This is a genomic window from Pseudonocardia sp. DSM 110487, assembly GCF_019468565.1.
In the GTDB taxonomy this organism is placed as follows: domain Bacteria; phylum Actinomycetota; class Actinomycetes; order Mycobacteriales; family Pseudonocardiaceae; genus Pseudonocardia.
The window spans coordinates 49,267-106,581 of sequence record NZ_CP080522.1 but is presented as its reverse complement, the minus strand read 5'-3'; the positions used below and the strand labels follow the sequence as shown (position 1 = coordinate 106,581).

General features: G+C 70.3%; 55 protein-coding genes (2 of these 55 cut by a window edge). 22 read left to right on the top strand and 33 right to left on the bottom strand.

The features are described from left to right. Positions 1-3,462 carry the 3' portion of a serine protease gene (locus K1T35_RS48060; RefSeq protein WP_304940868.1) on the top strand. It extends 384 nt beyond the left edge of the window, so the window shows 3,462 of its 3,846 coding nt (coding positions 385-3,846); the start codon falls outside the window, past its left edge; the stop codon is at positions 3,460-3,462. A gap of 119 nt (positions 3,463-3,581) precedes the next feature. Here K1T35_RS48060 and K1T35_RS48055 read toward each other — a convergent pair whose 3' ends face one another. The 4 genes from K1T35_RS48055 to K1T35_RS48040 form a co-directional block, all read right to left on the bottom strand. Beyond that, positions 3,582-4,067 (bottom strand): SsgA family sporulation/cell division regulator, encoded by a 486-nt coding sequence (locus K1T35_RS48055; protein WP_370645555.1) that lies wholly within the window; start codon positions 4,065-4,067, stop codon positions 3,582-3,584. Further along, entirely contained in the window at positions 4,064-4,450 is a 387-nt protein-coding gene (locus K1T35_RS48050) for a hypothetical protein (protein WP_220263471.1), read from the bottom strand. The genes K1T35_RS48055 and K1T35_RS48050 overlap by 4 nt, the downstream gene beginning before the upstream one ends. A 361-nt stretch (positions 4,451-4,811) precedes the next feature. Further along, the gene (locus K1T35_RS48045) at positions 4,812-5,093 is read right to left on the bottom strand and encodes a hypothetical protein (protein ID WP_220263470.1); all 282 of its coding nucleotides are present in this window, start codon (positions 5,091-5,093) and stop codon (positions 4,812-4,814) included. Next, a complete protein-coding gene (locus K1T35_RS48040; RefSeq protein ID WP_255622850.1) occupies positions 5,093-5,506 on the bottom strand; it encodes an RRQRL motif-containing zinc-binding protein in 414 nt (137 codons plus the stop codon). Before K1T35_RS48040 ends, K1T35_RS48045 begins: the two co-directional genes overlap by 1 nt. Positions 5,507-5,941: 435 nt before the next feature. Here K1T35_RS48040 and K1T35_RS48035 point away from each other — a divergent pair, with 435 nt between their 5' ends. The 3 genes from K1T35_RS48035 to K1T35_RS48025 all read left to right on the top strand — a co-directional run bounded on the left by K1T35_RS48035 (position 5,942) and on the right by K1T35_RS48025 (position 6,979). Beyond that, positions 5,942-6,256: a hypothetical protein gene (locus tag K1T35_RS48035; protein ID WP_220263469.1), complete on the top strand. Its 315-nt coding sequence runs from the start codon at positions 5,942-5,944 to the stop codon at positions 6,254-6,256. Then, positions 6,253-6,429, top strand: a complete 177-nt coding sequence (locus K1T35_RS48030; protein ID WP_220263468.1) for a hypothetical protein — start codon at positions 6,253-6,255, stop codon at positions 6,427-6,429. Before K1T35_RS48035 ends, K1T35_RS48030 begins: the two co-directional genes overlap by 4 nt. 205 nt (positions 6,430-6,634) lie before the next feature. Continuing rightward, complete coding sequence (locus K1T35_RS48025; RefSeq protein ID WP_220263467.1) at positions 6,635-6,979, top strand: hypothetical protein; 345 nt, start codon at positions 6,635-6,637, stop codon at positions 6,977-6,979. Between the two features lie 69 nt (positions 6,980-7,048). On the opposite strand, the gene K1T35_RS48020 is transcribed toward K1T35_RS48025, so the two are convergent. The 18 genes from K1T35_RS48020 to K1T35_RS47935 all read right to left on the bottom strand — a co-directional run bounded on the left by K1T35_RS48020 (position 7,049) and on the right by K1T35_RS47935 (position 24,825). Next, positions 7,049-7,849, bottom strand: a complete 801-nt coding sequence (locus K1T35_RS48020; protein WP_220263466.1) for an SAM-dependent methyltransferase — start codon at positions 7,847-7,849, stop codon at positions 7,049-7,051. A 101-nt stretch (positions 7,850-7,950) separates the two neighbouring features. Continuing rightward, the gene (locus K1T35_RS48015) at positions 7,951-8,139 is read right to left on the bottom strand and encodes a hypothetical protein (protein ID WP_220263465.1); all 189 of its coding nucleotides are present in this window, start codon (positions 8,137-8,139) and stop codon (positions 7,951-7,953) included. Positions 8,140-8,606: 467 nt separating this feature from the next. Next, entirely contained in the window at positions 8,607-8,984 is a 378-nt protein-coding gene (locus K1T35_RS48010; RefSeq protein ID WP_220263464.1) for a GntR family transcriptional regulator, read from the bottom strand. A gap of 284 nt (positions 8,985-9,268) precedes the next feature. Then, positions 9,269-10,234 carry a DNA cytosine methyltransferase gene (locus K1T35_RS48005; protein ID WP_255622849.1) on the bottom strand — a complete coding sequence of 322 codons (966 nt, stop codon included), beginning with the start codon at positions 10,232-10,234 and terminating at the stop codon, positions 9,269-9,271. Continuing rightward, a complete protein-coding gene (locus tag K1T35_RS48000) occupies positions 10,231-10,482 on the bottom strand; it encodes a hypothetical protein (RefSeq protein WP_220263463.1) in 252 nt (83 codons plus the stop codon). Before K1T35_RS48000 ends, K1T35_RS48005 begins: the two co-directional genes overlap by 4 nt. 163 nt (positions 10,483-10,645) lie before the next feature. Then, the gene (locus tag K1T35_RS47995; protein WP_220263462.1) at positions 10,646-11,383 is read right to left on the bottom strand and encodes a hypothetical protein; all 738 of its coding nucleotides are present in this window, start codon (positions 11,381-11,383) and stop codon (positions 10,646-10,648) included. Positions 11,384-11,594: 211 nt separating this feature from the next. Further along, on the bottom strand, positions 11,595-12,065 hold the full coding sequence (locus K1T35_RS47990) for a hypothetical protein (RefSeq protein WP_220263461.1): 471 nt from the start codon (positions 12,063-12,065) through the stop codon (positions 11,595-11,597). Positions 12,066-12,178: 113 nt separating this feature from the next. Then, a complete protein-coding gene (locus K1T35_RS47985; protein WP_220263460.1) occupies positions 12,179-15,169 on the bottom strand; it encodes a hypothetical protein in 2,991 nt (996 codons plus the stop codon). A gap of 200 nt (positions 15,170-15,369) precedes the next feature. Continuing rightward, positions 15,370-16,599 carry a hypothetical protein gene (locus K1T35_RS47980; protein ID WP_220263459.1) on the bottom strand — a complete coding sequence of 410 codons (1,230 nt, stop codon included), beginning with the start codon at positions 16,597-16,599 and terminating at the stop codon, positions 15,370-15,372. Between the two features lie 826 nt (positions 16,600-17,425). Then, entirely contained in the window at positions 17,426-17,833 is a 408-nt protein-coding gene (locus tag K1T35_RS47975) for a hypothetical protein (protein ID WP_220263458.1), read from the bottom strand. A gap of 377 nt (positions 17,834-18,210) precedes the next feature. Beyond that, positions 18,211-18,543, bottom strand: a complete 333-nt coding sequence (locus K1T35_RS47970) for a hypothetical protein (RefSeq protein ID WP_220263457.1) — start codon at positions 18,541-18,543, stop codon at positions 18,211-18,213. A gap of 44 nt (positions 18,544-18,587) precedes the next feature. Then, the gene (locus K1T35_RS47965) at positions 18,588-19,346 is read right to left on the bottom strand and encodes an HNH endonuclease family protein (RefSeq protein ID WP_220263456.1); all 759 of its coding nucleotides are present in this window, start codon (positions 19,344-19,346) and stop codon (positions 18,588-18,590) included. Then, on the bottom strand, positions 19,340-20,068 hold the full coding sequence (locus K1T35_RS47960; protein WP_220263455.1) for a hypothetical protein: 729 nt from the start codon (positions 20,066-20,068) through the stop codon (positions 19,340-19,342). The genes K1T35_RS47965 and K1T35_RS47960 overlap by 7 nt, the downstream gene beginning before the upstream one ends. 218 nt (positions 20,069-20,286) lie before the next feature. After that, on the bottom strand, positions 20,287-22,284 hold the full coding sequence (locus K1T35_RS47955; protein WP_220263454.1) for a hypothetical protein: 1,998 nt from the start codon (positions 22,282-22,284) through the stop codon (positions 20,287-20,289). Positions 22,285-22,645: 361 nt separating this feature from the next. After that, on the bottom strand, positions 22,646-22,885 hold the full coding sequence (locus K1T35_RS47950; protein ID WP_220263453.1) for a hypothetical protein: 240 nt from the start codon (positions 22,883-22,885) through the stop codon (positions 22,646-22,648). A 140-nt stretch (positions 22,886-23,025) separates the two neighbouring features. Continuing rightward, positions 23,026-23,205, bottom strand: coding sequence for a hypothetical protein (locus K1T35_RS47945; RefSeq protein ID WP_220263452.1), 180 nt, complete (start codon positions 23,203-23,205; stop codon positions 23,026-23,028). Continuing rightward, on the bottom strand, positions 23,198-23,449 hold the full coding sequence (locus K1T35_RS47940; RefSeq protein WP_220263451.1) for a hypothetical protein: 252 nt from the start codon (positions 23,447-23,449) through the stop codon (positions 23,198-23,200). Before K1T35_RS47940 ends, K1T35_RS47945 begins: the two co-directional genes overlap by 8 nt. Next, positions 23,449-24,825, bottom strand: coding sequence for a hypothetical protein (locus K1T35_RS47935; protein WP_220263450.1), 1,377 nt, complete (start codon positions 24,823-24,825; stop codon positions 23,449-23,451). The genes K1T35_RS47940 and K1T35_RS47935 overlap by 1 nt, the downstream gene beginning before the upstream one ends. 167 nt (positions 24,826-24,992) lie before the next feature. On the opposite strand from K1T35_RS47935, the gene K1T35_RS50010 reads away from it, so the two are divergent. The 4 genes from K1T35_RS50010 to K1T35_RS47915 all read left to right on the top strand — a co-directional run bounded on the left by K1T35_RS50010 (position 24,993) and on the right by K1T35_RS47915 (position 27,422). Beyond that, entirely contained in the window at positions 24,993-25,463 is a 471-nt protein-coding gene (locus tag K1T35_RS50010; RefSeq protein WP_370645554.1) for a helix-turn-helix domain-containing protein, read from the top strand. 276 nt (positions 25,464-25,739) lie between these two features. Next, a complete protein-coding gene (locus tag K1T35_RS47925; RefSeq protein ID WP_220263448.1) occupies positions 25,740-25,994 on the top strand; it encodes a hypothetical protein in 255 nt (84 codons plus the stop codon). Positions 25,995-25,997: 3 nt separating this feature from the next. Beyond that, on the top strand, positions 25,998-26,567 hold the full coding sequence (locus K1T35_RS47920; RefSeq protein WP_220263447.1) for a DUF6879 family protein: 570 nt from the start codon (positions 25,998-26,000) through the stop codon (positions 26,565-26,567). A 6-nt stretch (positions 26,568-26,573) separates the two neighbouring features. Next, positions 26,574-27,422: a DUF5753 domain-containing protein gene (locus K1T35_RS47915; protein ID WP_220263446.1), complete on the top strand. Its 849-nt coding sequence runs from the start codon at positions 26,574-26,576 to the stop codon at positions 27,420-27,422. A 32-nt stretch (positions 27,423-27,454) separates the two neighbouring features. Here K1T35_RS47915 and K1T35_RS47910 read toward each other — a convergent pair whose 3' ends face one another. The 6 genes from K1T35_RS47910 to K1T35_RS47885 are packed head-to-tail and all read right to left on the bottom strand — an operon-like array spanning position 27,455 to position 34,878. Beyond that, on the bottom strand, positions 27,455-28,507 hold the full coding sequence (locus K1T35_RS47910; protein WP_220263445.1) for a C40 family peptidase: 1,053 nt from the start codon (positions 28,505-28,507) through the stop codon (positions 27,455-27,457). Between the two features lies 1 nt (position 28,508). Beyond that, on the bottom strand, positions 28,509-29,150 hold the full coding sequence (locus tag K1T35_RS47905; RefSeq protein WP_220263444.1) for a hypothetical protein: 642 nt from the start codon (positions 29,148-29,150) through the stop codon (positions 28,509-28,511). Then, on the bottom strand, positions 29,144-31,492 hold the full coding sequence (locus tag K1T35_RS47900; RefSeq protein WP_220263443.1) for a hypothetical protein: 2,349 nt from the start codon (positions 31,490-31,492) through the stop codon (positions 29,144-29,146). Before K1T35_RS47900 ends, K1T35_RS47905 begins: the two co-directional genes overlap by 7 nt. Further along, positions 31,489-34,224: an ATP-binding protein gene (locus K1T35_RS47895; protein WP_220263442.1), complete on the bottom strand. Its 2,736-nt coding sequence runs from the start codon at positions 34,222-34,224 to the stop codon at positions 31,489-31,491. The genes K1T35_RS47900 and K1T35_RS47895 overlap by 4 nt, the downstream gene beginning before the upstream one ends. Continuing rightward, the gene (locus tag K1T35_RS47890; RefSeq protein ID WP_220263441.1) at positions 34,221-34,604 is read right to left on the bottom strand and encodes a hypothetical protein; all 384 of its coding nucleotides are present in this window, start codon (positions 34,602-34,604) and stop codon (positions 34,221-34,223) included. The genes K1T35_RS47895 and K1T35_RS47890 overlap by 4 nt, the downstream gene beginning before the upstream one ends. 10 nt (positions 34,605-34,614) lie before the next feature. Beyond that, entirely contained in the window at positions 34,615-34,878 is a 264-nt protein-coding gene (locus tag K1T35_RS47885) for a hypothetical protein (RefSeq protein WP_220263440.1), read from the bottom strand. A gap of 352 nt (positions 34,879-35,230) precedes the next feature. Here K1T35_RS47885 and K1T35_RS47880 point away from each other — a divergent pair, with 352 nt between their 5' ends. Beyond that, complete coding sequence (locus tag K1T35_RS47880; protein ID WP_220263439.1) at positions 35,231-35,704, top strand: helix-turn-helix domain-containing protein; 474 nt, start codon at positions 35,231-35,233, stop codon at positions 35,702-35,704. 21 nt (positions 35,705-35,725) lie between these two features. On the opposite strand, the gene K1T35_RS47875 is transcribed toward K1T35_RS47880, so the two are convergent. The 5 genes from K1T35_RS47875 to K1T35_RS47855 all read right to left on the bottom strand — a co-directional run bounded on the left by K1T35_RS47875 (position 35,726) and on the right by K1T35_RS47855 (position 42,683). After that, the gene (locus K1T35_RS47875; RefSeq protein WP_220263438.1) at positions 35,726-36,943 is read right to left on the bottom strand and encodes a DUF6545 domain-containing protein; all 1,218 of its coding nucleotides are present in this window, start codon (positions 36,941-36,943) and stop codon (positions 35,726-35,728) included. A 9-nt stretch (positions 36,944-36,952) separates the two neighbouring features. Next, entirely contained in the window at positions 36,953-37,378 is a 426-nt protein-coding gene (locus K1T35_RS47870) for a hypothetical protein (protein ID WP_220263437.1), read from the bottom strand. A gap of 463 nt (positions 37,379-37,841) precedes the next feature. After that, the gene (locus K1T35_RS47865) at positions 37,842-38,285 is read right to left on the bottom strand and encodes a helix-turn-helix domain-containing protein (protein ID WP_220263436.1); all 444 of its coding nucleotides are present in this window, start codon (positions 38,283-38,285) and stop codon (positions 37,842-37,844) included. Between the two features lie 112 nt (positions 38,286-38,397). Next, the gene (locus tag K1T35_RS47860) at positions 38,398-39,660 is read right to left on the bottom strand and encodes a diguanylate cyclase (protein ID WP_255622856.1); all 1,263 of its coding nucleotides are present in this window, start codon (positions 39,658-39,660) and stop codon (positions 38,398-38,400) included. Between the two features lie 1,109 nt (positions 39,661-40,769). After that, positions 40,770-42,683: a prolyl oligopeptidase family serine peptidase gene (locus tag K1T35_RS47855; RefSeq protein WP_220263434.1), complete on the bottom strand. Its 1,914-nt coding sequence runs from the start codon at positions 42,681-42,683 to the stop codon at positions 40,770-40,772. A 920-nt stretch (positions 42,684-43,603) separates the two neighbouring features. Between K1T35_RS47855 and K1T35_RS47850 the strand changes: the two genes are divergently transcribed. From K1T35_RS47850 to K1T35_RS47790, 13 genes are all read left to right on the top strand, one after another. Next, positions 43,604-44,491, top strand: coding sequence for a hypothetical protein (locus K1T35_RS47850; RefSeq protein ID WP_220263433.1), 888 nt, complete (start codon positions 43,604-43,606; stop codon positions 44,489-44,491). Positions 44,492-44,556: 65 nt separating this feature from the next. Continuing rightward, entirely contained in the window at positions 44,557-45,312 is a 756-nt protein-coding gene (locus K1T35_RS47845) for a hypothetical protein (protein WP_220263432.1), read from the top strand. Between the two features lie 200 nt (positions 45,313-45,512). Further along, the gene (locus K1T35_RS47840) at positions 45,513-46,658 is read left to right on the top strand and encodes a MinD/ParA family protein (RefSeq protein WP_220263431.1); all 1,146 of its coding nucleotides are present in this window, start codon (positions 45,513-45,515) and stop codon (positions 46,656-46,658) included. Positions 46,659-46,777: 119 nt separating this feature from the next. After that, on the top strand, positions 46,778-47,638 hold the full coding sequence (locus K1T35_RS49575; RefSeq protein WP_255622846.1) for a cupredoxin domain-containing protein: 861 nt from the start codon (positions 46,778-46,780) through the stop codon (positions 47,636-47,638). Positions 47,639-47,725: 87 nt separating this feature from the next. After that, a complete protein-coding gene (locus K1T35_RS47830; protein WP_220263430.1) occupies positions 47,726-49,090 on the top strand; it encodes a ferric reductase-like transmembrane domain-containing protein in 1,365 nt (454 codons plus the stop codon). Positions 49,091-49,110: 20 nt separating this feature from the next. After that, positions 49,111-51,405, top strand: a complete 2,295-nt coding sequence (locus K1T35_RS47825) for a DUF1996 domain-containing protein (protein WP_220263429.1) — start codon at positions 49,111-49,113, stop codon at positions 51,403-51,405. Positions 51,406-51,480: 75 nt separating this feature from the next. After that, complete coding sequence (locus K1T35_RS47820) at positions 51,481-52,116, top strand: hypothetical protein (RefSeq protein ID WP_220263428.1); 636 nt, start codon at positions 51,481-51,483, stop codon at positions 52,114-52,116. 316 nt (positions 52,117-52,432) lie between these two features. Continuing rightward, positions 52,433-53,911, top strand: coding sequence for a trypsin-like peptidase domain-containing protein (locus K1T35_RS47815; protein ID WP_220263427.1), 1,479 nt, complete (start codon positions 52,433-52,435; stop codon positions 53,909-53,911). After that, positions 53,908-54,567 (top strand): copper resistance CopC family protein, encoded by a 660-nt coding sequence (locus K1T35_RS47810; RefSeq protein ID WP_220263426.1) that lies wholly within the window; start codon positions 53,908-53,910, stop codon positions 54,565-54,567. Before K1T35_RS47815 ends, K1T35_RS47810 begins: the two co-directional genes overlap by 4 nt. Then, positions 54,564-55,610 (top strand): CopD family protein, encoded by a 1,047-nt coding sequence (locus K1T35_RS47805; protein WP_220263425.1) that lies wholly within the window; start codon positions 54,564-54,566, stop codon positions 55,608-55,610. Before K1T35_RS47810 ends, K1T35_RS47805 begins: the two co-directional genes overlap by 4 nt. Positions 55,611-55,694: 84 nt before the next feature. Then, positions 55,695-55,898: a hypothetical protein gene (locus K1T35_RS47800; RefSeq protein ID WP_220263424.1), complete on the top strand. Its 204-nt coding sequence runs from the start codon at positions 55,695-55,697 to the stop codon at positions 55,896-55,898. Between the two features lie 13 nt (positions 55,899-55,911). Further along, complete coding sequence (locus tag K1T35_RS47795) at positions 55,912-56,856, top strand: hypothetical protein (protein ID WP_220263423.1); 945 nt, start codon at positions 55,912-55,914, stop codon at positions 56,854-56,856. A gap of 100 nt (positions 56,857-56,956) precedes the next feature. Next, positions 56,957-57,315, top strand: the 5' portion of a protein-coding gene (locus tag K1T35_RS47790) for a hypothetical protein (protein ID WP_220263422.1). Its footprint extends 94 nt past the window's final position; only the first 359 of its 453 coding nucleotides appear in the window; the start codon lies at positions 56,957-56,959; its stop codon lies beyond the right edge, outside the window.

Below are 57,315 nucleotides of genomic sequence, written 5' to 3'. Positions count from 1 at the left end.
GCCCTGCGCCCACTGAAACGACGGCGCCCATCACGGCGTCACCGCGTGCTCGACCCCGATGCGACCGTCGACCTGTACTGCGACACAAAGGTTCTGATCCCCGTCCTGCGCCCGGCACGCGAGCGCTGGTTCGAGGTCGCCATCGTCGCGGACGCCTCGCCGACGATGTCGGTGTGGCGGGACACCGTGGCCGCCCTCGCCGACCTGCTGGAGCGGCACGGCGCGTTCCGCGCCGTCACAAGGTGGAGGCTGGCCGAGCGGCCGGACGGAACTGCCGTCGTCCGCAGCCCGTCGGGCGTGGAGCACGAGCCGCGGCAGCTCTCCGACGACGGCGGGCAGCGGCTGGTACTCGTCGTCACTGACGCGGTCGGCGCCCTCTGGCGACGCGATGCCGCGTGGTCGGCGGTGCGTCTGTGGGGGGCGACCTGCCCGGTCGCGCTGGTGCACCTGCTGCCGGACCGGATGTGGGGGCAGACCGCGACGGGAGAGGCCGACATCGCCGTGCGGGCGCACCGCGCCGGCGAACCGAACGCGCGCCTCGATGTGCGCGCGCCGTGGTGGTGGGAGGCCGACGAGCCGCCATGGGGCGCGATCCCGGTCCTCGCGCTGGACGAGGCGTCCATCGCTCCTTGGGCTCGGCTGGTATCGGGCGTCCCAGGCGTGGCGGTCCGCGCGGTGCTCGGGATCGCGGCCGAGGATTTCCTGGACGAGGCCGCACTGCAGATCGCTGAGCCTGAGCTGCTCGGGGACGCTATCCGGTCGAGCGTGTCATCGACGGCGTACCGGCTCGCAGCCCTGCTCTCCGCCGTCGATGTGAGCCTGCCGGTGGCGCGCGTCGTCATGGCGGAGCTGCTGCCCGAAGCCCGCCACGTGCACCTGGCCGAACTGCTGGCCGCAGGCGTACTGCGGGCGACCGGCGACGACGACCAGCGCGGCGACGACGGCCTGGAGTTCGCACCAGGCGTCCGCTCCCAGCTCCAACAGTCGCTGACGACAACCGACGTCCTGCGCGCATGGCGGGCCATCACGCCGATCCTGACAGCGTCCGGCCGCCAGCCACAGTTCTCCCTGCTGCTCACCGAGGGCGCCGAGGCTCTCGGCGGCGAGCCGGACCCCATGGCTCGCATCGCCGCGGACCTCGCGAATCGGCTTGGGCTGATCGGGCTCGTCCCCGGGAGGGAGCCGGCGACGACCGTCATGGCCGGCACGACGCCCGAGGAGTGGTGGGAGAGCCCGCGCACCGACTGGACGCGCGGGGAACCGAGCCGTCTGGTCGACGTCCTCGCGACGGCGTATCCGGGCATCCCCGCGATCCGGCGCCTGAGCGTCTCCGCCGGGATCGCATGGCCAGCACCGCTCACGCCCGGCACCGCCCGCGAGACCTGGGCCCTCGTGCTCGGGCAGGCGGCCGCGGGTGGCCTGGTGTTCGACCTGATCGCGGAGGTGATGCAGGACGCGGCCAGCGAGCCGTTCCGGCCGTTGCTCGAGAGTCTCCTGGGTGACCGGCTGGTCTTTGTCACCGCGCGGCAGACGTTCCGGCACGGTCTGGCGCCGCCGCCGGACGGGCCGGATCCGCTGGTCGAGAGCCTCGTGGAGGTCCCGAACGCACCCGGTGACGAGCCGACGAGCGGGCTCGAGGCGATCACCGCGGTGACCGCGGGGCTCGAGGATCCGCGGGCCATGGAGGTCCCGAACGCACCCGGTGACGAGCCGACGAGCGGGCTCGAGGCGATCACCGCGGTGACCGCGGGGCTCGAGGATCCGCGGGCCATGGTGCAGGCGATCGTTGAGGCGACCCGGCGCACCGCGGTGATCGAGATCAACGGCGTCGCCAAGGGGACCGGGATCCTGGTTGGGCCCGACCTCCTGCTCACCGCCGCGCACGTCATCGACCGGAAGGCGTGGCCGCCGGACCCACGTCCCGAGGTCGTCGCCCGGTTCGACTACGGCCGGCAGACGACGAGCCACGTCCGCGACGTCGTCGGCGGCGAAGCGCACCTCGTTCCCGACCGTCGTGACGATCTGCCCGTGCCCGTCCGCGATCACCTCGCTGGTGGTCGAGCCGAAACGCCCGACCCCCTCGCTCAGCTCGACCATGGAACGGCGCCGGGCAGTGCGGGTGAAGCCGACCATGTCGGTGAAGCCCACGACGAGCGGCCACGCACCCCCGCGGAGAACGGCATACCCGTCCCGGTGATCGACTTCCTCGCGGCGAGCCCGCCCGCCGAAGCCAAGGTCGAGGGTCGCACCGCCGACTGGGAGGCCCCAGCCGACCGGCTCGACTTCGTCCTCCTCCGGCTCGGCTCCGCCGTGCCGCCCGTCGAGGATGCCGACGAGACACAAACGCGCGGGAACTACTGGCTGGACACCACCGAGTACGACTTCACCCGCAGCCCGCTGATGTTCATCGTCCAGCACCCGATCGGCCAATCCCAACGCGTCACGTGGATCCGGTCCGTACCCGAACAGAACGCGGGCCGGACGCGGATCCGGTACGGCGGCAAAACGCTCCCCGGGTCGTCCGGGTCCCCCGTGGTCGACGTCCGCGGCCGGCTGGTCGGCCTTCACCACTACTCCGAGGGCGGGCGCAATCAGGCGGTACCGCTCGCGGCGATCGCCAAGGCCATCGCCGGGCAGGTCACCGTGCCCCCCGTGGCCCCGCCGCCGCTGGACGGCGACCCGTTCCTCGCGAACTCGCTGCGGGGCAAGCCGTTCGTGAACCGCGCCAACCTCCGTGGCCGGTTGCGGGAAATGGTGCACATCGGGCACGGCCGCCGCGTGCTCACCATCACAGGCGACAGCGGCAGCGGTGTGTCGTACTCCTACCAGCTGATCTCACACATCGCCCAATCGCAGCAGCTCCGCGCGGCGGTGCCCGGCGGGCTCGCCGCGCTGCTGGTCAACGTGGCGGACTACCTCGAGTTCGGCGTCGAGGAACGCCGGGAACACATCGCCCGCGACATCCTCGTCGGGCTCGGCCTGCCGTACACGGGCGAGGCACTCTTACAGGTCGCCCGCAGCATCACGAGATTCCGGCAGGCGCTGCGGGCCGGGCTTCGCGATTCCCCGCAGCAGTGGTGGATCTTCGTCGACGGCCTCGACCAGCTCGTCGCGGTCCAGCAGGGCGACCTGGACGAGCTGATCCACGCGCTCGTCCTCATCGCGGAGGACGAGCAGATCCCGCTGCGCGTCGTCCTCGCGGGGCGCGAGGCGGAGCTGTTCGCGGTCGAGCGTTCCCTGTGGGTCCAGCAGGACGTCGCCGTCGGGCTGGGGCGCAGCGAGGTGGAGGCGTGGTTCCGCGACCGCGCCCGCGAGGAGCGGCAGGTCCTCGACGAGCATGCACTCGCCGCCGCGATGACCGAGCTATTCCCCGAGGGCATACCGCCGCCCGAACCCCGCCGGCTCGCCCCCCAGCTGCCGCAACGGCTGCTCGAACTGCTGGAGGCCTCCCGGGAATCGTGATCATGCCCTGTGTGTCTGCAGTTCAGCCAGGAGCCCGCCCCGATCAGCGACGTGACGGCAGCCGCGACCAGCAGCCCCCAGTGATGCCACGACTGATCAGTCCGTGAACGTCGCGCCCATCACGCAACCTCGCGGGTCAGCGCGAGTAGCTCCGCGTCGACGTCGACGCCGTCCCACTCACGGCCGGGCGGCACAGCGGCGTAGACCTCGTCCAGGAACTGGACGAGGTCCTGCCGCTCGACCGAGAAGTGCGCCTGGCCCGACGGTGAGCTCAGATTCACGGTCACGTCGTCCGAGCGCCGCCCGGGCGCAACCCGCACATCACCCGCACCGGACGGCCGCTCCAGCCCATCCAAGAGCAGCTCACGGCCGAACTCCCAGACCACCGGGTCGGGTGTGCCCCTGTCGAACTTGGCGCGCACCACCAGCGGGTCCCGGGAGTCGTAGCTCAGCTCGACCCAAACCGGCACATTCGGGCCGTCCGGCGCCAGCAGCAGAAACTCGGTCCGCTTGAACACCTGGCGCGCCATCAGCGGCCACCCGACTTCTTCGCCATCTCCGCTTCCCTTCTCGATCTCCCGCTGTTCTGGGGGTCTCGTGGTCATCCGTCGCGTGCTTGCCGGTCACGTTGGTCATCCAGTTCGGCCAGTAGCCGCAGGGTCCGCTCCGCCGCCTGGACGGTGTGCCAGGTGAGCGCCGGGTCGGCGTTCACCCACTGGCCGTGGGCGGCGATCCGGTCGGGGTCCGAGTCCCACGCCGCGGCGGCGAGGCGCTTCGCGGCCGCCGTCGTCGCGGCGAACGCCGCCACTCCCCTCGTCTCAGGCGTCCGCCGGCGCGGGCTCAGACACTGGGGCGGAACGGTGTGGGCGGTCTCGGGGTGCAGCGTCAGGATTTGCTGGATGAGCGCCTCGAGGTCCGTCCGGGCGACCACGATCCGGGAGCCGGTAGCGCGTTCCAACGCCAGCCGCAGCCGCAACAGGGCGCTCATGATGTCCACCCGTTCGCGACCGACAGGGTCGCGTGACGGCGCCCCGGCTGATCAAGCGCACACCGGCGCACCAGTACGTGGCCGCTCGGGGTGCCCGCATCGCACACCCCTGCGACGGTCTGCCCGCCAGGCGCGCCCGCTCCCTGGTGTGCGCGGTCGCCCGCGGCTTCGCAACCCTTACCGGCGATCTGCCCGCGGAGAGCCCGCCGCCGCTCTGCGCGATTGGCTCGCCGACGCCGAGCCTCGTCTGCTCGAGCTGCGCGTTCAGCGCGACCGGCATCGGCGCGCTTCGCCCGCAGTTCGAGCTTCAGCTCCGTCTCGGCGCGGCGAGCGGCGACGGCATCGGAGAGCTTCCCCATCCCTACCGCCCCCGCCCGTCACGGCGGTTGATGAGCTGGCCGCAGACCATGACCCCGACGCTGATAGCGAGGACGAGGCCGAGCACGACGACGGCGAAGCTGGATCGGGCGGCGTCGGTGATGAGGACATAGCTCCGGATGCCCTCGCCAGTGAAGATCGCGGGGAGGACCATGGTGGGGACCGCCCAGACGCCGGGCACGGACTGCTGGTAGTGGATCGCCGATTGCGGCGGGGGCGGCAGGGGCTGGGTGGTGGCGGGCGGCTGAAACCTGGTGTAGCGCATCAGGACGCTTCCTCCAGCGGCTCGCACTCCACGCCCTCGCTTGCCGGGAACGCACACTCGACGCACTCGCCGAGCGACCGCGGCACGCAGTAGCCGACGTCGCGCTTACACGTTCGGCACCATCGGCGGGCAGCCATCGCCCGCTCGAGCGCTTCCAGCTGTGCCGGTGACGCCCGGCGTTTCGGCACCAGTTCGCGGCGATCCCACAGATGGGCCCACCGCCGGCCCCGCCGGCACACAACCAGGCCCACCGGCTCTGCCCCGCCTGGCGCCAGATCCAACACCCGCATCTGTCGCCGCGTCACCAGCCCTTTCGGCGCGGACCGCCACGACCAGGCCGGTAGACCGGCGATCAACCGGGCTGTCGGCTGCCACCCCCACCGCTCGGTCATCACGCCGAGTGCCTCGGTCATCGCCCGCCTCCACGGACGGCCCCCGCGATGTCGGGGCATAGTCCAGTGACGGGGTTCGCGCTGCGGTCGGACATGGCGATCGATGCTCCGTTCGGATCAGCGGCAGCGGATCGGGCGGCGACTCGGAGGCCCGGTGCTCCGCTGATGCGTGACTGGGCCGCATGTCGCACCTTCAGGGCTCTCCGCGCGCCCGCGATCAGTCGGCAGCGGGTGCCACCGTTTCGAAGGTTCCTGCCAACAGGATGCCGTAGCGGCGCTATAACGTCAAGACTTTCTAACGCTAAAAGCAGCTGTGGACCTGGGAGGTTGACCGATTGAGCCTGCCCGTTGCTTGGTCCGCGATCGTCTCGGGTGTCGGTCGACGCAGCGCCCGATCCGCCCGATGCTCGTCGCGGGTGCCGGCCGCGCTCCGACGCGGGAGGGTCTGCCCTTGACGTGCGGGAGCCGTCGATCTTCAAGCAGGCCAATCACGATGGCCTGCGGGCGTGGACCCGAGGCACCCAGGCGCTGATCGCGGAGTGGTCGCGGCGCCCAGCCGACGCGACCACGTTCGCCCGAGCGGGGCGCAGGTACGCCCGCGGCCCGGACGCCCCTCGTCCGGCGAGCGGCGATCGAAGCGCGCAGCACGCCCGGCTCGGCAACCGTGATGCGGCACGGGCGGCGTTGCAGGAGGCGTGGCGGGCTCGGGATGTGCCCGAGCGCACCGACGAGGTCGCCGCACTCGGCGGCGTGCTCCCCTTCCCCCAGTGAAGCTCGAGTACTACGCGGGGACCACACTGGCCCTGATCGGCGACCACCCGCGGGCCGAGCGGGCGGCCCTGAAGGCCATCAGCATGTACGAGTCGGGGCCGCGTGAGCAGCGGCCCTACGGCGACGAGGCCTCGCGAGAGTTGGCGTTGCGACGGCACGGCTCGCGGCGGTGACTTCGAAGGTGCTCGCGGCGCGCTCCAGCACATGCTCGCCCTGCCACCGACCATGCGCATTCACCAGATGCGTGACGGCCTGGTCCGCGTACGATCCGCACTCACGCTTGCCTACGGCGCGCACGAACCGCGCGGTCGAGTTGATGCGTGAGATCGATGAGTTCTCGGCAGGCTCGACTGCCTCCGGCGTTCGTACGCTCGCCTCGTGATCACCGATGACCGCGCCATCCTGGCCACGGCCTGCTCGATCGCAGGCATCGATCGCTCTTCCGCGGCCCTTCGCCGGCACGCGACGAGCGTCTACCTCCTCCCGTCGAGCGACATCGTGGCGCGCGTGAACCGGGGCATCGATCGGCGGGGGGCCGCCACGGCGATCGCGGTGACCCGCTGGCTATGTGTGGGCGGGCCGCCACGGCTGTCGAGCCGGCAGCAGTCAATCAACCGGTCGTCATCTCCGTCGCCGACGACGGCACCGCCACAGTCGCCGGATCCATCGGCACGGATCACCCCGACGCTCGTCCCCCAGTCCCCGCTCGCCCTGCGCCGATAGCACCCGCGTTTCGGAGCAGAGGTAGCTGGTCGGGGCGATGCTTGGAGTTCCGGCTCCGGAGGCTGCCGATCAGCCGATGCGCCCAACCCCACCGAAGAGGTAGACCTCCCGGACCTCGCCCACGTCGGGAGCGTCAGGCCGCCACCGTGAGCACGAGACCACCCCTGGCTCCAGCAGCTCCATGCCGTCGAAGAATCGGGCGATCTCGCTGCGGTCGCGGGCCCGGATCGGAGTACCGCCCCGTTCGGTCGTCTCTCGCATCACCCGCAGCATCGGCTCCCCGTGGACCTCCGCGGTGGAGTGGGTCAACGCCATCATGCTGCCGGGGGCCAGCGCAGAGACCAGCCGCGCCACGCTGCCGTAAGCTTCCTCGTCATCCATGAGGTGGTTCACCACGCCCAGCAGCATCAGCCCCACAGGCTGGTCGAAATCCAACGTGTGTTTCGCCGCGTCGAGGATCGCGTCGGGCTCACGCAGGTCGGCATGCAGGTAAGCGGTGGCGCCTTCCGGGGTACCTACGAGCAGCGCGCGGGCGTGCGCCATCACTATTGGGTCGTTGTCGACATAGACGATGCGGCAGGTCGGGTCCATCGCCTGCGCGACCTCGTGGGTGTTGTTCAGCGTGGGCAGCCCGGTGCCGACATCGAGGAACTGGCGGATACCACACTCTGCGACCAGGTACCGGACCACTCGGATCAGGAACGCCCGTTCGGCGCGGGCACCATCGGGGATGTCTGGGATCTGGGCCAGGACGGCATCGCCCGCTGCGCGGTCGGCCTCGTAATTGTCCTTGCCGCCGAGCCAGTAGTTCCAGATCCGCGCCGACTGGGGGACGCTGCTGTCGATCTCCGAGGGCTCCACATAGGCCATGATGGCAGTCCTGCCGTCGTGTAGTGATCGAGGTCAATCCTCGGATCTGCCAGCAGCGTCGAGCTCACGTTCGTCGGTCGATCTGTGCGCGTGCAGCGTTGTTAGCGAGTGGTGTGGAACGGCGGGTCGACGGGCGAGGACCAGGTGGTCATCGCCGGCATGTCCTTCGTCGGATCGATCACCCATATCACCTTGGTGGGGTCGTACAGCAGCTCGAGGAACTGGGCGCGGCGCATTTGAGCAGGCGTGACGTGCCGGACCGGCCGCTCCTCGTGCTCGGGCGGGCTCATTGCGCCTCCTGTCAGCCCTGCTCTTCGGGGCCGGACGTGGTGGGCCGGTCGTGAACACTGGTGCAGAGAAGGGGACGACGCGGTCACCTGGAGTCCAGCGCATCGCGTCGACGAGGACGGGTGGCACCATTAGCTCCCACCGCGACGGGCCCTGCGCTTCTGTAGCGGGCTGTCCCCCGGAAGCGCGATCTGCCGCCTGACCGAGGGCAAGCTACCCAGCGCCTCCAGTGTCGCCACCTGGATCTGCAGCCGAACCCGCCGCCGCGCTGACAGAGGGTTCTCGACCGTGGTCACCCGCGAGTCCCGCCCTGCCGCGATGATTCGGCGCAGCAGCTCCTCGCGTGCCGTCGTGGTCGGCCAGCGACGGGCACGTCCCGTGAAGACACGGGCGGCCTCGTCGATCACTATCGCGGGGTACTCGTGGTGGGCGTCAGTACCGGCAGGCGCGATCTGCTGCTCTTCCGGGGTCATCGTTGAGTGGCCCTCTCGGTTGTGTGGGGAGTCGGCTGGGGCTCGTCGAGTCGCCGGGCCACGCGGTTGAGTGTGGCCTGAGCCGCGGCGATCGCTTGCTGCAGTTCGGTGACGACCTGGCGGAGCTCGACCCGATCTGGGTCGGCGCGCTCGGGCACGGCGACGACGAAGGTGCCGCTGCCCTGCCGAGGCTCCAACAGGCCCTCCTCCTGCAACAGGCTCTGGGCCTGGCGGATGGTTTCGAGCGCAGCGACGCCGTACTCCGCCTGCAGAGCGCTGATCCCGGGGATCTTGCTGCCCACCAGCCACTCGCCGTCGGCGAGGCGCCGGCGAAGGTCATCGGCGATCTGGCGGTAGCGCGGAACTCGAGCCATCCTTATACACTATCACTTCTAGATGATATAGACGAAAACGGAGCCGCGGTGGCGCTAAGTCGGCGCCGATCCTGAGCGACACACCAGGGTCCCGTCCAGCACGACGTCCACGGCCGCCTACGCAAGGCCGGGCGGCCGACAATCGGCGTCACGGTGACGTGCGACGGACTCTCCGCGGCCGGACATTCAAACAGGGGCCGAGCGGCCCTGACGTGGTGCTTGCGCACTCACGCCGCGCGGCCGCGGTTGTGACGCAGCCGGGCGAGACTCCTTATTGTCAGTCGTCACGCCGCCACCTCCGCGGTGGTCGAGGTTAGGGCGGCACGGGCTCGTTCCCCTAGCCAGCGGGCGATGCCGACCGGCACGGCGTTGCCGATCTGCCGCTTCACCTGTTTTCCGGTCCCGTGGAACACGTAGGAGTCGGGGAATCCCTGCGCGCGGGCGCACTCGCGGTTGGAGAGCATCCGGTGGTGCTGCACGCCGTCGATGAGCTGCGCGACGGCGTGGTGGTTGCCTCCGGCGGTGACCGTGGCGAGCGGGTGCCGGTCGGCGCGCAGTGCGCGGGCGTGGCGTCGGTAGGTGACCAGGTGCGGCACGCCCTCGTCGGCGATGCTGTCGATCTGGTCGGCGACGTACAGCCGGCGCGTGACCGCCTGGCCTGGGTCCGGGTCGAGGATCTGCGACGCCATCACCGGTGCCATGGCGGGCGGGGTGAGGTCCAGTTCGACACCGTCGCGGGTGGCGACGATGAACAGCCGCTTCCGGTTCTGGGCATGGCCGAAGTCGGCGGCGTCGAGGACGAGCTCGCGCACCGTGTAGCGGAGCGCGGCGAGGCCGTCGAGCCACCACGGGTAGAGCACCCAGTCGCGGATCTCGGGCACGTTCTCCACGATCACGACGGGGTAGGCGTGCACCTCCGCCGCGGCGATGACGGCGTACGCGGTGGCGCGATCGATCGCACCCTCGTCCTGGCGCTTGAGCTCCCGCGCGACGCTCTGCTTCTTCCGGCCACCCGCGCGGGCCTGCCAGCGGCACGACGGGGAGGCCCACAGGAGATCGGTGGCGGGGTAGGTCCGCCAGTCAACCTCGGAGAGGTTGGCTACGCGGTGCTCGGTGTCGGGGTGGTTGGCCTGGTGAGTGGCCACTGCCAACGGCCAGTGGTTCGCCGCGACGACCACCCGCAGTCCGGCCTGGGTGAGCCCCTTGGTGGATCCCCCGCCGCCGGAGAACAGGTCTTTCGCGGTGATCACGACGCCGGTCCGCTGCCTGCAGCCCGTCGGGCAGTGCGGGCGGAATCGCGGGAGCTGGTCGTCAATGAAGCCGCACGTTCGCGCGCCTTCATTGCCCAGGTCCTGACGGCGGTGGCCTCCGAGCCGGTGGTCTCCCCGGCGACGTGTTCGAGCAGCCGAGCCTTGAGCAGGTACCAGGCTGCGATCTCATCAGCGGTCGCCCCGGCCCGCGGCGCAGCACGCACGACCTCGCCGATCTCGACCAGCACGGATTGGGGCATCACGACCTACCCCGACTTGTTCTGGTAGCGCCTACCCGAGCCGTGGGTTCCATGGCGAGCACTACGCGCGACTCGGCGATCTCGGCAGCCGGGCACACGCACCCGTGGTGATGGCGGGCTGACCCGGAGTCGTGGTATCGGGCCGTGCAGGTCACGAGGCCCTCGCCGGCACGGCCGGAGCGGCAGGTGTGTCGGGCCGCGGTGCCATCCGGTGTCGAGTTATCGCACGCTGCGACACCCCGAACAGGGCGGCGATCTGAGCACCCGACATTTTCCCGCCGGGCCTGGTCGAGTCGGACAGGGCGGCCACCACGATCGGGCGTTCGCCGAGGCCGAGCCGGGCCCACGCGTTGCGGATCCGGGTGCGGGAGGCTGCTGTCCGGATGAGCTCGAGCACGTCGCCGGCGGTGGTGGTGCGGCGCTTGAACTGGTACGTGCGGTCGATTACGTCGGTCGCCGGGCCGACTTTGGGGTCGTCCATGTCCAGCCCGGCCCAGTCGTCGGGGGTGCACGACCAGCCTTCCCGGGTGGCGAGCTCGCGCGTGTAGCGGATCGCCCGGCGCGCCGACGTGGTGGGCGGCAGCTTCTGTTCCGGACGCAGTGACGACGCGGCGGCGTAGATCTCGGCGACCGCCGCTGCGATGTCGGCGTGGATGTAGTGGCGTCGACCAGCGCGGATGTGGCCGATGGTGCGGGGATTCACCTTCGCGGCGCTGGCCAGCGAGCGGGCCGGCCACCCGGCGGCGGCGAGCGCCCGCAGGCGACGGATCGTGCCGAGCGCGGGCACACAGCCCTGAGGGCCGTGGCCGGCTACCGGATGGACCTGGGGTGGGGCGGCCGGTATCGGACGGGTCCAGGACCCGGCAGCGGCGGCGGGGTTGCCGATCACTCAGAGACCTCCGTGAGCTGTGTCGCCGGCGCGAGGCTCCAGACGCCTCGCCTGTCCCCTCCCGATCGGGAGGGGCTCCGTGACTCCACCCTCAGCTTGGTCTAATCGCGGCTTACAGTCAAGACGTTTTCACGTTAACTCACGGCGTGGGACTGCTAGTAGTGGTTCTTGCCGTACCAGCAACGCCCTACCCGTCGCCGGGCGAGTGGCCTCACCAGTCGTCGCCGAACGCGGCGGAATCGCCGAACTGGAACTCACTCAGGTTCTCGAGCCGCCAGTCACCGTCGACGTAGTACTCGGCCATCGCTCGCCGGAACGCCTCGGCTGCAGCCTCCGGGCCGTCCTCGAGGTAGGCGTTCATGATGTCCGCGGCCGCCTCCGGGGGCAGGTCGGTCGTGATCCGCCGCCCGTGCCGCATGTACTTGTCGTCGGGCCGCGGGCCGACGTCCCCCTGCAACGTCACCCGGATCCCCTTCGTGCTCAGCCGATCCATCCGCCGCCGCGGCGCCGTGGCCCTGCGCACGTCACGCGCGTTGCGCTGGTGCTCGGTGCCGATGCGGCTCCGGTTGGCCTTGCTCGGGCTGCGGCGGCGCGAGCGGTCCGGGTGCACCCACGTGCGGAGCGTCCGGACCGCCACGCCGAGCCGCTGCGCCGCGTCGCGCTCACCGTAGGTTTTGATCAAATCCTTGACCTGCCGATACAGGGTGGTCGTGCGGGGGGCGCGGGGCCGCACGCCGCGGTCGAGGGCCTCCCCCAGGTTCAGGTTCTGGCCCTGACGGCGGCGCGGGCGTGGGCTCACTGGTCACCGCCGGCACGCTCGAAGCTGTCGAAGAGCCCCATCTCGACGATCTCGCCGTTCTCCCGCTTGGTGCCCTTCGGAATGTCGCCGGCGGCGAGGAAGGGCGCGACCTGCTCGGTGCGTAGCCGCCCGAGATGCTTGACCTGTCCGAGCTGCTCGCCTCTGACCCAGCCGGGCGGCGGAACCGGCTCTGGGCTGTCGCTCGCGTACAGCACGGCGTCGGTCGAGATCGCCAGCGGGAAGTGGCCCGACTTGGCTGCGGTCACGATGCGCCGGGTCAGCGCGTACCGTCCCTGGGCCACGACGTGGTGACGCCAGTCGGGCCGGTGTGTGGAAGGCCTTTCGTTCGGCTCCAGGTCCCGCCACACACCGGCGTCGAGGCGCCCGACCCCGTGCTTGTAGGTGAGCTTCACCGCGTTCAGCACGGCGCGGTCATCGGCGCTCACGGCGCCGAGCAGCGACTTCCGTGCCTCGCGCAGCTCCTTGGCCCACTTGTCGAGCACGCGCACCGCGTTGGGCTCGAGCTCCCCGTCGGGTAGCACCACGGGGCGCCACACCCATGCTTTGGTGATCTCCACGTTCAGGTCGTAGAGCTCGGTGAGGATCTTCATGGTTGGGGTGGTCACCCACAGGTTGTCGTTACCACGATTGCGGCCTGCGACCTGCAGGGGATCGGGCAGCCGGGCGTGCTCCCACGCCGGCGGGCTGGCGATCCGCCAGTAGCCCGGAAGGTTCGCGTCGAACTGCACGTCTTCGGTGAGCTCGTCGGGAGCACCGATGCCGAGCGGCAGCGAGGTAGCGGCCCCGAGGTACATGGCATTGACGTCCCACGCGTCAACCCACGGCATTGCCTCCTCGTCCGGCTGCAGTGTGCGCTGCCACAGATAGTCCTTCTCCAGCGTCGGCAGCGTCGACGGCTTGGGCAGCTCGGGCCGGGGGGCACGGGCGATGTCCGGGCGCGTGGTCTTGATCAGCTCGACACCGGTCACGCCCGGTGAGTAGCTGTAGACCACCCCGGCCCTCGCCGCGAAGGCCCCCAGCCGAGCAGCCACCGTCTGAGTCGGCTCGGTCAGCTCACCGAACGGCGACTCCTCGTCCTGCCACTCCGGGACCACGAGGTGCAGGTTGCGCCCACCCTTGCGGTAGATCACATTCCAGCCGGAGACCTTCTTGCTGCCCAGCTCCCAGCCCGCGGCCTCGAGCATCTCCCGGACCGCGAGATGCTCGACAGGCTCCTTGTTCCCGGTCTCCCGCGCGACCTCGGCGGGCAGTCCCAGCCGCTCGCGGACCTGCGGCAGGAGCCAGAGCTGTCCGTAGCCGTGGAATGCGCCGGTGTAACGTCCGCGGCCGTTGCGGTGGCCGAGATTCAGGCGCTCGGCGAGTCGCAGCAGCGAGTCCAGCGATTCCGCGTCCTCGCCCAGCTCGATATAGCGCGGCAGGCCTTCGGGCCGGGCAAGCCAGCCGACCTCGGCGTCTACGAGGAGCGCGACACCGCGGTAGCCGGCGCTGACAGTGACCTCGACATCGCTGTGCCTATCGACTCGGTCCGATGCTTGTGCGTGCCCCGCCGCGCGCCGCGGCGCCGACCGCGACACCTCCACCGTTTCGCCGCCAGGCTCGGCGGGCTGCTCCGGCGCGGAGGTCACCGGCGCAGCGGTGGCGCGTGCAGGCCGCGAGGGCTGCGGGCGGATCTCCTTCGTGGCCGGGGCGGGCCGCGGGCCGCTCACCTCCGGCGTGTAGGCCACCCCGGCCGTCGCCGCGTAGGCGCCCAGCCGTGTGGCCACCACCTGCGCCGGCTCGGTCAGTTCATCGAACGGCGCATCGGCCGGCGACACTCCGACCTGCCACTCCGGGATCACCAGGTACAGCTGGCGGCCCCCGTCCCGGCAAACGACGGTCCAGCCACCGATGACCTCACTGCCCAGCTGCCACCCCTCAGCCTCGAGCCTTCCCCGGACCGCGCGGTGGTCAGCAGGCTCCCCGTCACCCGCGCGGACCCTCAGCCTGGCGGGCAACCCCAACCGCTCCCGGATCTGAGGCAACAGCCACAGCTGGCCGAGTACGTCGCCGTCGGCGCGGCCGCCGCCGTCGCGGCCGCCGCCGTCGCGGTGGCCAAGGTTCATGCGCTCGGCCAGCCGAAGAATGCTGCCCAGCGACGACGCGTCCTTGCCCAGCTCCACAGGTCGCGCTGGCTCGCCCGGACGCGCCAGCCAGCCGAACGCGATGGCGGCGACGAGAGCGATGCCGGCGTAGTCCCCGCCCGAGGTGGCAGCACTGTCGCGCTGTCGCACGGTCCGCGGCCCCACCGCGCCGGACGCCGGAATCTCACCGACCGGCGAATCGGTCGTGTCAGCCCCCTCAGACGCTCCGTCCTCGAGGTCGCCCTGCTCGGATGTGTCAGGCATCGGGGCCCCGGAGAAGAGGTCTGGCTGCGGCGCAAGCGAGCGAGGCTCCTCATCCAGCTGGGCGGCCTGGTCGTGAACCAGGTCGCCCAACCCGGGGCCCGAAGCTGTGGCGGCGTCGTCGGACTCGGGCCACAGCCACGTCCACGGTGCGTCCCACACCGTCATCTGCGTGCCCGGCCCGGCCACGCCGTCTCCGAGTCGGATCTTCACCGTGGTGCGGCGGCCCTGCGCGGTGTCCCGGGAGCGCAGGATCCCCGCGTCGGCCAGAGCTCGCCCCAGCCCGCTGCGGGTCAGGTTGAGCGGGTGACCAGCGGCGTTGGCCTGTTGGATGATCGCGTCGGTGGCCGCGGCCGGGTTCAGCCAGATCCTGTCCCCGTCGGTCCATCCGATCGGCGTCCCGACGTGCTGCCAGCACTGCGCCTCGGTGGTGGCACCCGGCCGCAGCTCCCACCCGCACTGGGCGGCGCGGGTTGGCTGCTGCCCGGTCCGGCGATCCACCAGGGCGACGGACCGGGCAGCAAATGCCGAACGCAGCGCCGCGGCGGCTACCTCCGCGGGGCGACGCTCCACCGAGCCAGTCATCACCCGCTCCCTCACCTCGGCCATTCCCGACCCGACTCCGTTCCGACCAGCCTCCAGCCCGCCACCGGACGTCCTCCCCTCGCCCCCCGCAGTCGTCTGGTTGAGCCCGTGCCCTTCGGGGTCGGCCTGAACGGTCCCGCTGGTCAGCTGAGCGTTTCCCGCGGTCATCAGGCCGAGGCGCCCGGAACTTCGATGGTTGCTCATGCGCTCTCCTCGACCCGGTCGAGACGGCTGGCCTTCACCCCGGCGGCGTTGTGGCTGCCCTGGGTCATCGGCAAGCCCTCGTGATCCACAGCAGGCGGCGTCGCATGCCGGTCGCTGTTGCCCGTCGAGTCCGTCGCCGCGCGACGGCGTCCGGTGGCGGGACGGGCGGTCGGCTTTCGCGGGAAGCGGCGTCGATACTCGGCGCGACCAGCCGTCGCGATTGGTCCTGATGGCCGGTTTGCTTCCTGCGTCGCTGCGATTCGAGCTGCGACTGCCTCGGGTGAGGTTGTCGTGCAGTCGCATTTGACGGCGGGATGGAACGGCCCTCCGGTGGCCGGGTCGATGACGTGGCGTGCGTCGTCGTGCCAGGTGCAGGTCTTCCGACGAGCCGCGGCGGCGGCGGCGCGCTCAGCGAGCTGCTTCTCCGACCACCGCCGGGTGCGCCCGCACCCCGGGCAGGACTTCCGGTCTTCATCCGGTCTCGGTGGGTTGGCCCGATGCCTGCGGCAGAGCCACGTGTCCTTGTCGTCGAGGTTGAACACGATCTCGGGGGCGGGGTCCGGCGTGCCCTCGCGCGGGTGCCGTACCCCGTTACGTCTCCCCCCCGTGGGTTCTTCTGACGGGTTATCTCTAGGAGTTTTGGGGGTCTCGTAGACCCCCCTGGCCGGGTCTACGAGACCCCCCTGGCCGGGTCTAGTAGACCCCCCAGCCTCCATCGCAGGGGGGTCTACGAGACCCCCCTGCGAGTCGGTCCAGGTCAGAGGCTGCTTATCCGCCTCGTCGGCGGCAGCACTCCGGGGTCGACTGGTGCCGGTGTCGGATCGTGCCTTACGGGAGGGAGCGGCCTCTGGAAGATCAGGCCGGTTCTCGGGGGTCAGGGGCGGACGCCCGTTCTCCTCCCGCATCCGGTTGACCTCGGCGAGCTGAGTAGGCGAGTAGAACGACACGGGGATCATCAGGTCGTAGACCTTCGGCCGACGGTTCGCGGGGATCTTCGCCGCGAGCGACTGGTCCCCGTAGGCGATGACCCCCCGCTCCCGGAGCGCCCGCATACGGCGCTTAACCGTCTGCTCGTCGCTGACCGCGCCACGAGCGATGGTGCCCGGCGAGAGCCATACCCCCGTGCCGTCCTTGTCTGCACGGCCAGCCATCAGCGTGAGGATCACGCGCTCGTACACATCGGCAACGGGCGCAGTTTCGGCCCAGTCGAGGGCGAGCCAGCTCATCGTGCAGCCCCCGAACAGGCGCGTTCCACGCCACGTGCGGGCATCCAGCCCGATCCGGTGCCGTCCTCGGCGGTCTGCGCCGTCGAGAGAACGCCACTCCCACCCGAGCGAGCCCAGTTGCCCGTAAAGGGCGGCTCGCCGCGACTGGTCGTAAGCAGATCGTCGATTGCGAGCGCTGGTGGCACTCGATCGAGCGAGCTCCGGTCTTGCGGGTCGGCGGTGCAGGTCACTGCCCACGAAGTGGGCGCGGGCGAGTCGCGGATGTCGTACCGCGCGCACCGCGGGTACGATGACACGCGCAACCTCCTCTCATGAGGGGTGCTACGACGCGAGCCCTCCGCGACAGTGCCGCCAAGCAGGTAGCGGGGGGTTTTCGCGTGTCTAGGGGTTGATGGCCTGTTCAGGCGCCGAGGCGAAGCTGCCCCTGCTGCTCGACCTCCTCGGCCCCGTCCCATAGGCCGTGCTCGGCCGCTAGGAAGCGCACGATGTACTCGTTCAAGCTGATGCCGAGGCTGTTCGCTTCCTGTTGGTACACAGCTCGGTGCGCTTCCGGGAGCCCGACCGACAACTGCTGACGCTTGCCCCACCGAGGCTCGGGGCCCGGCCTCTTGCGCCTGCTCGTGACCGATCTCTGCATGCCGTCGTCCTACCGTCTCGCATCGTATGATGCGAGACGCCACGCCGAGGCCGGCCGTTGAATCGGCTGGGGTGTGGGCGCCGAGTAGATCAGCGGTCGTGCGGCCATCCGTCTTCGTGACAAGGCCTGGATCCGGCTGGTGCGCCCTGCAGTGATCAGCCACATCGCTGTCGGTCCTGAACCGAGTCATTAGGCGGCGTTCTCCTCGGAAGACCTCAAGGACGACAGGGCCCGGTCTTGGCAGGGGTCGGGGACCCGCGTCAGGGGCGTAGGCGCGGAGCCGAATCGGCGCACCCAGCCGAGTCGCTGCTCCGTCGTCGCCTTGGGGTCAATCTGCGCGGCGAGGATCGTGACGAGTGCCTCGACCGGGTCGATGCCGGACGGGGGCTCGAGCCGGAACGCCGCGCGCAGGTGTTTGCGCTCCATGTCCGGGCCGTCGTCGTGGACGGCGCCGACGATCAGCTTGCTGATGTGCAGAAGGCGTTCGGCGTACAACTCGGTCTCGTCATCCACGTCGCGCCGGACGGGCCGGCCCTCGACGGGGCGATCCGCAACAGGCTGCCCGGCGCGGGCAGCGCGGGCAGCGCGGGCCTTCATGAGGCCGCCGTGGCCGCGGACGAACCGAAGCGGTTGCCCTCGCACTGTTCCCCGCTGCCGATCCGTCTCCTGCGCGACGGGAGCCAGCTGGCCACAGCCGCACTCGCACAACGTCGCGCCCGATGGCCGCGCCGCGGACTTGTGAGCACTTCGGGACCTTGGGCGGCCGGCGTGGCCCTTGATGAAGCGGCGCGGCTGTCCCTTGACCGCGCCGCGGCGGGCGTCGCTCTTCTTCGCAAGGGGTGTAGAGCGGCCGCAGCCGCACTGGCACAGTCCCGGAGCGATGTCGCTCCCTGGCGCGTCCTCGGCGCGTGCGATCGCGAGCCCGCGAGCCTGCGATGGGTTCGGGCTGTGCCCGGGCTCCGGGAGATAGGCGGTCATGGCACACCGCCGGCAAGGTTCCGAGCCTGCTGAGATGCGGCCAGGGTGGCCAGCACCTGGTCGCGATCGCGGGGCCGCCACACAGCGGCGAGCTCCCCGAGTGCGGTGAACCACTGGCGCTGGTCGGGCGTGAGTCGGCCAGCGTCTGTCTTCAGCTCGACGATCAGCACGACGCCGTTGCGGGCGAGCACGAGATCGAAGAAGCCCTTGTGCCCCTGTACGGCGGTGCGCCAGCCGCGCGCGGTGCGGGCCGGGCGGAAGTGGGTGACGCGCCATCCGTGCAAGGTCGCGGTCTCGACCACCCAGTCCGTCCAGTCGGATTCCGACACCGCTGCCGTCAGCGCTGCACGCGCATTCCCCCTCGATCGCACGGTCACCGAGCACCGCCCTGGTCGGCGGGACAGGCGTTGAGCATCGCCGTCAGGCCGTCACGCTCGGCGCCGTCGATGTGCAGCGCGTAGGCGTGCTTTGTGGCGATGTACGCGGTGGCGAAGCCGCACCAGGCGCCGGGGTCGGGCGGCCGCCAGCGGCCAGCGTCGTCGTCGCTTCTCGAGCTGTTGACCGAGGCCGTGATCGGGGTCAGGTTGGCCAGGTCGTTGTAGAACTCGGCGCGCTGCTCGCGGGTCCAGCCGCGGGCCCCGGAGCGCTGTGCCTCTCGAACCGGGACTCGGTGGTCGATCTCCAGGTCGGCTGGGTCGGTGTGAGAGATCCCGTCGTACGTGCTGGTCCACCGACCACCGGTGATCGTGCAGTTGGCGCCGGTGGTGACGTCCTGCCCGTCGCGGATCAGGACCTGCTCGCGGGTATCGCAGCCGGCGCGGGTGCGCCAGTCCCCCCAGTCGTCGCGGTCGTAGTGGGCCCCGTTGTCTTCCACCCGTATCGGGAGCGCGGCGAGCAGCCCGCGAGCCTGCGCCGGGTCCGGGGGCTGCGCCATGTACCGGACCGTCCGGGGCGAGTCGCCTGGAGCGGTCGTAGTGATCTCGGTGCTCGCCGCGGCGCCACCGCATCCGCTCAGCACCACCGCCGCGGTACTGAGCGCCAGCGCCGCGTACCGGATGCCGCGAGGCGTGCCTGGCGTCTGTGGGGCCAGCGCGACAACGCCGGCCGGTCCCAGCGTGCTGGGCCCTACCATGGCTTCTCCCTGACGTCACGTGCCTGCTTGTCGGCCGTGTTGTGGCGGGTGGGGAGAGCCAGCCCGGCGGGGACGTCTGGGCGGAGGTATCCGCCGGGCTGGTCCTCGATGTCGGCTGCGACGTCGCCGCAGTCAGTGATGTGGCGTTCGTCGATGTAGCCGCAGGAGCCGCAGACGCGGTACTGCATCCCGCAGCTGGGAGCGCCGGCGGGATCGTCCTGCTCGGAGTGTCCGGGAATGGACTGATTGCAGGCGCACATGCGCCATCCCCTGTTGCCGGCCTCGCCGGCTTTGAGCGCTGGGTCAGCGGTGTGCCGGGGGCGGCCTCCGCGGTAGTCGTGCCCGAGTCGTCGAGCGCAGGCGAGCACGATCCGCAGATCGGCTGTCCCGGGTTGGACCGTTGTCCGCTGGCCGCGCGTCGCGGCATCGGTCACAGCAAGGTGCGGCGTTTCGCGGATCTGCTGACATTCCGGGCAGACCCGCCATTGCATGCCGCAGCTCTCCCGGTCGGTCGGGTCCGCCTCGACGACCACGTGGTCGGGGAGCGACCCGCGGCAGCCACACATGCGCCACTCGCCGCTGGGAGCTGCCAGTTTCGAACCGCTGCCGTCGCTTGACGTCAGCTCCTCGGAGAAATCCGATGCGGTCGCCCACCGGATTTCCCCGGCGGCCCGATAGTCAATCCGAAGCATGTCGATCAACCGTATCTCGCGTCCACTCACGTGCGCCCTCCGATCTCGTGGTCCCGTCAGTCGCCGCAATATCTGACGGGCAGTTGTTGCGTGCGTGAATCCGTTCGTCCGTAGGTCAGGGCGTGGCTTCCGACCACCGCTTTCGGTGTGTCCGACGGATTTGAACTCCGACGGATACTGGCCAGTCTTCTGTTGACCATCTAGGCCTCCTCGTTAGCCATTCTCTAGACGCTTTAGGAACCTCTGGACTATTCGGTTTCGTGACTTGTCGACATCCTCCGGTTCCGTGCAAATTCACCGAGCTTCTTCGCGTCGAACAAGTCGGTCTGTCCATGCTTTCCGGCTACTTCTGGGAAGTCCACGTAGCGCTGCCGTGCCTTCCGCAGGTTGTCCAGGCTCATGCCGTCGACAAGATCCGTTTCGACGGCTTCCCGTAGCGACACGAGGCGGCGAGCCTCGATGATCTCGTCGCCATTCAGAGAATCCGCAGGCTGCGGGTCTGCCGACGGAGTCCCTGGGACAGTCTCAGGTCGCTGTCCCAGGTCAGGACGATCTTGAGACAGCTGGGACACTGGGACACTCTCGGGCTCGAAATCAGCTCGCTCGTCGGCCGGAAGGCCGAGCAGGGCCATTTCTCGACATTCCCGCGGAGTGAAGAACGCCACCTGTGTCTCGGTCGCCACGCCGTGCTTCACGATCTGCCAGCGGCCGATATGCTTCGACTTCTTCGGCATTGGCCACACCTCAGGCACCAGCATTCGCCAGGCGTTCGCCGTGTAGCGGGCGAGGCAGCGGGTTGCGAAGTTCTCCCGCCCCTCTGGGCCGCCGACTGCGCGTGCCGTTGCCGACTGGGCGACGGCCACAACGTGCACCTTGATCTGCCGTCCCATGAAAAGGATATCCAGCAGTGCCTCGACCGCCGGAGACATGTTCGGGTCGCCCTTTTCCTTGATCTGTCGCCAGTAAGTATTGAGGCGATTGATCGTGGCGTTCATCTCTTCGAGCATCACCCAGATGCGGGGCCCGACGTAGATGTGATCGGTGTTTCCATCAATGTCTGCGTGCTCCTCGACCAGGATGGTTCGGCGGTCGATCTCATCCTTGAGGGAGAGCAGCTGTTCATGAATGGCTTCAGCAGTCCGGCGATACCGCACGTTGGGAAGATTGTTCGCCCACATATGCGAGACACGCTTGACGTCGCAGATGATGCCGAGCCCGCCCTTGGCCAGGCCCTGGGCGAGAATCCCGCGCAGCAGCACCGACTTCCCGGCACCCGAGCCGGCCGAGACCAGGACGTGCGGGGAGTCGGCGTCCAGGTCGACGTCGACCGGCTTCTCGCCCGCCGCCAGCCCGATGATCGGGGCGGTCTCCTTCGCCTTCTGCAGCAGCGACAGGATGTCCTCGTAGGTCACCTTCGCGGGCGGCCGGCTGGGCTCGCGGATGAGCACATACGGCTTTGCGCCCTCGAGGTTCCAGGCGAACTGGGTGTCCGAATCGAGCCCCAGCTTGCCGCGAACCACGGTCTTGACGTGGTTGTTGACCCCGTCAGACCCGTCGTAGCCCCGCGGCAGGTCGATCCGCAGCTCCTGGCCGGAGTTGTGCTTGAAGTCCGGCGGGATGTGCAGCCATTCCTCCGGGCGTGCCGCGGTCTGCTTCACCGACGTGCGCAGCGCCTCGTGCAGGGGTCGCAGGTGGCGCTTGTGGTGGGCGTGGGTCTTCACGCGGTGCCATCCGCCCCACGAGCCCCACACCAGGGCGATCACCCCAAGCACCGTCGCGACCGTGCGGGTGGTCTCGGGGGCCACCCAGTAGGCCACCGCAGCCACGATCAGCAAGATGCCGAGGCGGAACAGCAGACGCGCCCACCCGGGCCGGTAGGACCACTTGCCGGTGTTGCCCGGCACGTCCTTGAACTGGTGTCGGCCCGCACGCCAGAACGTCGCGTCCGTGCGTGGGCCGCCGATAAGGATCTGGCCCGACAGGAACCGGACGGCGAAGCCGCCGACTCGTGACGCGGGTGCCGTCACCGCGAACGCAGCAACGCCGCGCGCCGTCCCCTTCATCGCCTTGGCCGTGTGACCGGCGGCCGTGCGGGACGCACTGAGGGCGCGCGCCGTCAATGGGTGTGTGGCCAAACGCGTCAGCACGTTCTCCGGCCGCACCACAAGCTCTGCGCCCTCGCGCCGCAGCACGAGGTCGGTGGCCGACGCCTCCTCATCGTGGGTCCGCTCCGCGCTGATCGTCATGTCCGCCACCTCCTCGCTTCCAAGTCCTTGTAACAGTAAAACGTCAAAACGTAATCCCGGGTTCGCCACAAAATGTGGCGTTGGCGCTGGCGGTTGTGTCTCCACCGTTGGGTCGGCGGCCGCTCTTCGTGGCGTACGTGACGCCCTCTCCCCGCACCGCAGCCACCACCAGGGCGACCGATCCGTGGCTCGGCGCTTCGCGCAGCGCCGCGGTGTGGTGCCCTCAGGGCGGCGGCGTCCGGGGAGCGGCCTAGCGCGGTCCTGGAGACGGTCCGCTCAACTGCGAACGCCGACCCCGCCACCGTGGGCAGGGGGCAGTGGGCGGGCAGCTGCTGAAGGACCTGGCGCGTCGTCATCGTCGTCATGCCACCCGCGACGACTCCGTCGCCCCAAGGCCGTCGTAGCTCAACGGGTCGGCGTCATGATCGGCTGGCAGCTCGAACTCGAGTACGACCTGCTGATCGGTGCGGATTGCCTGCTCCCAGCAGTCACCGCAGGCCACCGTGCCGAGCTGCACAGTGTGGCTGGTGTCCTCGCACAGCCGCTGCGCGACCGCGGCGACTGGGTGATCCGTGGGGAGCGTGCTGAGCGCAGCATGCACGCTGCGGACCAGCGCTGGCCGCCACGCGGCAGCTCGCCGATGGCCTGGTGTCACCAGCGCCGACTCATGAGCCCGGACCACGCTCTCTGCGGCCGCACCTGTCAGTCGGAGCAGGCCGTCATCCGTGATCGTGACCTCCATCAGATGTCCCCTTCCTGCAATGCCGACGCCACTCGCTCCACGCACTGGCGCGCCTCCGCGACGGCGTCGGCCGCGGCTCCGTACGTCCCGGCGCTGAACTCGATGTCTGGCAGCCGCGAAACGTCTTCACCTTTTGCGGGCTCCACCACAAAACGTGGTCCCGTCAACGGATCAGCCATCGTCGGATCCCGGGCCCTTGCGCACGCCGGCCAACTCCGGTTCCTGACGGCGCGCACTGGCGGCCGGCCGGGTTCGCCGCATGCGCTCTCGGATCGCTCCGATGATCCGTGCGACCCTTCGCGGGATGAGGACGTCCGGCTCGACGAGGTCGAGGTTCACTCGGCAGCCAAACCAGCCCATGGCGAAGCCCGCCTGGAAGCCGAGCACTCCGCCCAGCAACAGGACAGGCGCAAGGTCTGTCATCACGAAGTACCCCCGACTACCTGCAGCTCCGGGACCTGCTCGCCCTCCGGCCGCCCCTCCGCCTCCGCGTCCTCGATGTCGCGGAGACGGACGGTTCGTGCGTACTTCGGGGTGACGGTGACGCCGTGCTCGGCGAGCAGCGTGACCGCGGGCTCGATGTCCTCGAGCTCCGGAAGTCCAACAACGCCGTTGATCCGCCATGCCTCGCGGATCGCCTGCGCCTGGCTGGTGCGAGCGATCTCGGCGAGTGACCGCCGCTTCTCACCGGGCTCGACATCGCTGGGGCGGGGCTCGCCTGGCTCCGTCGGGTCGGGTGACTCGTTGCCGCCGGTCGTCTCCTCGAGCTCTGCGTCGATCTGCGTCTTCTTGCCCGGCGGCTCGTTCCACGGGGACGGCTGATCGAGATTGCTGAGCTTGTCCGCGTGCCGGATCGCGGCCAGCTCTGTCAACATCCGGGCCTTGGCGAGCTCGTCGTGTGCAACGTTCGACGCCCGAAGAGCCCTCTCCAGTCGCCGCCTCCGGAGCAGGGTGGTCTTGCCCGCGAGCGCCAGCCGGGCTGCCCGACGTGCTGCCCGGTCTCGCGTCCTCGTCAGCGCGTCACGCTGATCGTCAGCCAGGCCGAGCCGGGACAGCGCCCGCTCCCGAAGCTCCCTGACCACGCGCTCCCAGGTGGAGCTGCGCGCGTGATCCCTCGACCGGATCTCGATCCCGAGAGCGAGATGCAGGGCGACCAAGCTCAGCACGGGACCGAGCAGCACGCGAAGCACGCCAACGACCGGGCCCGAGAAGGCGATCGCGCCGAACGCGGCGACGCCACACAGCGCCCAGCCGAGCAGCCGCGCCGGACCCGGTCGACCAGTCGTCCGGACTCCCGACCGCATCGCGACACCACAGGCGATCATGGAGATCTCCATGACCGCGAACAGCACGGCACGTTCCCAGATCGCGGTGATTCCGAGCCACTCGAACAGCCGCCACGAGGTGTCAGCGCTGACCAGTAGCGCGCTGAGCGCAACCACGTAGAACGCTCTCGCTCCGATGCTCGGCGGGCCCTTCTCCTTCGCCAGGAGGTAGCCGTGCATGAGCCGCGCGGCGAGGTATCCCACGAGCTGCGCCGCCGCAACGAACAGCAGCAGAGGAACTGCGTATCGCCAGGCGGCGGCCAGTCCGAACCGGTCCTGCGCAGCCCGCAGCAAGTAGTCCCACGCAACGGCATCCGGGGCGAGTACGACGATCGCCAGCAGCAGCGCCAACGACCCAGCCGCGACCTTCTGCCTCGTACTGTTCCCGATCTGTGGCGCACCCGGGGGCGCCTTATCCATCACCACCGCCGGTGCGGTGGACAGCGCCGGTCGGCGCAACATCCTCGGCTTCATGACTGTGTCCTCCTGACCTCATCGGGCCTCATTGACAGGCCGCACGATACTGATCGACTCAGTATATGTCTACTGAGTTGATCAGCAGTCAGGTGTACTGGCTGACCTTGTAGGGTTCGACCTGCAGCTTTCGCCCGATCTGCGCCTGGACAGGAGGAACTCGAGTAGTGCCCGACAGCCCAGCGCAGCCGGATCCGACGGCCCAGTGGTGGACGACGACGGACGTCGCTGCCTACCTCGGTGTCACGCCTGGAGCGGTCTCGTCGTACCGCGGGCGTGGTCAGATGCCGCCGCCGGACGATCGGGTCGGTCACGTCTGGGTGTGGAAACCGAGTCGGATCGTCGAGTGGGCGGCTCGTCGGAGTGGCAGCAGGCGGGCGCAGCAGGGCGACGACGTTCCGGAGCTTGGTGCTGCGCGAGCTGATCCTGACGCCGAGTGGTGGACCGTTGACGATGTCGCCCTCTACCTGGGCGTGAAGCCTCGAACGGTCGTCGCGTATCGCAGCGTCGGCTCGCTCCCAGAACCTGACCGGCGAGTAGGTCGGCGTGTGCTGTGGCGACCGCGCCACATCATCGAGTGGCGTGCTGGTCGATCCGGCGATGAGCCTCGTCAGGGCGTAGGCGACGACCAGGTGTAGCGCCAGGTGCGCCCGGGACGGCGCCTCGGCCTGATTCGGCGAGACCTCTGCCAGCTGGTCTTTGATCAAGAGCGCACCTCCGCGGTGCTGTGGTCCGATTGGACGAGCCTCACTATGCATCGTCCCGATGCCTATATGCAACAGCCCGATGCCTGCTACCGTGATGTCCGTGCTGGTCACGGAGCTATCCAGCACCGCAGTCGCGCCTATGCACTGAGCCGGTGCCTCTGCGAGACTGTGCGGGCCACCTGCCCCCGGCCGGGAGAGGAACGCCTGATGCCCGAGAACCCCGTGACCAGCACCCATACGCCGTTGACCGTCCGGACCCTGCGCACGCTGCCGGACGCCGTATGTACCGAGCGCCGCACCTGCGTCGGTCGACACAAGATCGACGGCCATGCCGGTTCGTACGTCGTGGTGAAGGAGGTCACCGATCCGGCGGTGATCGGTTCGCTGTCCCCCCACATCGGCTCGGGCGAGCTGCTGGGCTGGGTGCCCGATGACCTGTTCGCCCCCTACGACCAGGACTGACGCATGTCCGAACTCCTCGATGAGCAGGGCCTCGGCGACTACATCGACGCCCACTACCGCGACGCCGGCGATCACCTGTTCCGGATGGAGCGGCTGCCGCTGTACGACGTCCCCGACCAGAACGCCGACCGGGAGGCCTTCTTGGCCGGCCGGGCGCCGGACTGGGCCCGTAAGCAGCAGTGGCTCGACACGCTGGCCGAGGAAGCCCGAAGGGGGCTGGTGTCGCGGCGGGTGCGGATCTTCTCTGAGCAGCTGACCGACGACGAGCTGATGGCCTGCCACTACGGCTACCCGTTCACCGGCCGGTATGAGGACGTGCGGGTGCTGCACGCCGGGGAGCACCCGCCGGTGCAGCTGCTCGACCACGACTACTGGGTGATGCAGCCCGCTGGCGGGCCGGTGTCGGTGCTGCGCATGCACTACGACGCCGGGAGGTTCGTCGGCGCATCCGTGGTGCCGCCCGCCGACCACCGGCTCTACCTGCGTGAGCAGCAGCTCGCCTGGACGATCGCCGAGCCGTTCGTGCAGTGGTGGGGCCGGCACCCCGAGCTGCACCGCACTCTGGCCGCCTGACCGCCGGTGGCAACCAGGCGCAGGACGGCCACCAGCAGCCGGGACGAGATGCCCCGGCTGCTGGTCGCCATCCGCGGGGACCGCACCCAGAGCGAGGCCGCGCAGCTGTCCGGCCTCACCCAGTCCAAGATCAGTCGTGCCGAGGCAGGCAAGTTCCCGTTCGATGAGGAGACCGCCGCGGCGTACGCGCGCGCGCTCGGCGCGGAACCAGCGCAGATCCGGCGGCTCGTCGCGCTGGCCGCGGCGCATGGCGCGGAGAACATGACCGGCCGCAAACAGCTGATCCGCAGCGCGCATGTGATCCAGCGCCGCCTCGCGTCGCTCGAGCAGCAGACCCGGTTGCTGCGGTCGTGGGTGCTTGATGTCGTTCCCGGGCTCGCGCAGACCGCCGACTACACCCGGGCCCTGCTCGGGGAAGACCCCGGCGAACGCTGGTGGGCGGCGCGCCGCGAGCGGCTCGCCGTGGTCGACACCCTGGACCGGGAGCTGCACCTGCTCATGTCGGAGGCGGTGCTGCGCTGGGGTATCGGCTCGGCGGAGATCATGGCCGCCCAGGTGGCGCATCTCGCCGAGCTCGCCGGCCGGACCACGATCCGGCTGGGCATCGTGCCCCTCGACACCATCCACCCGATCGCCGCCCCGCGCGACTTCTCGATCTTCGGTCAGGCCACCGCAATGGTGGCCACCGATGTAGGCACCACGTTCATCTCCGAGCCGGACGACATCGCCGAGTTCGGCAGTGCCCACGCCGAGCTCTCCGGCCTTGCCGCCTACGGCGACGACGCACGCCGGCTGCTCGACCGGGCGGCGCAGCTGTACCGGGAGGGCGCTGCATCGGGCCCCGTGGCCCGCTGACCACGGCGCGGCCGGGGATGCGCGATGTCCGGTCATGGCGCCGCCGACGCTGCGCCGGGCCGAACGACGAAGGGCAGCAGGAGACGCTGATCGCGCTCGGTGCCCAGCGCGCGGTCACGCACCGGGGTCCCGGTCCGGGGGGCTTCCCGGATCCAGCCGTTGCCCAGGTAGAGCGCGACGTGCTCGACGCCGTCGACTGTTCCTGTGGGTGACCAGAACAGCAGGTCGCCGGGCTGAGCCTGCGCCCGCGGGATCTGTGTGCCGGCCTGCGCCTGGTCACGGGAGACCCGGGGGATCTGCACGCCGGCGGCCAGCCAGGCCATCTGGGTCAGCCCGGAGCAGTCGTAGGTGTCCGGGCCCGTCGCGCCCCACTGGTAGGGCTTGCCCAGCTGCTCGCCGGCGAAGGCGAGCGCCGCGCCCGCTGCGCCGGCCGGGACTTGGCCGGGCTGGCAGACCAGGGTGTCGGTTGCGCCGCCGAGCTGGGCGAGCAGCGCCGCGGCGGCCCCTTCCCACTTGGCGTAGGCGTCGGGGAACGCCGAGCGCTGCACTGCCTGCGCCGCCTGGGTCAGCGGCATCTGCTCCCAGCCCGGGATGCCGGCGAGTCGGGCGTAGAACTGGGTCGAGGCGTAGCGGGGATCGAGGATCTCCTGCGGGGTGCCCCAGCCTGCGGAGGGCCGTTGCTGGAACAGCCCGAGCGAGTCGAGGTGGCCGCGGTCGAGGTTGATCAGGCTCGATTCCTGCATTGCGGTGGCCAGGGCGATCCACTGTGCGCGCGGTGGCGTTCCCTGTTCGCGCCCCACCGCGACGATCACTTGGGCGTTGGCCTGCTGCTCGGCGGTCCACGCCTGGCCGCCCCCTCCAGGAGTGGAGCGCTGCACTGCCGGGCTCGCGCCGGCGAGCCCCGAGATGCAGGCCCCGTTCCCGCCGGTGCCGGTGAACGCCGGGTCCGTCCCGACCAGCGCGGCGAGCACCGCACTCAGCAATAGGCCGCTGGCGACGGTGAGCGCGATCAGCCCGCCGACGACACGTCGGGTGGTGCGGGGCCGCGCCACCGCCGCCGAGGCGAGAAGGAGGGGGCCGGGCATGTCACGCCGTCCTGAGCGGGCGCATGGCCGAGACGCGCCATGTCGTCTCCTCCGCCCCCGCGCGCTCCGGGTCGCCGTTCGCCGCGCGGCTGTTCTCCGAGGCCCGCTCCTGCGAGAGCTCGGTGAGCTCGATCTCGGCTTCGATCGTGTCGAACCGCACCACGAACACGGCCGTTCCGGTCGGGCTCTCCACCCGCCGCGGCGGGCCGGTCACCTCGCTCGCCGGCACGTTCGCCGGGTCGATCTGCGCGAGGACTGTTGCCGCGTACTCGGGCGTGCTCAGCGGCTCAAGCCGGCGCAGCCACTCCCGCGGCGCCGTCTGCGGTGATGCCCACAGCCGGGCGAACCGCAGCGCGATCTCCCGCGGCTCATCACGGCGCGGCGCCCCGCTGGCCGGGGCCGACCGAGATGGAGTCGGTGTGCTGGACGTCGTCGCGACGGGTGGTGGTGGCGCACTGCTTGCGGCGGGCGGTGCCGGAGCGGCCGCCGCGGTGGTCGGTGCCACCGGGTTCGCGGCGATCGCCGTGACCACTGCGGGGCCGCGCGACACCACTACGGCCGACAACGCGGTCGCGGCGACGACCAGGATGAAGCGGCGGCGTGACCACAACAGCCACCGAACGGCGGGCCGGAGGATCACCATCGCCGCCCGTCTCCGAGCTCAGGGCGGCGACCCCGATCCGGGGCGGGGCTCGGATCAGGAGACTCGCGGCGGGTCGATGGACGTCGCTGCCGACGGCGCTCCTCGGCAGCCGCGGGCCGGGTGGGGCGATACAGGCCAGGACGGTGCGCCGTGCGCGGGAGCAGCGCGACCGCCGCCGAACCGAGCTCGGCGCCGTCATGACCGGGCAGCGGGAACGACCGGGCAAGGTCGGGGCGGGCGACATCCGGCCGTGCAGGGCTGGACTGCGTCTCCACGCCTGGTGTCTCGCCAGGCTGCAGCGAGCCGGCCGAGGCCTCCCGACCCGCTCTCCCGACGCGGCCACCGGCGGTGACGGGAGCAGGGACGCCTGGCCGTTCCTCACCTGCTGGGCGGTTGCCGGGGACTCGCAGGTCCTGATCGGGCGCGCCGGCGCGGGCGGTGGCCGGCGCGGGCCGCATCGGGTCCGGCAGCCGGACGACCGAGCCGTCCCCGTCCCTCGTTGGCCCACCGTCGCTGCCGCGACGGTGTGGCCCACCACCGGTGTCTGGGTGAGGGCCACTCCCGGGCCGGGGGAACTGCGGCCCGGGCCCTGGTCCGCCCGAGGGTCCGCCACGGGGATCCGGCCGCGGTCCGCCCCCGCCCCCGCCCCCGCGGCCGTCGCCGCCCGGGTCGGTCGGATCGTTCGCTTCGCCGCCCCCGCGGCGCAGCGCGGCGCCGAGGACGCCGAGCAGTTGCCCGTGCCGACGACCGGCCAGCTGTCGCGCGTGCCGGTAGCGGTACTCGGACCTGACCCAGCGCCCGGTCCGGCCGGCCGAGGAACTTGCCCGCCGGCTGGCGCCGTGGATCGTTGCCAGGATCCCGCCGAGTGAGGTCAGCGGCTTCATGAATTTGTAGAGCACAAGTGCCGAAACCCAGCACAAGAGGATCATCGACCAGTTGTTGATGCCCTCGTTCGTGATATAGAGGACCAGCAACGTGTGGAGCAGGGTGACAACACTCGCAACGGTGCCCGCGACGATGACGGCGCCGATGACTTTGACGCTCTTTTCTGGTGTGTCGGGTTTCACGATGCCCACGAGTGCAACCAGTGGTGCGGCGGCCGGCAGGAACGCCAGGAATATGAACATCATGTATTTGATGAGGGATCCGAAGATCTGCAGGGCGGCGATGGGGAGGAGTTTGAACAGGGCGACCGCGCCGGCGGCGGTGCGTGAGTCGCCGCGGCCCTGGATGTTCTGCACTTCAGTGGGCCGTGCCTCGTTGTCGGCCAGTTGCTTCCAGCGGAAGCCCTTCTCGCGCAGGATCGCGGTCTGCTCCTGGTCGGACCCGTTCTCCATGCGGTTCCACTCGTCGCGGGTCAGTGCCTGCGCCTCGAACATCTGCCAGGCCAGGTCAGCGTTGCCGGAGGTGCCGACCATGCCTTCCTTCCAGGACTGCCACAGCAGCTCGCGGTAGATCACGTTGCGCATCCCGTAGTCGGCGCCGGCGACGCCAGACTTGGGGAACGCGCGCTGTGCGACGGTGTCCTCGACCTCGTTCAGGGCGGTGCGGACCACCCCGCTCAACTCCTCCGACAATTGAGCGCCGGAACCGAATGACAGCGCCGACATGCCGACCGCCACCAGGATCAGCACGACGCGTGTGATGATCGCGCCGAGATCTCCCTTCCGCGCCATGATCATGATCATGGATCCGGCAACCACGAGCGCGGCCCCGGACCAGGGGGAAAAGACCGCGTCATTCAGGGTGGCTCCGGAACTGCGGGCAGCCTCATTCACCGCCCCACTCGCCGCGGGGTCCTCGGCGAGATTCTGCACGGCGACCTGTGCGGCGAACAGGTCTTTGGACAGGTCCAGAAACATGTTTCCGAACATCGTGTCGATTGCTGCGCCGGGGTCGCGGATCGCTCCCCCGCACCCCAGGTCGTAGGTCGACCAGGTCAGGCCCCCGTAGCCGTACTGCCCGTAGGGGTCGGGACCTTCGGCGGGGGTGTCCTGCGGCTCGAGCACACCCGGGTCCAGGCTGCCAGCCAGGCCCGATACCGGACCCGTTGCCGAGGGCGCGGGCGCGCACCCCGAGAACGGGTCTGGGGTTCCGCGCCCGACCGTCGGATCGAATGGGGCCGGATCGAGCGGGTCGAACTCCGGGTCCAGGGGGTTCGGCTGGGTTGGCGGTGCGGGCTGCGACGGTGCGGGCTGCCCCGGGGGCGGCGCTGGGGCTGGCGGCTGAGCGGCCGCCATGCCCGGCAACATCAGCAATGCGGCGATGATCATGCAGGTGAGCAGTGCCGCACGGCGCCACCACGGTGTGCGCCGAGCGGGTAGCTCGGCGGGCGCGGTCACTGGTGGTCCTCGAGGCGAGCGGCGTTCGTGTCGAGCGCGCGGCGCAGGCTGGCGTAGTGCGCTCCGCTGAGATCGACCCGGACCTCTTCGCAGTAGTCGCCGCTGCGCCACATGAACTCGCGCGGCGCGTCGGCGGCGAGCCCGGCGACGACGTCGAACCCGGAGGACAACTCCCCCAGGCGGGGCTCGTAGCCCTGGCCTGTCGGCACCCGCAGCAGCCGCAGCGCGTCCTGTTGTGCCTGTTCGTCGGTGGTCCGTCCGACGAACACGTCGTGGCACAGCGAGGCCAGGCCGCTCTCGTCCCCGCCGCCGAGTTTCAGCACGTCGCTGGCGAGCTGGCCGGCCACCAGAACCCGCGCTCGGTACTTGCGGTTGTCTCGCGCGAACTGCGTGATGAGCGTTCGGCCGGTGCTGGTCATCGACAGCCACCGCAGCTCGTCGAGGCCGACCATCTTCGGGGCGGCTTTGGGTAGCTCGTAGACCCTGCGGTACGCCAGCCAGGCCGCGAGGTGCATCAGCGGCAGCGACAGCTGCTCGTCCAGGCCCCAGTCCTGCTGGTCGACTCCTTCCCGCGGCAGGCTCAGGCCGCGAGTGGACAGCACGAGCAGCCGGTCGTTGTCGCTCGCCCACGCTTGCGTGGCCGAGCCGAGCAGCAGCCGCGCGGGGCCAGACGTCGACAGGATCGGGCCGAGTGCGCTGGCCAACCGCTCGCCGTCCTCGCCGGCCGCGCGCAGCGCGTCCAACACCTCGCCGAGCTCGTGATCCGCGCCTGTCCCGACCCGGTCCACGGCCTGCAGGAGCAGCTGCTGCACCGCGCCCTCGCGGCGGATGGATGCCGGCAGCAGCTGGGTGATGAGGCTGACCACCAGCGTGGTGCGTTGGGCCTGCGCGGCGTCGCAGTCATGCAGGTAGGCCTCGTCACCCGGTGGGCCAGGCGGGTAGGTGGCCCGGTCGGGGTCGGCCACCAGCCCGTAGGGGTTGAGTGATCCGGCGGGCGCGTCCAGCAGCGACAGCCCGCGCGCGTAGCCGCGTAGCTCGGGCAGCTCGGTCAGGCGGGTGAGCGGCCCTGAGGGGTCGAGCAGGGTCGCGTAGGCGCCGAGGGAACGCACCGCTTGGACGGCCAGCGCCCCCAGCAGGAAGGTCTTGCCGGACCCGAGGCCACCGATGATCGGGGTCAGCCCGGACACCTGTCGGGTGTCCATGTCGTGCCACGCGTTCCACGGGATGACCCGCCCCGAGGCGCGAGTGGTGAAGGTCAGCGGTCCATAGTCATCGCCGATGATCTCGGTGGCGGTGGGGACGGCCATCGCCAGATGACGCAGCGACATGCGCCGGCGGAAGGCCGTAGTGGCAAGCGGTTCGCCGGGGATGAACTCGCGGGCGAGCCCGAACTGGGCCTCGCTGCGTTCGATGGCGATCTTCGGGTGATAGAGCTGCTTGAGGTAGTCGAAGGTCTCCAGCGCTTCCCGCTCGGTGCTGGCCGGGATCGCCAGCCGCCACCATCCCTCGCACCGGGCGGACAGCCCGGTGTTGTCGGTGTCGTGTTCGTCCTGGACGACGGTGGCCAGGTCGATCTGGCGGGCCAGCGCCGGCGGCGCCTCAAGGCCGTGATCGACCTCGTAATGCCGCTGCTGCGCGTACACCCGGTCGGTGACGTACTTGAGGCTCCGGCTGGCCTGCTCCTGCGGGAGTATGCGCATCCGGGCGGACCACTCGACGGGAACATCGAGCCCGTCGGGAACCGTCATCCACGGCAGATCCTCGGCGGGGACGTTGAGCTCGCCGTCCATGCGGCCGAGCGAGGCGATCAGCACGTGCCTGATGTGTCGGCGCCCGGCCGCGGCGCCGTCGACGACGAGGGTGGGCGCGTACGGCTCGGCGGTCCAGTGCGCAAGCTGCTCGACGCCGGCCAGGTCCTCGGTCTCCCATTCGCTGTGGGGAGCTGCGGGCATCACGGCTTCCGGTGGCAGCCCGAGCGCGCACGACCGGTACAGCAGGTGCAGCATCTCGTCTGCGGTGACAGGACGGCCGCCCAATGCTGGGCTGCGCAGCACCGAGTCGATGCGTTGGATCTCCTCGTCGAGCGCGGAGAGCTCGGCGCCGAGCCAGCGGCCGGCGAGCTTTCGGATGAGGTCGCTGCTGCTGTGCGCGAGTTGATCACCGATGCTGCCTCGGCGGCCGCGACCATGGCGGATCTCGACACCGAGGAAGACCTGCTTGACCGCCTTGGGTGTGGTCAGGGCCCGCTCTTGCTCGGCGAGCAAGTGCTGCGACCAGCTGATCCCGCCAGGGGCATCGGGAAGCGGGAAAGCCCAGCTGTCGTGGCGGCGCGCCCACTCCGCGGCCGGGTAGGGCTGCCAGGTGACCCGCCAGTGCAGCCACCGCTCCGGCAACGCCGAAAGCACGCGGCCGATCGCGGACATCAACCCGTTCCGCTCATGGTCGGCGCGCATGAACCAGGGCCGAGGCGCCAGCGCGTACCAGGCCATCGTGCCGCTGCCGGTGCGGGTCAGGTGTCCGGTGATCCCCCGCAGTGCAAGTCGCGGCCGGTAGGACTTGATCTCCGGGTCGGTGCCCGTGCTCGGCCGCCGAGACCTGCGAGGACGACGATCCCCCGGATAGCGACCCGGCCCCGGTGGCGGCCCTGGCGGAACCTGCGGGGGCGGGTATGGCCACGGTGCGATCAGGTGAGTGGGCTCGGACTGCGGTCCGGCGGCCGTCTGGCTGGTCATTGGGGTCCTTGCCGCGGGTGCGGGCGAGTTGGGGAGACGAGCACATGCCGGGGATCGGCGACCGCGGTCGCGGGCTGGGCGTCGCGGCGCGGGGCGTCCAGCTCGGCGACGAACATCTTCAGCACGGACCCCGTGGGTCGCTCCGGAGTGATCACTCGCATGGTGTGCTGCGTCGCGAGAACCGCGGCGACAACGACGACCGCGTAGCCCAGGAACCCGTCGATGAGACCGAGCTGCGCCCGGAGGATCAGGAAGACGATGGCGTAGCCGGCCCACAGCACGTAGGCCGCGTAGCGCGCCTGCCACAGCAGGGTCCGTCCAGGTGGACCGAGGTAGCGGTTCTGCAGCGCGTACAGCTCGTCGTCGGAGCGACTTCGCACCGGCTGGTCCTCAGCCGCCGGTGAAGAGGCCGGCCACGAACCTGGCGATGTTCGTGGTGCCACCGGGGATCACGGATAGGCCGACGACGCCAAGTCCGATTGCCGCGCCGAGGACGATCGTCACGATCTTGCCCATGTCCGCTTTGATTGACAGGGCAATGAGGATCAGCCCAATCCCTAGCAGCACGAGTGGCACGATGTTGTCGGCGAGGAAGCTCTGGGCGCCGCCGGTCGACAGCGCGAGAGCGGCGTGCGCGTTGGGTGCAGTGATCATGAAGGTGCCCCTTGTGTTCGCGGCCGACTGCTGGGGTCGGCAACCGCTGGGAGGTGTGTCGGGTCGCCGCTCGGGGCTGCCCGGGGAAACACGCCCCGAGCGGCGACCCCTGCGGCCGAGACCAGGCCTCGGGCGTCTCGGCAGCAGGTCCTACGCCACGCCCTCGGGGCGGCCGCGGGGCCCTCGCAGCCTGCCCCTGAGGGGTGGTGATCTGTGTATATCAGGCAGGCGGCGACCAGAAAAGTCAACTGACAGTTTAATTTGCCAGCGTGGGCGGGTCACCGGTGCAACCTGCACTAAGCTGACGGTCAGGCCCTGACCCGTCCCCCCACCGTGCGAGGCATCCACCCTCATGCCTGGTCCGCGATCAGACACCACCGCAGGGCGCCCGACGAGCGCCTCGTTCGCCGCGCGCCTCCAGGGCCTCTACTCGGATAGGAAGCTCACGAAGCGCAAGCCCTACAGCGACCCGGCCGTCGCCCGGGCGATCTTCGAGGTGTCAGGGAAGCGCGTCTCGCCGCAATACCTGAACCAGCTACGACACGGCCGCAAGGGCAATCCCAGCTCGGAGCTGGTCGAGGCCCTGGCCACGGTCTTCGAGGTCAATCGGGCCTACTTCTACGACGACAACACTCCGGCGAGCCCGGACGACGAGCAGGCTGCGCGACCGCCGGAGGACGACGATTCCGCCGAGCTCAGCCCCGAAGCCCTGCAGATCGGGCTCCGTGCCGCCGGCCTCTCGAAACACTGGCAGAACGCCGTGATTGAGTTCATCAACCACGCACGCAAGTCGGAGGGACTCGACGACGCCGGCGCGGCCCGCTGACCCCACGCGCGGCCGGGCGCGTCACCGATCAGCGACAGGACGGCGGGTTTCAAGGCCCGCCAGGAACTCGCGCACCACGCTTCCACGCCAGGCGCGCGTCACCGCCGAGAGAAACGCGACCTCCTCCCGCAGCGACCCGAGCGGCTCGTCAGGCTGCCGATCAAGGAAGATCACGCCCTGCTCGTGGTCGACTGGGCCGTTCCCGCTCAGACCGGCCCTTCGGATCCGCACTGCCCAGCTCAGCCAGCACGCCTCCGCCGTCGCCGCGATCGTGAACTCGTCATCGTCGGGTGCGCAGCGGCGCGCATGCTCCACCGCCGCGGCGATCAGATCGTCGTCAACTGCCGACAACAGCGCCCACGACGCATCCCGAATGAGGATCACCTGCTGGTAGAGCCGGACTGCTGGTCGAGAACGCATCGTCATGTCCAGGTGGCCTTGCCGGCGGGCCCAGCCAGGCGACACCACCGCCGCTAGGACGTCCGCGAGCGGCCCAAGTCGGCGGGCAGCGACCACGGCGCGCACCGGATCCACCCATCGCGACACTCGGGGGATCAGGAACCCGGCCGCGACCAGGACTAGGCCTGCGCTGCAGAGCAGCTCCACCACCCGGCTGGGCAGCTCACGATCGGACGCCGTCGTCGGCGCTGTGCCATCGACGAGCAGCTGGGCGGCAACAGCAACCGCCGCCAGCCCCAGTACGGCGAGGCCCCCCATCGTCACCGCAAGCCCTGCCCGGACCAGGGGACTCCCCACGCCCGGCCGGTACCTGATCATCACCAACACCAGCAGTGAGCCCGCGAGTGCCGGGCCGGCAAGCGTCACCAGCCACAGCGCAACGGATTCCGCGAGCTGGGTGTGATCAAGCACTGAGCCGCGCGCGTCAGCGCGCGCGGTGGTCGCGGCATAGAACAGGACGATCTGCAGCAGCCCGGCCGCCATGCCGAGGGCGAGTGGAGGCCACGGCAGGAGCATCGAGGACAGGGAGATCTGGCGGGCCAGCGCGAACGTCGCAGTCGCCGCGGCCGTGATCAGTAGCAGCCACAGAAGGTCGCGGAGGTCGACCAGGTGAGCGGCAGACACCCCACCGATCTGTTCGACGGTCAGGGCCGTCGCCGCGGCCGCACACAGGAGCGCGACTGCGACGTCGCGGCGGGACCTCGAGCGCTCACGCAGCCGGAGCGCCCCGGCCAGCGCGAGCGCTGTGACCGGGATGAGCTCGGGACCGGGCGCGACCACGAGTGCACCTCACCGCCACGCGTCCGCGAGCCGGTCGGAACCGACCCGCATCATCGACGAGGAGATCCATCTCCGCGGCACACCGTCGCGGACCCGCTCGCTGAGGACCACCGCGGCCATCGCCTCGGCCTCGATCTCGTCCGTCTCGCAGTAGCTGCTCGACAGCCCGGCCAACCAGTCCTGCACCGACTCCACCGAGCCGGCCCACATCCCACCGAGGGTGGGGCGGGCCAGCGGCGCCGTCGATCGATGCCCCATGATCAGATGGGAGAGTTCGTGCACCGCGTTGTGCGCGGCATGCAGCGGGCTGAGCGTCTCGGTGTAGTAGACGTGGTCGGCCCGCTCGGTCGAGATGTACATCCCGCAGAGCGTTTCCTCGAGCGGGCCACCCCCGACGTGCGGCCGGCGCAGGGCAGGCAGTCGGATCGGAGTCATCAGGATCTTCCGATCGCGTCGCCGGGCGAGTCGACCGCGGAACGTCTCCAGGTCAAACGGCTCGTCGTCGTCCAGCAGATCAAGCTCATTCAGGATCGAGGCGCAGCGGTTCATCAGTTCCGACCAGCGAGGCACCACATGCTCGCCTGCGGGTTCGTCATGACGGGCCATCCCTCATCTCCTTGCTGGCTGGGCCGCATGCCCACGCGCGCTGCGCCGGACAGCCCCACCCCTCACCCGCCACTTGAGGGGTATACGCATGGGTTGACGATCATAAGCGCGGGTGCAGGGGTCCGCGCTACTGCCAGTTTCGGGTCAAGGACGCAGAGGAGGGGACAGGTCTGCCTCCGCCAGAGCGACGAGGCTGCGCTCGCCGAGCTGCCGCAGTTCCTCGGCTGCGACCCAGAGGTTCGTCGGACGATCACCACGACGGCGAGCGGGGGTCAACCGCTGATCAGATGTGTCACGTCTCGGCGTCGTCGCGGCTCTGCAGGCGATCGTCGGCCGCTTCCATGTGCTTGAGGATCGCCTCGACCGCGGCGCGGGAACTGTCTGAGAGCTTCTCTGCGCGGAAGGCGATCGATCGGATCTGAGGGCTGCGGCGTGCGGCCAGCAGCAGCTCGAGGTCCTCGTCCGTCCACTGCTCAGCGTCGAGGAGATGCGACAGCGGGACACCGAACCACTCCGCGAGCAGCCCGAGCCTCTTGACCCCGGGATCGTCCCGACGGGAGTTCATCAGGCGCCCGATGTAGCTGGCCGAGATGGCCCGTGGGTCGTCATGTGCTTCGCAGATGCTCTTCGCGATCGCCTCATAGCTGTAGGGCTTCCCGGTCTGCGGGTTGACCGTCGCTTGCCAGAGTTTCCGCAGCTTCTGGGCGAGAGGGCCCGGATCCTCCTCGTCGGTCACGGTTTCACCACGCTCCCCATGCCCACGCCCGGGCGTCGCACGCTCCTGACCAGGCATCCAAGCACATGACGAGCACTGTGAGCGGCCACGCGACGGGCTCGGGCGCTGTGCTTCACGCGTCGGGCGCCGTGCGGTGGCCGTGGCCGCGTGGCTGCTCGGCCACTGGCTGGATGTACTGCTGCTCGGGAGGGGTGGGCTGGCCCATACGGACGAGGTTGCGACCGGCCCGCTTAGCGGCGTACAGGGCGGCATCGGCCACTTGCAGCAGCGTGTCGAGGTCGATCCCGTGCCGCCCATAGATGGCAGCACCCACGGAGATGGTGAGGTTCGAGACGGTCAGCGGGCCGTCGGGTGTCTGGATTGCGACCTGGAGGCCAGCAACCCGCTCGCGGATCCGCTCGGCTACGGCGCACAGCTCGTCGTCTCCAGCGCTGCCGGGTCCGGCGAGCAGTACAACGAACTCTTCGCCGCCGAACCGGCCCACGATGTCGCGCTCGCGCACCTCGGCCCGCAAGGCCTCGGCGACCGCGGCCAGGACGCGGTCGCCGGCGAGATGCCCGTGCGTGTCGTTGACGACCTTGAAGTGGTCGAGGTCGAGAACGAGTACGCCGCGCGCCCCGTCCCGGTGATCTGACTGTTTCAGTGCCCGCTCCGCTTGCAGTTGCCACGCCGCCGCGTTGAGCAGGCCGGTCTTACCGTCGGTCTTGGCTGCTTCCTCCAGTTCGCGCACCAGGACAGCGCGATGCAGGATCAATAGCGGTGGAAGTGCGAGCACGACGAGCCAGCCGTTGATGCCGATCGCGATTGCCGTGATGGCGCCCAGGCAGAGGGTCGCCACCTCCAGCAGGTTTTCATCCCACGGGGCGAAGATCTGACTCAAGTTCGCGTGCGGTGTACTGACGGCGATCGCACCGGCGATGAGGCAGCTGTTCACCGTCGTGTAGACGGACAGTGCCAGGATCATTCCCCAGAGCGGATATTCAGTGGCGCCGCCGGCGACATCTGCGGAGTAGCGAAGAACCGCGGCGGCGGCCAGTGTGGCGAGCACGACGGTGGATGAACTGAAGACCTGCCGGTAGAGCGGAACGCGCAGGCGCCAGGCGCGCAGCCACAGGTGTCCGTGAACGACGACCGCGACAAGAGCTGCATACGGTCCTGGCAGTGCGACGGCGGCGGCGAAGGTCCACACCGAGCTGAGGTCCACGTGGTTGCCGTCGGTCACACGCCGGCGCGCTCGCTCGACCCGTACGGCGGTCTCTGTGTGTGTGATTCCCAGGACAGCAAGCCCGGCGGCCACCTGTAGCTGTGAGCTCGACAGCGTCGGGCTGCCGAGCAGGCCGACCAGGATCAGGGCAACGGCGGTGGTTTCCACCATGAGCACGGGGCCGAGGAGCCTAACTGGCAGACACCAAATAGCCCAGCGACGGAGGGCTCGCGCCCGGCCGCCAGGCTCATCGGGCTTGCCCCGATCTCCTTCTGAGGTCATCCATGCTCACAGTCCGTTTGGCAACGCGGGGCGATCGTAGCCCCTCCGGGACGGCCAGATCGACCGTTCTGGCCCGTATCGGCATGCCTGCATGTCACAGTTATGAAGCAGGACGCCACGAAGAGTGATGTTGAGACGTCCGGGTTAGCGAGGTACGCGACATGCACGATCACGGCGACCGCCGGGCGACGGTTACGCAACTGCGTGATCAGCGACCGAAGATCCAGGCCGCAGGAGATCGTTAACGTCCTTGGCTTCGACGTCGTTCGTCGGCCGACCGCGATCACAGCGATCAGGAGAGCAGGTGACGCGCAATGCGCAACCACAACTGGTGACAGCAAGCGGAACAAGTCCCGGCGGGAGAAACCTGGAGGGCGTCATGCGCAATCACAACTGGTGACGATCCGTGCACATTACAGACTTCGTGGAGGAGGTGCGCGATGCGCAACCACAACTGGTGATCAGGGATACACGACTCGCAGTCATCACCGCAGCTCAGGAGGGCAGGAGCAGCAATGCGCAATCACAACTGGTGAGACAGATCCGGTCGAGTGGCCGACGATGCTGTACCGGGCCAGCCAGGGGCGCCGAGCGCGCTCGAAAGGTGCGCGGAGCACCCCTGGCCGACCCGGCACTGCCCGGCTAACTCGCCGACCCTCAGGTGGGAGCTTCGCGACTCGGCGCGGATTCCGCTGTATACCCGGCGACACCGGGCACATGGCGCAGGAACGGATCCTCTAACGAGGACGGCCGGCCCAGCACGGGTGCCGGACTCGCTGGAGGAACTGCCCGGGCCGACCCCGGGCGTGGTCGAGCTGCCGCTGCGCCGCGTCAGAGGCAAGATCGCTTCTCTGGCTACCGCGCAGAGTCCGTGCGCTGTGGGGAGGGGCGGTTCGTCGAACCGGCTACGCCGGCGTAGCGCGGCGTCTGGGGCGGCTCGGCTGGATCGCCCTGGCTGGACTGCTGTCGAGACGGCTTCAGTTCCGGTTGCCTCGCGGTCAGTGCCCAGAGCTGCGGACGTGCTCAAGGGCGGTACGGGCGAACGAGATCGCGGCCAGCACGAACCCTTCCACGAGCTCGGTGTCCTGGGGGCCGTGGCCCGTGGCGTAGCGGCGCACGACCAGCGGCTTGCCCAGCTGCTGCATGACGGACTGGTAGTTCTCGATCTGGCGGATCGGGCAGCGCGGGTCGTTCTCGCCAGCCAGGATGAGGACCGGGGCCTGCACCTGGTCCGCGTATGTGATCGGTGAGGCCGCCGCGTACACGTGCGGCACCTCCTCCGGTGAACCGCCGCACAGGGCCCGGTCCATGGCTTTCAAGGCCGCCATCTCGTCCTCGTAGGCGGCGACGGCGTCGGCGACCGGTAGTCCACCGATGGCCGCGGCCCAGTCGCCGGGGTACATGCCCACCGCGAGCAGCGCGAGCTGGCCGCCCCAGCTGTACCCCTCGGCGACACACTCGTCGGCCCGGGCCAATCCAGTGTCGATCGCCCAGCGCTGCACCGCCGCGACATCTTCGAGTTCGGTCACGCCAGGGCGTCCGGTGATGCTGTTGCGCCACGCTGGTCCATAGCCGGTGGACCCGCGGAAGTTGACCATGACGGCGGCGAAGCCGGCGTCGAGCCATGCAGCGCGCATCGCGTGGAAGCTGTCCTGGTCGGCCGCGTGTGGTCCGCCGTGCAGCCGAAACACCGTCGGGTAGGGGCCTGGCGTGCCGGCGGGTCGGGCGATGAACACGTGGATTGGTCCGCCCGGTCCGGGGACCCAGGCATCCTCGAGCGGCTCCGACGGCGGTGCATTCGTCGGGGTCGTCGGCAGGATCCGCTGGTCGTCGTCGGTTCCCGGGTGGATCCGGCGGACCGCCCACGGCGAGGCGCCAGACGACCACAGGTACTCGACGGCGCCGTCGGGCCGGACCACGGCGTCTTCGATGGTGCCGGTTGCCGAGGCAATGTCACTGAGCTGGCCGCGGGTCAGGTCGTAGCGATGCAGGGTGCAGCGTCCGGCGTGCTTGTGTACGACCAGCAGTGTCTGGCCGTCGGGGAACCAGCGGCCCCACAGGTCCCCGGGCAGGGATGTCACCAGCTCGGTCTCGGCGTCGGTTGCGAGGTCCCAGATGAGGAGCCCGGTGCGGCCGCCGCGCTCGTGGCTGACCAGCAGCCTGCGGTCGTTGGCCCCAGGCCCGAAACCCATCGGCATCAGCTGGGCGTCCCGATCGAGCCGGATTCCGACCCGGGTGCCGTCGGAGGTGCGCAGCACCAGGACGCCCGGGTTGCGGTTGTCGCCGTGCTCGGAGTGCGCGAGGGCGACGAGGGTCTCATCCGCGGACAGCTGGCCTACCAGCGCGTCCTCACGATGGGTGTAGATCACCTGTGGATCGGTGTCAGGCCGAACCGCCCAGATCGTGGTGCCCTCTTCGGTCGCCAATCCGACGACGACAACGTGCTGACCGATGGCCAGTCCGCAGTCGTACCCGTCGGGCAGGCCGGGCACCGCCGGCTGCGGGTCGGCGACGCCAGCGTCGAACGGTTCGCGCATCCAGTGCCCGAACTCATCGCCGTCGGTGTCGGCGAACCACCAGATGTCGCGGCCGTCCGCGGATAGTGCGGCCTCGAGGGTGCCGTTGGGTCGCTCGGTGACCTGCCGGTGGTGGTCCTGGCTCCGGTCCCAGGCGTAGATCTCCGTCGTTCCGCTCAGCGAGGAGCGGTACACGCTGCGGTCCGGGTGCCGGCGGGCCGATCGTGGAAGCGACCACCGCGGGGCCGACGATCCGCCGCACACGCGAATGCGCTCGCGCCAGCGCCGGTCGGCGGCGTCGTCGTCGTCGAACAGCGCGGTCGGGACGACCCAATCGTCATCGAGGCGAGGGGGAGCAACAGAGGACGCTGCCGGGTCTCGGCGCGCACCTCCCATGGAGTTGATCATCAGTTATCCGATCCGATAGTCGGCGCCGCGGGGTCGTCGAGGCGCCAGCTTTGGCCAGCGAGCCTATTCATGACCGTTGATCGAGGGCTACGGCCGGGTCAACGCCGACCGCAGCCGCGGCTGCGTCGAGATCAGCCAGGGCGAGAGGGGGTCGCCCTCAACAGGTGAAATCAACTGTCAGTAGAGGTTTCGTCTTCGATCCTTGCCTGATATACACGCTACGTGGGCTTCGTGCGCGCCCACGATCGAGCCCTGAAGCCCATCCCCGAGGGACGCAGTGGACGACATCCGAGCAGACGCCGCCAGAGATCGCCGCGTGATCGCTGCAGGACGCCTGCGCGCCGTGTGCGGTCCCCGCTGCAGGTCCGGGGCGGCGTTCGCAGAGGGAGGACGCAGATGAGCAGGACGCATCGACCCTCCCATCGGGAGACCGGTGGCGACGACACGTTCGCGACCCCGTGGAGGTCGATCGCGCCGCGCGCCGCGATCCCGGCCCAGTCCCGACCTGAACAGCCTGCTGTCGTCCCAGACCCTGCCGTCGACTTCGAGGTCGGCGATGTCGGCGATGTCGGCACGATGACGGTCGGCGAGCTGGCAGACGCCGCTCAGATGCTCCGGGTCCCGCCAGGGCTACTGCTCGGGGCTGGCGCACAAGACAGGGTCCAGGCGGACCTGCACCTGATGAAGCACCTGCCGGGGCACGTCGCCGAGTTGGCGCTCGAGTTTGCTCGCCTTCGTCCTGATACGGCGGCCGTTCTTGCGTCGATGATCGACCGCTACGCCGCCGCGGCTCGCCGGCCGCGGACGCCCCGTCGGACCTCCGGCCGGGCTGCGACCGTTGACACCGGCTCATCCTCAGTAGAGGATGACTAGATCATTGCCATCTACTAGTGAGGCTGGCGCTGATCATGGATGCAGGAAGCTTCTTGCTCGCCGCAATGACCGCGGCCGGTGTTGCCGCTGGTCCCGTCTCCGGCCCGGCCGCCCTCGCTCAGGATCCGTCATCGCAGGTTGTCACCCCGGAGTGCAGGTTCGGCGCCGACGACCTCTCGGCCGCGGATGACCGGGATGCGCTCGACAACCGCGCAGCGGAGCGGCGGGGAACCACCGACCCCACCGCGGTGTCAGAGCGCGGCCGCTCTTCCGACAGTCTCGATGCGCTCGGGCGCACCGACGACGACATCGAGCAGGCCGCCTCGCGGGAGCAGGCGATCGAGGCATTGGCCCAGGAGCTCGCCGCGGCCGTGGCCGGAAGCGACGATCCCGACGCCCAGCGACTGGAAGCCGCGCTGCGCGCCGCCGGGATCACCGTGTCCGGCACGGACCGGCGCCGCGAGGAGATCGTCGACCTGGGCGTCGAATCGGATGAGGAATCGGATCCCGTGTCGGGTCTCGACCGCCGCCCGACTGCCCGGTCCGGTGTGGACAGATCAGATCGTGGCGCTGCGCTGCTCGACAGCCAGCTCACCGGCGGATCCGGGCAGTCGCGGACCGGGTCGACACAGAACGAGCTCGACGAGCGGGACTCCGCGCGCAGCCGATCTGCCGCCGACTCCGCCTGTGCCGACCTCGAGGATGGCGCGTCGGAGGTTGATCGCGAATCGGAGTCGGTGATCAACGTGCGCGACGGCGTGCTCCAGCGCGACCGCACCACCGCACGGTCGGAGGACCTCGGCGGCGACGGTCAGCGGGGCACCGGCCGGACCAGGCAGGACGAGCCCGACACCGACGATGCGTCGCAGGACGCGTCGATCGGGTCCGTGCTCGACCGCACCAGCGGCGCCGGAACGCGATGAGCGCCGACAACCAGGCAGGTCGCGGCGAGTCTCGGCGACGCTGGCCAATGCGGCGAGATCGGAATGTGCCTCCGCCGGGCAGTCACCCACACGTCGGGCCGCTCGCGCCCGGCGCAGTTCCGGCCGCCCATCGGCATCCGCCGCTGCTGTCGCCGCCCGGGGCGTCGGCACCCCATGCGCGGCCGTCGGCACCCGTCGGCGCGCCCGCCTGGTCCGGACCGGCGGCCGCGCAGCCCGGTGACCGCCGCGCGCAGGAACTGCCCACGAGGCGAACGCCGCCCCGTGCCCTCCCCACAGGCCCTGCTCCCCGCGCCGATGCGGCGGCGGACGCCTCCGCGGTCGCCGCCGCATTCGGGGTCGATTTCCTGTCCTGGGACGAGACCGACCCGGGCCGGCGGGGCCGCGCGTTGGCCCCGTACGTCGCGCCGAACACCCGCGAGGAGCAGCTCGCCGCCGCCGGCTGGTCGGGTCGGGGCCGACAGCGCGCCGAGCTCGCGCTGTCCGGCACGGTCGTGCGCCTCAACACGCTCGGCAACCGGCTACTGGTGCATGTTCGAGTCCGGGTGACCCCGTTCCGTCGTATCGGTGCCGGCGCGGCGATCGGCCGCGACACCACCGACGTGCTCCCGTTCCCCGCCGCGGCGCCGGCACCCGCGGATCCGGACTGGGAGGCGCTGGAGAGCTACTGGTACGAGCTGCTCATCCCTGTGTTCGAGGTCGAGGAGCGCTGGCGGGTGGACCTGCGCGAGGTCATCGTCGTGCCGCCGGTTCTGCCGATCCTCGATCTGGCCGGTCACCGCGGTGGAGCCCCGAGCTCATGAGCGTGCAGTCCCACAGTCCACCCCCGGTGCCAGACCCGCACGGTGGGGATCCGGCCGGTTCGCGCCCGGCCGCCCCGACCCCCCTCGGGAAGCGCCAGACGCGCGGTTGGCCGGCTCCCGCGGCGGGATCGCTGCTTCCGCCGCTGCTTCGCCAGCATCTCGCAGAGGATCAGCCCACCCAGCCGCTACCCGCGCAGACGGTGTTCCCCGCCCAGGTCTGGCCCCAGCCGGGGAGTCAGCCGCCGTATGAGCCCGGCGACTGGGATCCCGACTCCGCCGCGGTGATGGGCGCGCCGCGGCCAGACTGGGGCCGGCTGGCACCGGCCGAGCCGCCGGCGGTGCTGGCGCCGGGCTTGCCACCCGGGCAGGGCTACGACTTCGGCGTGAGCGCCGGCGACCTCCTCACCGACGAGGCACTGGTGCGGCAGCAACGTCCGGCCCCGACCGAGGGCTGGAGGCTCGCGGTCTACGCCGCGTCCGGAGGGCGGATCAACCCAGGGCAGAGCCCCCAGGAAGCGGCCCGGCTCGAGCTGATCCACCGCATCCGCCGGCCGCTGCCGGCGCCGCACCGGGTCGCCGTCATCTCCGTCAAAGGCGGCGTCGGGAAGACCACCGTGGCCGCCAGCCTGGGGCTGGTGTTCGCCGAGCTGCGCGGCGACCGGGTTGTCGCATTGGACGCCAACCCGGACGCGGGCACGTTGTCGGAACGCCTCACCGGACCCGGCGGGACGACGGTGCGGGATCTCTACGAGGACATGCCCAACCTCGAGTCGGTCGCGGAGATCACCCGCTACGTCCGGGCGGCCGGCCGGCTACATGTGCTCGGCAGCGAGCAGGAACCGGCGATGGGTGAGGCGTTCAGCGCCGATGAATACCTCGAAGTCACCTCGCTGCTCAACCGCTTCTACAACATCATCATCACCGACTCGGGCACCGGCATGGTGCACTCGGCGATGGAGGCGACGCTGCGCACCGCACACAGCCTCGTCGTGGTCGGCTCCCCCACCGTCGACGGCGCCAACCGGGCCAGCCGCACCCTCTCCTTCCTGGTAGACGAGGGCTACCGCGCCGCCGCCGAGCAGGCCGTGGTCGTGCTGTGCGGCGACCGACACAGCCCCGACGTCGACCGCACCCTCATCCGATCTCACTTCGCGGCCCGCTGCCGTGCCGTCGTCGACATCCCGCCCGATCCGCACCTGGCCACCGGAGGCCGGATCAACCCGGGGCTGTGGCAGAGCGAGACCCGCGACGCCTGGTACCTGCTGGCTGCCCACGTCGCGGACGGCTTCGGCGTTCCGAGCCCGTCGCCGGCCGGGCCACCTGCGATCCCGCCGGGTGCGGGCTGAGGGCTGGCGATCTGAATGTTCAGCGCAACCCACCCACCACCGAGCCATCCTCGATATCGGACATCGATGACCTGTTCATCTCTCGTTGTGGATGGTCCGAGGAGCCAGGGGCGATAGCGATGGATCCGATCAAGAGCCGAAAGTGGATCGCTGCGGCCACCCTCGCCGCCGCCGCGGTGTTCCTCGTCATGGTCTTCGGCGAGCGCGGCGGCGCGCCGCCGCCGGAGACATCCTCAGCGGAGGCCGTGCTCACCTCCGAAGGCAGCGCCGCCGACGGCAGTCCGCCAGCCGGGGAGGCCACCAACACCGACGCCGGAGTCCTCGACGCCATGCAGCAGCTGATCGACGCGCTGGGTATCGACCCCGACGACCTTGCGTCGGCCGATGCCGGCGGCAACAACAACTCCGAGGACGCCGGCGGCGACAACAACCCCGAGGACACGGGCGGAAACAACGCCGACGACGAGTCGACCGAACCCACCAGTACCGGGTCGATCACCATCGACAACTTCGCCTTCGGTCAACCGATCACAGTGGTGCCCGGCGCCACCGTCGAGGTCAAGAACCTCGACTCCGCGACACACAACGCGACCGCGACCAACAGCGCGTTCAAGACCCCCAACCTCGCCACCGGCGAGAGCGCCACCTTCACCGCGCCGGACACGCCCGGCCGCTACGAGTTCACCTGCACGCTGCACCCGGAGATGACCGGGACCCTCATCGTCGAGGACAGCTCCGGCGGCGACCGCCGCGGCGGCGGCAAGAACAGCAGCGACCAGAACGGCAGCAACCAGAACGGCAGCAACCAGAACGGCAGCAACCAGAACGGCAACGGCAGCCGTGACCGCAGCGGCGGCGGCAGCGACTCGAGCGGCACACCGACGAGCTCCTCGAAGAACGGCGACGCCGAGCGCAGCGATCGCGGAGCGGCCGACGCGCAGGGAACAAGCTCGGGCCACGGGTCCGGCGATGGCTACTGACCCAGCGACGAGCCCGCAACCGGGCGCGAGCAGTCCTCCAGCAGCCACTCGGTGCTCCGCGGCAGCAGACTTCCCGAGCAGGCCGACATGAGCATCCGTGGCCCGCGCCCCGCGGCGCTCTCCCCAGCCGGAATGGTCCCAGGCTCGGTCGCCGCGGCCGGCGGAGCCGCCCGGCTGGTACACCGCTGGCTGGCCGGGTTCGCCGTGCTCCTGCTCGGCCCCCTCCTGGCGCGCCTGTTCCTCGTCGAGTCGGCCCCGGTGTGGGACCAACTGACCGACATCACCGGCCTGTTCGCGCTCGCCGCGATGGTGTGCACCGTCGTGCTGATGTGCCGGCTGCGGGCGCTATCGCGGGCCGCCGGCATCACCGCGCTGACCACGATGCACCGCGCCCTGGGAGTCCTCACTGCCGGCAGCGTGTTGCTGCACATCGCCGTCGTCATCGCCGCCGACCGGAACAACCTGCTGCTGCTCACCTGGGTCCAGGCGCCGCCGCGGGCCCGCGCGGCCACTGCCGCGTCGATCGCACTCGCCGGTGTCATCGCGCTCGGTGTGCTCCGCCATCGGGTCCGCCGCGACTACGAGCTGTGGCGCTGGGCGCACCTCGTGCTGGGAATCGCGGCGATCGCACTGTCCGCCCTGCACGTGTGGCTGATCAGTGACCTGGTCCGCGACGCCGCCATGCGCTGGGTGCTGGTCGCGTTGGCCGTGGTTCTCACCGCCGGCCTGGCACACCGCGCGCTGTCCGCCCGGCGCTCCAGCGAGCACGTCGTGCGCGAGGTCCGGCACGACTCCGACAGCGTCTGCACCCTGGTGCTCGACCCCCGCAGCGCCCCGCTGAAGTTCGCCCCCGGCCAGTTCGCCTGGCTGCGCCTCGCCAAGGCAGGCGGCGAAGAGCACCCGTTCACCATCGCCTCCTCGGCAGCAGGCGGCGGCTGCGAATTCACGGTGCGCTCCACAGGCGACTTCGGGACCGTGCTGCGGAACCTGCCGCCCGGCACCCCGGTGTGGATCGACGGCCCGTATGGATCATGCAGCCTCGACCTGCTCCCCCAACCCGCATCCGGCACCGCAATGATCGCCGCCGGTGTCGGGATCACACCGATGCTGAGCATGCTGCGCACCCTCGCCGACCGGCGCGACCCCCGCCCACTGCTCCTGGTGCGAGGCGCGCGGGAGCCCGGTGAGCTGCTGTTCCGCGAGGAACTCGCCCACCTGGGACACCGGCTCGACCTCACCGTCGTCGAGGTCGTCCGCCAGCCTCCCCCGGGCTGGAGCGGAGCCCGCGGCGACATCGGGCCCGCGCTGCTGGCGACCGTGCTGCCGCCCCGGCAACTGCGCGGATCTCTCGACTACTTCATCTGCGGGGGCCCTCGGTTCGTCGACGACATCGCGCACAACCTGCGTGAGCTGGCCGTACCCGAGCACCGCATCCACACCGAGCAGTTCTGAACGAGGAGGGACGACGACTCGTGCGATCACCTGTCTCGCGCACCGCGCGGTGGGCCGGAGCACTCGCACTGGCCGTCATCGTGGCCATCGCAGTGTTCGGGTCCGGCGGGGCGTCCGGCGCGGCCGAAGCCCCCGCCGCGCCGGCCGCCGCCGCGCAGGAAACCCAGACCGAGTTCGGCCCACTCACACCGTCCGATGTCGACCTTCTTGTCAAGGTCCGCCAGGCCGGCCTCTGGGAGATCCCCACCGGGCAACAGATGCAGCAGCGCGCGATCAACGAGGTCGTGCGGGAGGTAGGGCGACGGCTGGCGGAGGAACACACCGAGCTGGACGCGATCGTCCGCGACAACGCCGACCAGCTGGGTGTGACCCTGCCAAGCCAACCCTCGACCGACCAACAAGGCTGGATGCAGCAGATCTCCGCGCAGTCCGGGCCGGACTACGACCGCACCGCCGTCAACCTGCTCCGGTTGGCCCACGGCAAGGTGCTCCCGGTCATCGCCCAGGTCCGCTCGGGCACCCGCAACGAGCTCATCCGCGAGTTCGCCACCACCGCATCCACCTTCGTCACCCGCCACCACGAGTACCTCGAGAGCACCGGCCTGGTGGACTTCGCCGCGCTCCCTGAACCCGCCACCCCCGCGGCACCCCCAGCTGCAGCTCAAGCAGCTGGGGGTGCCGCAACCCCACCGCCCGTGCTCGCCGCGAACAACGCCACCGCGGGCAGCTCAGCCAGCAACGGGCCGCTCGACGGGGTGATCTCCGCGATCCGCGACGCCGACATGTCCTCCTACGTCGCCGCACTCGTTGCGTTCGCCGCGGTCATCGGCGGCGGAGCCATGGTGGACATGCTCACCCGTGGACGGCCCGGACCTGCGACGGCGGGCCCTCGGTCCGGCCAGCCAGCAACCCGACACGGGCCAGCACAGCCATTCCCGACCCCACCGTCGCCGCCCGCGGGCTACGGCGCGGCACCCCAGCGGAGAGCCCCTACGCGTCGGCGAGGCCGCGGTCCCGCCGCATTCGGCGTGGCGATCCTCGCGCTTCTGCTGACCTCCCCGGTCCTGCAAGGCACGGCGGACTCGTCCCGGGAGACCGCGATCGCAGCCGGGTTCGGCAAGCTCGACCCCGCCCCCGAACAGGTCCTCGCCCTGGTCGCCAGCCGCGAAGACGACCAGGACAGCGACGATGAATCGCGCGACGAGGACGAGGACCGGGACAACTCCGCCAATGGCGACAACAACGGCGGGAACAACGGCGGGAACACCGACAACGAGGGCAGCAGCGACAGCCGCGCCCGCAGCGCCGAGCTCACCGCGGCCCTCGCCAGCCAGAACCAGGACGATGACGCCGATGAAGAAAACCAGGACGGCGGCCAGGACGGCGGCCAGGACGTCGACCAGGACGTCGCCGAGGACTTCCCCGGCCGCGAGGACGCCGCACTGCCGGCGCTGAATGACTTCACCGACATCGCCGACGTCAACACCGTCTTCTCTCAGCCGGCCGCGAGCTCGCAAGGGTCGACCGGCAGCTTCGTGTCCCAATGCGGGCCCCCGGAGCCGTCACTGCGCAACTCCGACAACTGGATCGTCGCCCCCGGGACCGTCAACGGCGCCCAGCACGTGCACGACTACATCGGCAACGTCTCAACCGACGCCAACACCGATGCCGGGGACCTTCTGCGATCCGAGACCACCTGCGCCTTCGAAGACCGCTCCACGTTCTTCTGGCCGGTGCTGCGCGACACCAGCCAGGTCGGTCCCGACGAGGGAGAAGACGGCGGCGGCCTGGACGGCAACGTCGGGGAAATCCTCGAGCCCTCGCAGGTCGTCATGCAGTTCCTCGGCAACCCGACCGGGCCCGTCTCGCCCATGCCCCAGCTGCTGCGCGTGATCACCGGGGACGCCAAGGCGGTGACCAACGGGGCCGACAACGTGCGAGCCCAGTGGACGTGCCGCGGCTTCGAGGACCGCGCCACCACGCAGTACCCGCTGTGCCCCGAGGGGAGCCGGCTGTTGCGCGTGCTCGACTTCCCGTCCTGCTGGGACGGCGAGAACCTCGACTCGGAGGACCACCGCTCGCACATCGCGTTCCCCGACGAAGAAACCGGCGCATGCCCGGACGACTCAGTCGCGGTGCCGCAGCTGCGGATGATCCTCGCCTACGACCAGCCGGGCGGGCGCAACTTCGCGCTCGACGGGTTCCCAGATCAGCAGCACCATCCGGCCACCGACCACGGCGACTTCGTCAACGCAATGCCCGAGCAGGTGATGGCCGCCGCCGTGGAGTGCATCAACGAAGGGCTTCAATGCTGACGCACCGCGCTCGGACTACCTGCCCTCCCCCAATCCCCCGCAATGATGAGAATCGTCAAACAGTGAGGAAATGAGATGGGTGCAACGAAATACGCCGTCGTTTCTTTGGCTGCGGTAGCGGGCGCTCTAGCCGGCGCTGATGCGCTCGATTCGTCGCCACAGCCGGGCATCATTCCGGTTGCGGGCATCGCCCCCGGAGGGGGAAACGGGGTGTACCCCGAGACGGAAACGATTCGGGAAGTGTCGCTGCAGTCCGACGACGAGGACAAGGACGGCAATCAGGAAAAGGATGAGGACCGCGACGAGGAGGCAGGCAGCGGCAAGGAGAAGGACAGCAACGAGGACAACGACACCGACAAGGACGAGGACAGTAACGAGGACAGTAAGAGCGACAAGGACAAGGACGAGGACGGCGACAAGGACAACGACGGCGACGGCGACGAGGAGAAGGACGGCGACGGCGACGACGGCAAGGATCGCGGTGAGGATCGCGACCGCGACCAGGGCAACGAGCAGGACCAGGGCAACGAGCAGGACCAGGGCAACGAGCAGGACCAGGGCAACAAACTGAACAGCGACCAGGGCAACAAGCAGAACAGCGGCCCGGGCAATGGGCAAGGGAACGGTCAAAACAACGACCAGAGCAACGGCCGATTCTTGGGGCTGGCGCCCGACTCCCAGCCCTCCTCCCCTCGACTTATTCAGACCTAGTCGAATCCCGGACCATGCAATGCGCAGGGTGTGGATGGCCGAGCGCCGAGTCGGCAGTGCTGTCGTCGCACAACACTTCAGAAGGATGTGTGCGGTACAGGCGATGTATGTGCGGGATTGTGACAGTCGAACTCGCGCCGCGTGGCCGCGCCGCGAAACCCTTGGGTATCCCGGCGCAGGAAGCCGCCAGATCCCGTCGACCGCCTGACCCCAGCCCTTTTTCGAGATACAAGCCCATCGCGCGCGGTGGTGCTTCACGCGGTGAGCCATACCAGCGAGGCTGAAGATTCAATCGCTAGGGATGAAAGGAATCTGCATGCGTGACGATTCGGGATCGAGAAAGCATCGGGGACGGCTGCCGCGTTCATTGGCGGCACTCACCGCCGCCCTCCTGTGCACGGTCCTCGCCGGTGGCGCCGCCGCCGCGCAGCCAGCATCACCCGCGCCTGCGCCCGACGGTGCGGCCACCCCGAGCCGGCCCGCATCGCCTGCGCTGCCCACGACCCCGACCGGGCCAGCGCCCGCGCCCGGCCTTCCGCAACCGCCGGCGCGCGCCGCCCTCATCGATCCGGCAGTGCTGGAGGCAGCCCAGCAGTCCATCGTGGGCCTGGTCGTCGTCTGGGAAGACCCTGTCGACCCGTTCGCCGGGTTCTCCGCCGCGGAGCCCCCGCTGCCGGCAGCCGAAGGACCCGACCTGCCAGTCTTCGCGATCTGCAGCGGCTATTTCGACAGCCCGACCACGATCGTCACCGCGGGCCACTGCGTTGACCCGCTCGAGGGCCGGATGGCCCTGCATGCCAGGGGCGGGCCGCGCGACGAAGAAGGCTGGCCGACAGCGCTCCCGCCGACCGCCCTCGAGCCACGCCGCACGGTCTGGGCGTTCCAACCGCGCGAGTTGCCCGGTGCGGTGCTCACCGCGCCGGTCATCGCACGCGTTGATGACTTCCGCAGCGCGGAGGAAGGCGACATCGCCAAGCTCGCCGTGGCTGGCTTGCCGCCGGCACGGCCGCTGCCGGCCGCTGCGGCTCCGCCCGGACTCGGCGAGCTGGTCGCCTCGATCGGGTTCCCGGGTCTCAACATCATCGACACCGACGGTGTCGACATCGCCGGTCTCCTGGCCGGTGGCAAGTCCCCGGCCGAGGTCCTCCAGGACTCCCGGCTGCGGCCCTCGAACACCAGCGGCACGATCACTGCTCAGCAGATCCGGCACGGCGTCCCCGTGTACCAGGTGAACGCTGACCTCTCGGGCGGCATGTCCGGCGGGCCCACGATCAACGCCCGCGGAGAGGTCCTCGGCGTCAACAGCCAGATGACGGTGCCGTTCATTGGACAGAACTTCAACGTCATCACCGACACCGGGATGCTGCGCGAGTTCCTGCTCGGCCCCGGTGCCGCACAGCCGGTTCCCGCCCCCGCCCCCGTTCCCGCTCCGGTGCCGGCACCGGTGACCGTCGCCGCACCGGCCGCACCGGCCGCACCGGCAGCTGCGCCCGCCGCCCCGGTGCCACCGACCGGCCCGATCGCGCCCGTACCGGCCGCCACCGACGAGGTCAGCGTGCAGGCAGCGGTCAGCAACCCCCCGGCGGACGCTGACCCGCCCATCGGCTGGGTCTTCGCCGGCTCGCTCATCGTCGGCGCGATCATCGGGGTGTTCGCCGGTGCTCGTCTTCAGCGCTCCCGCACTCGGCTCCGCCCGGCCCGCGCCGAGCCGGCGGCGAGCGCCGAGCCTGTGGCCAGCGGCGAGCCCGCCGAGAAGACGGACCCGATGCCGGAAACGGCCCCCGTGCCGTCATGACGCGGATCCTCACGCCCGCCGTGACCCGGCCCGCAGCTGACGTGGCCGCCGTGGTGCTGCTCCTCGCGGCCTGCTGGGTGTGGCTGAGCTCGCCCGCCTACGCCCATACCCAGCTGGTCGCCAGCGATCCACCGGACGGGGCGGTCCTCGTCGAGCCACCGCGGGCGGTGACGCTGACGCTCACCGAGGTCGACGGCACAGTGTCGATCATCACGGTGAACGATCCGGACGGCGTGCCGGTGTCCATCGGCACGCCGAGGCTCGTGTGGCCGGGGCGCGAGATCGGCATCCCGGCGACGGGCCGACAACGCGAGCATCTACTCCCGAGCGACTCCCTCCGGGTGCCGCTCGCCGCGCTGGCCAAGCCGGGCCGATACACAACCCACTACCGGATCACTGCGGCGGACGGGCACCCGCTGACCGGCGTTCTCTCGTTCACCCTCGCCCCCAGGCCTGGCCCTACCGACGGCGGATCGACAGTCCCGGGAGGCGTGGATCAGGCCCGGCCCGCGGAGGTGGCATCGGCGCCGGCCGCCGCCCCTGGTCCAGAGGAGGAGTCGGGGCCGGTCTGGCCGTGGGTGGTCGTGGGACTGGTGGCCATCGGTGTCTGCGCGGCGGCCGCCCTTCGGCTCAAACTGGTGGATCTGCGCCGATGATGAGGAGCAGCCGGGCCCGTCTGCACCCGCTGTCGCGGGTGCAGACGGGGCGGCCGTTCGCGCTCTGGCTCGCGGACGTGGGTGGGCCGCTTGGCCGGTGGGCCGGGCTCGTGATGCTGACCGCCGGGGCAGCGAGCGTCATCGCCGGTGGGCAGGGACTGGCCGGGATGGGCCTGCCGATCATGCGCGCCGCGATGGACGTTGCCGGTGTGGTGTTCGTGGGCCTGGCCCTGCTCGGTGTGCTGCTCCCCCGTGATCACCGGCGTGCTCCGTCCGTGCTTGCATCGACGCTTCGCCCGGGGGTCACTGTCGCCGGGATCTGGCTCGCCGCCGCCCTTCTGGTGCTCGTGTTCAGTGCGGCCACCGCGTTCGATCGGTCGATCGCCACGGTCGGCGCGGCGGAGCTGCTCGTGTGGATCACCCGCCTCGGGGCGGGCCAAGGGCTACTGCTCACCGTGGCCGGCGCCACGTTCGTCCTCGTCACCGCCACCCTGCGACTGCACGCGCCTGATCGCGTCCCGCCCCGCGCTGTCCTGGCCGTCGCCCTGTTCGCGATGATCACACCCACGGTGACCGGGCACGCCGCGGGCGCCGCCGACTTCCAGGTGATCAGCGTGATCGGCATCGGAGTGCATGTCGCCGCGGCCGCGGTCTGGGTCGGCGGCCTGGGCGCCCTGCTCCTGCTGGTCGCGCCGCATCGCGGCCTGCTGGTCGCCACCCTTCCTCGCTTCTCCCGGCTGGCCGCCGCATCCATCACCGCGGTGACGATCAGCGGCATCGTCGCCACCCTGGTGCGCCTGCCGACCGACCCCCATCACGGTGGCCCGGCCAGCTGGTCCGCGCTGCTCGAGTCCGGCTGGGGCCTGCTACTGACGGGAAAGGTCGTCGCGCTCGCCGGCATCGGCGGGCTGGGTTGGCTCACCCGCCGCCGGATGGCCGCCAGCCGGATGCCACTACTGCTGTGGGCCGGCCACGAGATGGCACTGATGGCGGTGACCCTCGGCCTGGCCGCCGCGCTCACCCAAACCGCGCCCACCACGTGATCAAGACAGCGGCTCGCCGACGGCGAGCCATCCGCAGCAACAGGGGCTGGAGGCATGAGCCGCCGGCCGGAAAAGGAGGACCGAATGCCCAACATCGTGTCGATCGCGGGTGAGCTTCTCGACGCGCTCGCGACGCTCGGGACCTATCTCCGCGTCCACCGCCGGGCCGGCAACACCGAACCGGCCCGCGACCTCCTCCGGGCTGGCCAGCACCCGGCGCCGACACCCTACGAGCCGGGCGCCGCGTACCCGAGGACAGCTGGCATCACGGGCGGCGGCGCCCTCTGACGAAGGAAGCATCATGCTCGCTCGATATGCGCAGGAGCCCCTGGCGCGAGGCCCCGAGGCCGCCGGTCTACAGGAGCCCGACTTCGTGCTGACCGCGGCGCCGATCTACATCGGCATCGCCGCGGTACTCCTCCTGGCGGTGTGGCCCACCCGGCGGGACGCGATCCGACTGATCCAGCGATTGGGCATCAGCGACCCGACCGACCTTGAGATCGATGAAGCCCGCCGATATCTCAAACGCCACCGGATCCCCTACGCCGTCATCTACCTGACGCTCTCGACCGTCACCTCGCTGGTCCTGCCCTCCGGGCGGCCCCCGCTTGAGGCGATCCTGCTGGCCGTCGCACTGACCGGCGGATTCATCGCCGAAGGGATCGCCTGGAGCAGCGGCCACACCGCCACGCCCGGTGGTGCGCCCGCGCCGCAATACACAGCACGTGCGCTGATCCCGGGATGGACAGTCACACTCGCGGGCATCCTGCTCGGCACGCTCGGAGTGCTGAGCACTGCTGCGCTCCTCGGTCAGGACTGGGCGCTGCTCGTGATTCCAAGTCCGGCACCGGCGTTGATCAGTGTGGCTGCGGCGCTGCTGATCGCCACTGCGAGCGTCTGGCTTGCCGTGCACCGCCGGGCCCGCTGCTCCGATCGAATCGATGCGGCCCTGCGCCAACGCAGCGCCCGAGTCAGCGTCATGCTCGCCCTGCTCGCCGCCGCAGCCATCGCGGCCTACTGCGGCTCAGCGGCGGCCGCGTATACGTTCGTCGCGCTCGGATTCAGCGGAGCAATCGCGATGAATTGCCGCCGACAGCCTGCCGTCGGCCCCTCGAATGGCGGCAACCAGACGGCTGGCAGCACCGGTTCAAGGAACGACCCTGCCCCCGCGCCCGCCCAACAGGCAGTGGCCGGGCCGCGTCAGCTGCCGTCCACCCACGCAGGGGACGAGACCCGTGCCCAATAGGCGGAGACGGGTCCGAGCGGTCGATCGCATACCCCGGCGGTGGACGGATCACGTCGAGGACGCCGCCGCATGGGCGTTGACCGGTCTGTCGCTACTCCTGGTGATCATCGCGTTCGTGGTGGGGAACGGCACATTCGGCGAGACCGCTGCGACGCAGCGCGCCGAGGCAGGGACGCGGATGTTGGTGACCGCGACCGCTCTCGAGTCGATGCCGATGCTCGCGCTCGAACAGCCGCTATTCGGCGTTCCCGCACGCTGGATCGGTCCCGACGGACAGCCCCGCACCGAGATGGTGCCGGTCGTGGTCGGCACGAAGGCCGGCGACGAGGTGCCGATCTGGATGGACCGGAACGGCGCCCGAGTCCCCGCCCCATCGCCGCATTCGACGGCGGTCGCCGCGGGGTTCTTGAGCGGCCTCGGCATCCTGGCCGCCGGCGCCGCGGTGCTCGGCGCCGTGTG

Coding starts and splice junctions, on each gene's coding strand:
- K1T35_RS47985 (WP_220263460.1), bottom strand. CDS start 15,169: ATGACTGGCTCGGTGGAGCGTCGCCCCGCGGAGGTAGCCGCCGCGGCG.
- K1T35_RS47810 (WP_220263426.1), top strand. CDS start 53,908: ATGACGCGGATCCTCACGCCCGCCGTGACCCGGCCCGCAGCTGACGTG.
- K1T35_RS47940 (WP_220263451.1), bottom strand. CDS start 23,449: ATGACAGACCTTGCGCCTGTCCTGTTGCTGGGCGGAGTGCTCGGCTTC.
- K1T35_RS47795 (WP_220263423.1), top strand. CDS start 55,912: ATGCTCGCTCGATATGCGCAGGAGCCCCTGGCGCGAGGCCCCGAGGCC.
- K1T35_RS47885 (WP_220263440.1), bottom strand. CDS start 34,878: ATGATCACTGCACCCAACGCGCACGCCGCTCTCGCGCTGTCGACCGGC.
- K1T35_RS48045 (WP_220263470.1), bottom strand. CDS start 5,093: ATGCGCTACACCAGGTTTCAGCCGCCCGCCACCACCCAGCCCCTGCCG.
- K1T35_RS47935 (WP_220263450.1), bottom strand. CDS start 24,825: ATGAAGCCGAGGATGTTGCGCCGACCGGCGCTGTCCACCGCACCGGCG.
- K1T35_RS48020 (WP_220263466.1), bottom strand. CDS start 7,849: ATGGCCTATGTGGAGCCCTCGGAGATCGACAGCAGCGTCCCCCAGTCG.
- K1T35_RS47815 (WP_220263427.1), top strand. CDS start 52,433: ATGCGTGACGATTCGGGATCGAGAAAGCATCGGGGACGGCTGCCGCGT.
- K1T35_RS47850 (WP_220263433.1), top strand. CDS start 43,604: ATGGATGCAGGAAGCTTCTTGCTCGCCGCAATGACCGCGGCCGGTGTT.
- K1T35_RS47830 (WP_220263430.1), top strand. CDS start 47,726: ATGAGCATCCGTGGCCCGCGCCCCGCGGCGCTCTCCCCAGCCGGAATG.
- K1T35_RS47805 (WP_220263425.1), top strand. CDS start 54,564: ATGATGAGGAGCAGCCGGGCCCGTCTGCACCCGCTGTCGCGGGTGCAG.
- K1T35_RS47860 (WP_255622856.1), bottom strand. CDS start 39,660: ATGGTGGAAACCACCGCCGTTGCCCTGATCCTGGTCGGCCTGCTCGGC.
- K1T35_RS47905 (WP_220263444.1), bottom strand. CDS start 29,150: ATGGTGATCCTCCGGCCCGCCGTTCGGTGGCTGTTGTGGTCACGCCGC.
- K1T35_RS47965 (WP_220263456.1), bottom strand. CDS start 19,346: ATGGTAGGGCCCAGCACGCTGGGACCGGCCGGCGTTGTCGCGCTGGCC.
- K1T35_RS47925 (WP_220263448.1), top strand. CDS start 25,740: ATGCCCGAGAACCCCGTGACCAGCACCCATACGCCGTTGACCGTCCGG.
- K1T35_RS49575 (WP_255622846.1), top strand. CDS start 46,778: ATGGATCCGATCAAGAGCCGAAAGTGGATCGCTGCGGCCACCCTCGCC.
- K1T35_RS47945 (WP_220263452.1), bottom strand. CDS start 23,205: ATGGCTGATCCGTTGACGGGACCACGTTTTGTGGTGGAGCCCGCAAAA.
- K1T35_RS47870 (WP_220263437.1), bottom strand. CDS start 37,378: ATGACTCCGATCCGACTGCCTGCCCTGCGCCGGCCGCACGTCGGGGGT.
- K1T35_RS47880 (WP_220263439.1), top strand. CDS start 35,231: ATGCCTGGTCCGCGATCAGACACCACCGCAGGGCGCCCGACGAGCGCC.
- K1T35_RS48050 (WP_220263471.1), bottom strand. CDS start 4,450: ATGAGCGCCCTGTTGCGGCTGCGGCTGGCGTTGGAACGCGCTACCGGC.
- K1T35_RS47955 (WP_220263454.1), bottom strand. CDS start 22,284: ATGACGATCAGCGCGGAGCGGACCCACGATGAGGAGGCGTCGGCCACC.
- K1T35_RS47855 (WP_220263434.1), bottom strand. CDS start 42,683: ATGGGAGGTGCGCGCCGAGACCCGGCAGCGTCCTCTGTTGCTCCCCCT.
- K1T35_RS47975 (WP_220263458.1), bottom strand. CDS start 17,833: ATGAAGGCCCGCGCTGCCCGCGCTGCCCGCGCCGGGCAGCCTGTTGCG.
- K1T35_RS47800 (WP_220263424.1), top strand. CDS start 55,695: ATGCCCAACATCGTGTCGATCGCGGGTGAGCTTCTCGACGCGCTCGCG.
- K1T35_RS47895 (WP_220263442.1), bottom strand. CDS start 34,224: ATGACCAGCCAGACGGCCGCCGGACCGCAGTCCGAGCCCACTCACCTG.
- K1T35_RS47820 (WP_220263428.1), top strand. CDS start 51,481: ATGGGTGCAACGAAATACGCCGTCGTTTCTTTGGCTGCGGTAGCGGGC.
- K1T35_RS47980 (WP_220263459.1), bottom strand. CDS start 16,599: ATGAGCTGGCTCGCCCTCGACTGGGCCGAAACTGCGCCCGTTGCCGAT.
- K1T35_RS48015 (WP_220263465.1), bottom strand. CDS start 8,139: ATGAGCCCGCCCGAGCACGAGGAGCGGCCGGTCCGGCACGTCACGCCT.
- K1T35_RS48055 (WP_370645555.1), bottom strand. CDS start 4,067: ATGACCACGAGACCCCCAGAACAGCGGGAGATCGAGAAGGGAAGCGGA.
- K1T35_RS47910 (WP_220263445.1), bottom strand. CDS start 28,507: ATGCCCGGCCCCCTCCTTCTCGCCTCGGCGGCGGTGGCGCGGCCCCGC.
- K1T35_RS48010 (WP_220263464.1), bottom strand. CDS start 8,984: ATGGCTCGAGTTCCGCGCTACCGCCAGATCGCCGATGACCTTCGCCGG.
- K1T35_RS47920 (WP_220263447.1), top strand. CDS start 25,998: ATGTCCGAACTCCTCGATGAGCAGGGCCTCGGCGACTACATCGACGCC.
- K1T35_RS48040 (WP_255622850.1), bottom strand. CDS start 5,506: ATGACCGAGGCACTCGGCGTGATGACCGAGCGGTGGGGGTGGCAGCCG.